Below are 56,191 nucleotides of genomic sequence, written 5' to 3'. Positions count from 1 at the left end.
GGCCGTCGAGGGCGTCACTGACCACGGTGCTGTCCAGAAGGCTCAAGCGATCGACGTCGAGATCCACCTCGTGCGGTTGTGAGTCACTCAGCATGGACCCAGTACACGGCAGGTCGGCCCTATGCTGAAGGTCCGAATCTGACCCTCAGTAAGTTGTGGAGGCTCTGAATGCTGGAGGTGCGCGAGGCCCGTTACTTCCTGGCCGTAGCCGAGGAACTCCACTTCGGCCGGGCCGCCGAACGGCTCCACATGTCACAACCTCCTCTTTCCCAGGCCATCCGCGCTCTGGAGAGACGTCTCGACGCCCCTCTGCTGCTGAGAACAACCCGCTCGGTAGCGCTCACGCCGGTCGGGGAAGTCCTCGTCGACCACTGCCGCAGACTCATCAACATTGCCGACGAGGCCGAGCAAGACGCCCGCGACGCGGCCGCTGGCCACGTCGGCCGACTCCGCATCGGCGCGGTCACCTCCGCCTTCTTCGACCCACTGCCTCGCTTGCTCGCGGCGCTCCGTCAACAACGTCCGGGTCTTGAGGTGGTCCTCACAGAACTCGACAGCCACGACGCGGTGCGCGCCCTGCGCGAGCACAGCATCGACGTCGCCCTCGTGCGGCGCCTGGCCACCCCGCCCGGCATCGCCCGCCGAACCCTGCTCGAAGAGCACTTCACGCTCGCCGTGCCCACCGACTGGCACCACGTCCCCGAGGACGTCGTCGACCTCGCCACCGTGGCCGACGAACCCTGGGTCTGGCTCCCGCGCCCAATCTCGCCCGACTACCACGATCAGGTCGTCGCCTGCTGCCGTCGAGCAGGCATCTCCCCGACCGTCACCAACACGGCCGACTCCATCCTCAGCCAACTGGCCATGGTCGCGTGCGGCATCGGGCTAGCCCTGGTGCCCGCCAGCGCTGCCTCTCACGGCCTTCGTCCGGAAGGTCGAGTCCGGTTCGTGCCCATCAAGGGGCCCACCTCGATCGAACTCGCCGCTTTATGGCTCCCCGATGCGGTGAATCCCGCCGTGGATGCCCTCCTCGACGCCGAGCGCCTCACCAACGAGGCGCCCGACTAGCGGCGTCCCCCGGTCGGCCATCAGAACAGCCAATCGCTCGCCGGTCGTTCTCTGACAGATTCAACCGGCCGCCAACCTCTGAGGTGGCCATATTGGCACTTCTGCCATCTGAGCCACCGCATCCAGAGCGGTCTGCGCATGGCCTTGTGCGTGACTGTCGACACCGAGAGCGCCGTCGACCGGGCCTCCGCCGTGCTGCCTCGCGCCGCCACAGGGGAGTCCTCGGCCGACCGCACGCTGCTGCGCTGGGCGACCTCACGCAGGCGCGGCCCGGTCCGTGTCCCGGTGCGCCCGGTCGAGGATCACCGGGCTCCGCGTGGGGAGCGCTACCCGCCGCGCCGCACACATTGGGTTGACCCCGCACCGCACGCCGTGCAACCGGATGCCGCGGACGCGGGCGACTCGGGTGCGGTGCGTGACCCAGTCGCGCCCGTACCTCCAACCGGATCGAGCGGGGAGGTGGCGGCAGTGACGATCGAGCGCTTCCGCCCGGACATGCCCGCTGAGGTCTGGTCGGTGATCGAGGCCCCCGTGCGCACCTGGGTCGCTGAATGCGACACCCAGGGGATGCGCGAGACCCGTCGGTTGCTCGGGATCGTGGCTCAGCACGTGCGGTGGTGTTGGGAGACCGCAGGGTTGCCGCTGGACAAGAGCGTGGTGTTCAGGCACCAGGTGGTCGCTGAGTTCATCGGCAAGGGCTTGCCGGGCGTCAAGCCCGCTACCCGCGGCTCCTACCGGTCGACGCTGATGAAGGTCGCCGACCTCCTCCTGGAGGGCGCGCAGGTCATCTACCGGCCGCCGCACCTCCCCGACAGCGACCCGGCCTGCCCCTACACCGCCTCTGAAGTCACCCTCCTGCGCTACTGGGCCGCAGGTCAGGCCACCGACGCGCGACGCGTGAACGCGACGGTCCTGCTCGCTCTCTCGCTCGGCGCGGGGCTGTCCACCAACGAGGTCATGCTCGCCCGGGCCGGAGACGTCACCGTCGACGACGAGGGCGTATTCATCGCGGTACAGGGCGACCGCCCCCGCTTGGTACCGGTCCTGGCCGAGTGGGAGGAGACCGTCACCACGATCGCCCGAGCCGCCTGGCGACCCGACCTGTACCTGTTCCGCCCGACCCGGCAAAACATCACCGCGAACTCCGTCTACAACTTCATCCATCGCTCCAACAGCAAGCCGATGACCATCTCGGTGCAGCGGCTCCGCGCCACGTGGCTGGTCACCCATCTGAGCGCCGACACCCCTGTCCGCGCCCTCATGGCCGCTTCCGGCATCACCACCCTGAAGGGCCTCGACCGCTTCATGCCCTTCGTCCCCGAGGCTGACCAAGCCGACGCCGCGACCTCCCGCGCGGTGCTGCGCCGACGCTTCACTGGCGAGATCGAGGGCCACCCTGACACTGAGTCAGACCGGGGAGGCCGGTCACGATGACGCGCACCCCGGTCGAGATCGACGCCCAACTGGCTCGCCTCGGGCTCATCCCGCGTGCTGATGGCACCATGCCGCAGACCAAGTTCGACAGTGCGCTCGTGCAGGGGGTCTGCCAGTTCATCGACGACACCGGCATCGTCGAGCAAGTCGCTGCGTGGCGCCGCGAGGACCGGATCGACCGCAAACCCGGCGGGCGACCTGCCTTCTACGACGACCGGCAGATGCTGGTGCTCACCCAACTGCTGCTGCGCTGCGGTGAAGCACCCCAGATCGTGGAGATCGCCCGCACGATCGGCTACCGGCTGACGGCCGACTCCCGCGAGCGGCTCGGGCTGCCGCCGACCAACGGCCGCGCGTCGGAGGTCGCGATCTACCACCGCGTCCGCAACGCTCTCGACCGCTGCACGAGTGTCTTCGACCCAGCCCCCGGCCGCGCGTCGAGCCCCCGGCCCGCTCGGACGAGGGTCGAACAGATCAAGGCCGCCCGCGACCCCGAGCAGTGCGAGAGGAGCCGCCTGCGTGCGCACTGGGTAGCCAATCAACTCCTCGAAGGCACCCTCGCGCTAGTGCCCGACGCCGTGCTCGGACGCTGGACCGGCAATCTCACTCTCGACGCCACCGTGGTGCCGATCTTCGGCGGCGGCAGCCCGACGAAGAACCCGAAGCCTGACGACTCGATGAGCCCGGAGTTCGACGGTGGCTACCACCCGAACCACGACGGCTCGAAGACCTGGGGTTACGACCTGCACATCGCGATGATGGGCCAGAACCACTACGACCGCCCCGCGGACTTCCCCCTCCTGGCCGCCGCCATCTCTCTCGACGAACCGAGCCGACGCGTGGCCGAGAACGCCATCGCCTGCCTGTCCAGCATCCGCGACCGCGGCCACCCGGCAGCGCTGCTGATCACCGACATGGGCTACTTCGCCAACCAGAAGGCCGAGAAGTTCCACCTCCCCGCCCGTGCCCTCGGCTACGGCCTCGTCGGCGACTACAAGAAGGGCTTCACCGGCATCCAGGCCACCCACAAAGGCGTCATCACCGTCGACGGCGGTCGCTACTGCCCCTCCATGCCCGCGCCGCTCGTCACTGCCACCGCCGACTTCCGCGAGGGTCGCATCAGCGAGGAGGTCTACGCGAAGCGGATCGCTCAACGCGTGGCCCACCGGTTCCGCGCGAAGGACGGCGTCGCTCACGTCTGCCCCGCTCAGGGCTCAAGCCCGACGGCGTCGTGCTCGCTGCGTCCCCGACCCGACCCGCTCACGTCGGCCGAGAACCGCACGACCCTCACCTTGATCGTCGACCCGCCCGAGGACCCGCCGCCGTGCTGCACCAACCGGTCCTCGGTCTCCCTGCCGATCGAGTACGACGCGAAGTTCTTCCAGGCACTGCCGTACGCCAGTGAGGAGTGGCGCCGGACCTACCGTCTGCTGCGCTCGACGATGGAGGGCTTCAACGGCTACACCAAGGAGGGCAAGCACGAAGCCCTCGCCGCGAAGACGAACCGACGACGACGCGGCTTCGTCAACAACCTGCTCGTCGTCGCCATGACCGTCGCAGCCACGAACCTCCGCAAGATCGCATCCTTCTTCAAGGCGCAGACGCCCCCGCCCGAGGACAACCCGGCCCCGAAGCGTCGGGGCAGACGAGACCCCCTGGCCATCCACCGGCCGGACCCCCACGCGCCGCCACGGACGATGCCCGGCGCAGCCGCCGCCTGATCGTTCCGGACCCCGCATCCCGCTCCACCTGACAATCGCTGCTGCCCTCGTGCGGCACCGGAGGCTCCCGAAGCAAGGATCCGGTTGACCTGACCACCCGATCCAGCCCGATCGCGCGTCACGAGACACAGAAGAGCCGCCCTCCCCGGCTTGGGGAGCGCGGCTCTTCTTCTGGTTCTAGGTTTCACAAACGGGATCCCGACGTTTTGCAAGGACCCCGTGGTGGAGCTGAGGGGATTCGAACCCCTGACCTTCTCATTGCGAACGAGACGCGCTACCAACTGCGCCACAGCCCCAAGCTGCGCCTCACCACGCGGGTCAAGCGCGAGACAAGACGTTAGCACCCGGGGCGCGGCGGATCCGAACCGGCCCGGGGCCCGCGTCAGGACCCGACGGCGCGCCCACCCGAGTAGTCGGAGGAGCGCTCGGCCGGGCGGTCCTCGCGCGGCTGGGTGCGGCTGGTCTCGCGCTCGGCGGCGCGGGCGTCCTGGGCCATGATGCTGTCGGACGTGTCGTGACCGGAGGTCCAGACGCCCTTCTCGTTCTTGTGCAGCATCTTCGCGTGGCGCAGCGGGGCGATCTCCTTGCCGACGTACGTCGGCAGCGTCACCGGGCGCGGCTCCCAGAGCTCGGGGTCGACCTCGGCGGCGTCCATCGACGACGTCTCGGCGACGGCCCCGACCTCGTCGAAGCCCTCCTCGCTCCGCTCCACGTCGTACGTCGGGGGCACGTCGGCGAGCAGCGTGACGCCCTCGTCGACCTCCTCGACGGCCACGGGGTCGCCGGCGGCGTCGGTGCGGACCACGATCCGCTTGGCGCGGCGCTCGCCGCGCACCATGGCGCGGCACGCGACGAGCCACATCACGATGAGGGCAGCGGGGGCGGCGACGAGCCACCAGGACGTGACGCCGAAGGCGGCCACGGCGACCGAGGCGAGCAGGGCGACGAGCAGGGTGCCGAGGACGCGGCGGCGGCGGCGAGCGGCCGCCGCAGCGGCCTCGCGGCGGGCGCGGCGCTGGGCCGGGGTGAGGGCGGGCGCGGGATCGGCGACGGCCGTGCCGACGCGGGCGCCGCGGGGCTTGGTGGTGACCTCGGCGACCGACGCGGGGCGGCCGGGGGTGACGACGACGCGGCCGCCGGCCGAGGCCGCGGGGGCACCGGTGGCGACGGCCGGCTCGCGGCGGGCGAGGGTGCGCATCGTGGCGGAGAAGCGGTCGACGGAGCGCGTCCGCGCCACCTCGTCGTGGTGCTTCAGCGCCTTCGGGACGAGGTAGACGGCCCAGGCCACGGCCAGGGCGACGAAGATGACGGCACTGAGGTCCACGCACCGACCCTAGGTTCGCCGGACGCTGACGGGACGGATGTCAAGGCGTGTGTCGGGAAATCACTCGTGTGACTGGAGTGATTTCCCGACCCACGCGTCCTAGACGAAGATGCTGACGCCTCCGGGGCCGACCAGCAGGCCGACGACGATCAGGACGATCCCCCACACGAGCTGCTTGCGCAGGATGGCGAGGATCCCCGCCACCACGAGCACGACGGCGATGATCCACAGGATGGTTGCGAGCATCGGTGACTCCCTCCGATCAGGCCACCCCTGGCGGGTGGCGCACCCATCACCGTGCCCCCGTTCCGGCGAAAGATAAATGCACCACGCACGCGTCGAGCGGGAAACCTTCCGCCTCAGGGGAGGCGTGACCGGACGGGGACCTCGCACTCCTCGGTCGTGACCGCGAAGACACGGTGGTCGCGCCAGTCACCGTCGATGTGCAGGAAGCGCTGCGCGAACCCCACCTCGGTCAGCCCGAGCTTCTCCACGACGCGCAGCGAGTTGCTGTTCTCCGGCCGGACGGCGATCTCGACGCGGTGCAGCCCGGCGGCGGCGAAGCAGTGGTCGATCACCAGCGCGACGGCGCGCGGCATGAGCCCACGCCCGGCGACCGACTGGTCGATCCAGTAGCCGAGGTTCGCCATCTGCGCGGAGCCGCGCACGATGTTGCTGACCGTCACCTGGCCCGCGAACACGCCGTCCACCTCGATCGCGAACGGCAGCCCCTGCCCGTTCGCCGCGACGCGCTTCATCCGCCACACCAGCCCACGGAAGGTCCGCGGGCCGGGCTCGACGCCGGGCGGCAGGGTCGCGTCCCACGGCTGCAGCCACGCGCGGTTGCGGGTGCGGACCTCGCGCCAGGCCGCGGCGTCGCCGTACGACAGCGGCCGCAGGACGAGCTCACCGTCGGTGAGGCGCGCCGGCCACGCCTGCTGCGGGCCGCTCAATGGTCGCTCCCCACGACCTGCTCCGCCGCGTGCACCAGCACCGGGCGCAGCACCTCGAGGGCGTCCTTCACCCCGCCGCGCGAGCCGGGCAGGTTCACGACCAGGCAGCGCCCCACGAGGCCGGCGAGGCCGCGCGACAGGACGGCGGTCGGCACGCCCTTCGCGACTCCGGCGGCGCGGATGGCCTCGGCGATGCCCGGCACCTCGGCGTCGAGCAGCGCCCGGGTGACCTCGGGGGTCCGGTCGGTCGGGGTGAGCCCGGTGCCGCCGGTGGTGAGGACGACGCGGGCGCCGCCGGCGGCGGCCTCGGCGATGGCCTCGCCGACGGGCCCCCCGTCGGGACGGACGACGGGGCCGGTCACCACGAAGCCGAGGTCGGCCAGCGCCTCGGCGATGAGCGGGCCGGTGGTGTCGTCGTACACGCCGGCGGCGGCCCGGTTGGAGGCCACCACCACGGTGGCGGGCAGCGCGTGGGTCATGCCCCGCCCCGCGTCCAGTCCCCGGAGCGGCCGCCGCTCTTCGCCTCGACGCGGACGTCGGTGATGACCGCGGCCTTGTCGACGGCCTTGACCATGTCGACGACGGTGAGCGCGGCCGTGGCGACGGCGCTGAGCGCCTCCATCTCCACGCCGGTGCGCCCGGTGGTCCGCACGGTCGCGGAGATGTCGACCCCGTCGTCGGCCACGTCGAGGTCGACCACGACGCCGGTGACCGGCAGGGGGTGGCACAGCGGGACGAGCGTCGGCGTGAGCTTGGCGCCCTGGATGCCGGCGATGCGGGCGACCGCCAGCGCGTCGCCCTTCGGCACCCCCTCGCCGCGCAGCAGGGCGACGACCTCGGCCGAGACCAGGACGCGGCCGGTCGCGGTGGCGACACGCGTGGTGACGTCCTTCTCGGAGACGTCGACCATCCGGGCGGCGCCGGAGGCGTCCACGTGGGTCAGGCGGGGCTCCATCAGAAGGGCACGTCCATGCGGATGACCTCGACCGTCTCGCCGGCCTCGAGCGCCGTGGTGTCCTCGGGCACGACGATGAGCGCGTCGGAGATCGCGAGGTTGCCGAGCAGGTGCGAGCCGGAGCCGCCGATCGGGGTGACGTACGCCGTCCCCGCGTCCTCGTCGTAGGAGCCGCGGAGGAACTGGCGGCGACCCGGCGGGGAGGAGACGCTGTGCGTGACCCGCGCCCGCACCGAGGGGCGGACCTCGGGCGTCAGGCCCATCATCCTCCGCAGCGCGGGCAGGACGAACACCTCGAACGACAGGTATGACGACACGGGGTTGCCGGGCAGCGTGAAGATCGGGGTGGCGTCCTCGCCGATCGTGCCGAAGCCCTGCGGCTTGCCCGGCTGCATCGCGACCGGGCCGAACCACATGGTGTCGAGGTCGCGCAGCGCCTCCTTGACGACGTCGAAGTCGCCCATGCTGACGCCGCCGGAGGTCACCACGACGTCCGCGCGGACGAGCTGGTCGGCGAGCGCCTCGGTGAAGCGGGCGGGGTCGTCGGGGACGATCCCGACGCGGTACGCGATCGCGCCCGCGGCGCGGGCCGCGGCGGCGAGGAGGAACGAGTTGCCGTCGTAGATCGAGTCGTGGCCCAGCTCCTGGCCGGCGTCGCGCAGCTCGGACCCGGTCGACAGGACGACGACCCGCGGGCGCTGGCGGCAGCGGACCCGGTCGCGACCCACCGCGGCGAGCAGGCCGAGGTGGCGGGGCGTCAGGACCGTCCCGGCCTCCACCAGCAGGTCGCCCTCGGCGATGTCGTCGCCCCGGAGCCGCACGTGCTGGCCGGGCTCGGGCGCCTTCGAGATCCACACCGACGCCTCGCCGCGGTCGGTCCACTCGTAGGGCACGATCGCGTCGGCGCCCGCGGGCACCGGCGCGCCGGTCATGATCTTGGCCGCGGTGCCCTCGGCGAGCTGGGTCAGCCGGGCCTGCCCGGCGCCGATCTCCCCGATCACCGGCAGGTGCACCGGGGACTCGTCGCTGGCCGTGGCGACGTCTCGCTGGACGACGGCGTAGCCGTCCATCGCGGAGTTGTCGAAGCCCGGCAGCGCGAGGGTCGAGTGGACGTCCTCGGCCACGGGCAGGCCGAGCGCCTCCATCAGCGGCTGGGCGTGCGCGGGCAGGGGCCGGACGGTGGCGAGGACGTGCTCGCGCAGCTGCTCGACGGTGATCGGCTCGCCGCCCTCGCTGCCCTCCGGGCCCGAGGTCGGGCCCGTCGACCCCGCCAGAGGAGAGGCCGTCAACGCAGCACCGTGTCCGCGGCGATCCGCTCCGGCTGCTTCTCGGCCTCGACCTCGACGTCGCCGACGACCTTGACGCCCTTGCCGAACGTCACGTCGCCCCTCACCCGCAGCGAGGTCGCCTCCGCCAGCGACGGCGCGCCGTCGGGGAAGCGCTGCGCGAAGGCGTCGACGGTCTTGTAGGGCCCGTCGAGGTCGACGTACGGGATCTGCGCGGCGGTCTGGTCGAGCACGAAGTCCTCGCCGATCGTGTAGACGTCCGAGCGCAGCACGAGCAGGTCGTTCGTCGTCTTGACCGGGACGAACCGGTCCCGGCCGACCTCGATGGTCGTCGCACCCTCGAAGACCTCGATGGCCGCACCCATGGCCGTCTCGATCTGGACGACCTCGGGGGTCGAGGGGTCGGTCGGGTCGAGGTGCTTGACGTTGCGGATCAGCGGCAGGCCGAGGATCCCGTCGCGTCGCTGCATCTCGTCCTTCATGGCCCGCAGGTCGAACCAGAGGTTGTTCGTCGAGGTGAAGCGGTGGCGCTCCAGGTCGGCGAGCGCCTCCTTGTCGGAGTCGAGGGTCTGCGCGGTCTCGCGCAGGATGATCCGGCCGTCGGACTTCCGGCGGGCGAAGTGGCCGCCCTTGCGGTCCGACGCCGTACGACGGACCGCCTCGATCGCGAACGGCGCGCCGCTCTCGGCGAACCAGCCCGCGACCCGCGGGTCGGGCGTGGCGCCGAGGTTGTCGGAGTTGGAGACGAAGACGCGCTCGTAGCCGGCGTCGAGCAGGGCGTCGAGCAGGCCCGTCCCGAGCATCGCGGTGTAGAGGTCGCCGTGGCCGGGCGGGCACCACTCGAGGTCGGGATTGCGCGGCAGGCTCGCGGGGAGCAGGTCACGAACGAGGAGCTTGGGCTCCTTGTTCTGGTGGAACTCCAGCGGCAGCCCCTCGACGCCGAGCTCGTCGTACCGGTCCAGCGCCGCGACGGTGTCGGCCGAGGTGCGGAACGAGTTCATGAAGATCAGCGGCAGTCGCGCACCGGTGGTCTTGCGCAGGTGCAGGACCTGGCGGGCGATGATGTCGAGGAACGACAGGCCGCGGCGCACGCACAGCAGCGACTTCGCCCGGTCCATGCCCATCGAGGTGCCGAGACCGCCGTTGAGCTTGATGACCGCGGTGCCGTCGAGCGCGGTGCGCGCCGTCTGCTCGTCGATGTCGACGTCGGCCAGCGACTCCATGTCGTGCGGCTCGATGGTGGACTCGGGGATCATCCCGGTCTCGCCGTGCTCGAGGAGCCGGTAGTAGTGCGAGAAGACGTCGATCGCGACGGGGTCGACACCCTCGTCGGCCATCTTCTCGCGAGCGCGCATCAGTCCGGGGCTGCCCATGGCTTCGATCGTAGGCTGAGAAGATGGGTTCGTCACAGGCGGTCGCCAAGACGGCCCTGCGGGACCAGCTGCTGGCCGCTCGGCGGCGCCGTCCGCTCGCCGAGGTCACGGGCAGCGCGCAGGCCCGGACCCGGCACCTGCTGTCCTCCCCCGAGCTCGTGCGCGCGGCGTCGGTCGCGGCGTACGTCTCGGTCGGCTCCGAGCCCGGCACCACCGACCTCCTCGAAGGGCTGCGCGAGGTCGGACGCCGCGTCCTGCTGCCGGTGCTCGAACCCGACGGCGACCTCGACTGGGCGGCGTACGACGACCCCGGCTCGCTCGCGCCCGCCCGGCGCGGCCTGCTCGAGCCGCTCGGACGCCGGCTCGGTCGCGACGCGGTCGCCACGTGCGACCTCGTCGTCGTCCCGGGTCTCGCGGTGGACGGGCGCGGGATGCGGCTCGGCCGCGGCGGAGGCTCCTACGACCGGGCGCTGGCCCGGGTGCCGGTCGGCACGCCGGTGTGGGTGCTGCTCCACGACGACGAGCTCGACCGCCCGGTCCCCGCCGAGCCCCACGACCGCCCCGTCACCGGCGCGGTGACGGAGTCCGGCGTGCGTCGCTTCTGAGGAGCCGACCGGGTCCCGACGACCCCGACCGACGGTGGTCGGTCAGCCCTCGTCCTCCGCGGGCACGAGCGTCAGGGAGTCCTCCGTCGCCTCCTGCACGGCGTCCCGGCTGAACGCCCAGGGCAGGGTCTCGCCGGCGACGAGGACGTCGGTCTGGTCGGTGTAGTGGTCGCTCGCCGGGTGGCCGGAGACGCCGGTCAGGTTGACCCAGCGCGAGGCGTCCCAGTCGGCGAGGTCGACGACCATCCGCATCGAGGGCCCGTTGAGGACGCCGTAGCCCTCGCGGGCGTCCCACCCGAAGGCGTTGACCGTCTCGGAGCCGCCGGCCACGGCCCACCCGCCGCGGTTGACCAGCGCCTCGACCGGCCCGATCCCCGAGGACCCCAGCGTCGGCTCGACGAGGTCGAGGGAGTGCACCTGGCCCCACTCCCACTCCTCCGGCTCCGGCGAGGACAGCGCGGTGAGATCGTCGCGCGCCGCCCTCATCGCGGCGGCGAGGACGTCGTCCCGCGTCTCGACCTCGTCGGTCTCGACGTCGTCCCACCAGGAGGCCCGCGGCTGCTGCAGCAGCTCCTCGGTCGCGGCCATCCAGCGGTCGCTGCCGTCGGGCCGGGCGGCGCCGACCAGCTCGTCGTCGAAGGTCAGCTCGAGCAGGCGCGACCACGTGACCGCGAAGTACGCCGCCGCGGCGCTCTGCTCGCCCTCGGCCGGCTGGGTGAAGTCCCAGTCCCCGAGCAGCTCCTGGCCGCCGGCCGCGTAGCCGTCGCCGAGGTCGACGTCCAGCAGGTAGGGCACCAGCGTCGGCGCGAGCGGGTGCTGGGAGTCCAGCTGGACCGCCGCCATCCGCTCCGATGACACCGGGCCCTCGTCGAGGAGGGCGGTGAGGCGGTCGCGGATGCGTTGCGCGCGGTAGCCGCGGTCCCAGTCGTCGGTCAGGTAGACCGGGTAGTCGGGGCCGGTGGCGGCCTGGTTGGCGGTCACCAAGAACCCCTCGTCGGGGTCGAGCTCGTTGGGGAGGCTCTCGAAGGGGACGTACTCCCCCGTCCAGGCGTTCTCCGGCCGCCAGCCCGGCGAGGGCCGGAGCCCGTCGTTGCCGGAGCCGCGGATCGGGATGCGGCCCGGCGCCTGGTAGCCGATCGACCCGGTCCGGTCGGCGTAGACCAGGTTCTGGGCGGGGACGGCGAAGTCCTCGGCGGCCGCACGGAACTCGTCCCAGTCGGAGGCCAGGTTGAGGCCGAGCAGCGCGTCGGCGGTCGGGGCGGGGTCGAGCGCGGTCCAGGCGAGGGAGACGGCGTACGCCTCCTCGCCGTCGGGTCCGGCCTCCACGCCGACGGTGCGCAGGTCCTCCGAGACGTCCGACAGGATCGGTCCGTTGCCGGTGGCGCGGACGGTCAGCTCGACGTCGTCGGCGCCGCGGACCTCGATGGTCTCGCGCCGCTCGGCCAGCTGCTCGCGGGCGCCGTCGTAGCGGTAGGTGTCGCCGTCGACCTTCTCGAGGTAGAGGTCGGCGACGTCGGGTCCGAGGTTGGTGAAGCCCCAGGCGATGTCGGCGTTGTGCCCGATCACCACGCCGGGGACGCCGGAGAACCCGAAGCCCGCGACGTCGAGCGGGCAGTCCGCGCCCACGTCGGTGCAGTGCAGGCCCATCTGCATCCACACGCCGGGCAGGCCGACGCCGAGGTGCGGGTCGTTGGCCAGCAGCGGGGCCCCGGTGGTGGTCAGGTCGCCCGAGACCACCCAGGAGTTGGAGCCGAGGTCGTCCCCGCGCCCCAGCGCCGACGGGATGCCGTCCAGCGCCTCGCCGACACCGGCCAGCAGGTCCCGCTCCTGCGGACCCCACGCGGGCCGCGGCAGCCGCGTCGAGTCGCCCGACGCCCGGGGCTCGAAGACCCCGTCGACGAGCCCTCCGCCCTCGATGATCGGACGGTTGCGGTCGTAGGGGTAGTCACCGAAGAGCTCGCGGGCCTCGGCCGGGGTGTGGTCGGCGCCCGTGAGGACGCGGGCCACCTCCTCGTCCACGTTGCCGCGCAGGTCCCAGGCCATCGCCTTCAGCCACGCCAGCGAGTCCACCGGCGTCCACGGCTCGGGCCGGTAGTCCAGCCCCGTCAGACCGAGGACGGTGTACTGCACGGCGATCTCGCTGGGCTCGTTCGCCGCCAGGTAGGCGTTGACGCCCTCGGCGTACGCCGTCAGCGCGGAGCGGGTCGCCGGGGAGACCAGGGCGAGCTCCCGCTCGGCCACGCGGCGCCAGCCCATGGTCCGGACCAGGGCGTCGGACTCGAGGGTGGCCTCGCCGAACAGCTCGGAGAGACGCCCGGCGGTGAGGTGGCGACGGACGTCCATCTCGTAGAACCGCTCCTGGGCGTGCACGTAGCCCTGGGCGGTGAGCAGGTCGTGGAGCGTCTCGCCGTACAGCTGCGGGACGCCGTGGGAGTCGCGCAGCACCTCGACGGGGGCGGACAGGCCGGGCAGGTCCAGCTCGCCGTCGGTGACCGGCAGCGGCCGGCGGACGACGACGACCGCGGTCGCGGTGAGGACCAGCAGCAGCAGGACGATCCCGACGGCCGTCCAGGTCGCGCGGCGGGCCCAGGCGGGCCAGGCGCGGAAGGCCGACCACCACGCCACCAGCGGTGGCGGGGGCCTCGTCGCCTCGCTCACGCGGGCTCCGCCGTCCGCACCGTCCCGTGGGCCCCTCATCGTCCTCGCATTGTGCCGTACCCTTGGCAGTCGTCGTCGGTGAGTGCCAGGCGGGTGTCGTCTCCCGCGGCCGCGCCGACCGCCCCCGCTTCCTGACCCGTTCCCGCCATCGAGAGGACCGCTGCGCGTGCCGACCTACCAGTACGCCTGCACCGAGTGCGAGCACCGCTTCGAGCAGGTGCAGAAGTTCACCGACGACTCGCTGACCGAGTGCCCCGTCTGCCACGGCCGGCTGCGCAAGGTCTACAACGCCGTCGGCGTCGTGTTCAAGGGCTCCGGCTTCTACCGGACCGACAGCCGCTCGGAGTCCTCCGGTGGCTCCTCGTCGCCCTCGTCGGACGCCTCGTCCTCGACGTCGTCGGAGAAGAAGTCCGAGTCGTCGTCGGAGAAGAAGTCGGACTCGTCGACGTCGTCGTCCGGCTCGTCGTCCGGCTCGTCGTCGTCCTCCGGCTCGACCTCGTCGTCCACGAGCTCCTCGGCGGCGTCGGCCTCCTGAGGGCGCGGGGCCACCTGTCGTCCACCGGCGTCCCCGGGCCCGCCGCCTGGGGACGAGCGGAGCGGCGTCGGGCCAGGCGTCCCTAGCGTCGGGGCATGGCCCCCTCCGACCCCGCCACGCCGCCGGGGGTGCGCGTGCGGCTCGCCCGCGCGCGTGCCGCCGTACGACGCTCGGTGCTGCGGCGCCGGCGCCTGCTGCTCGCCCTCTGCCTGGCGGTCGCGGTCGCAGCGGGCCTGCACGCCACGATGCCCCCTCCCCCGCCACGGGTCCTCGTGATGACCGCGGCGAGCGACCTCGCCGCGGGCTCGGTGGTCACACCGGACGACCTCGTCGCGACCGGGTTCACGCCCGGCAGCGTCCCGGACGGACTGGCCGACGACCCCGTGGGCCGGGTCCTGGCCGCTCCCCTGCGGCGCGGCGAGCCGGTGACGGACGCGCGACTCGTCGCGCCCTCGCTGCTCGAGGACTACCCCGGTCTGGTCGCGGTCCCGGTCCGCCTCCCCGACGCCGGCGCCGCGGGGCTGCTGCGCGCCGGCGACCTGATCGACCTCGTCGCCGCCGACCCGCAGGGCTCGACCGCCACCACGGTCGCGACCGACGCCGCGGTGCTCGCCGTGCCGTCGGCGGACCCGGCGGAGAGCGGCTCCGGCGGCTCGGGCGGCTCCGCGCCACCCGGACGGCTCGTCGTCCTGGCCGTGGAGCCGACGGAGGTGGCCGGTGTGGCCGACGCCTCCGCACGCCTGTTCCTCACCCCGACCTGGCGGCGCTAGCCTGCCGGAGGACGGTGGTCTACGTGGGCCGCCGGCGGCTCCCAGGAGGAACACGTGTCCGGGTTCAAGAACTTCCTGCTCCGCGGCAACCTCGTCGACCTCGCGGTCGCCGTGATCATCGGCACCGCCTTCGGCGCCGTCGTCACGACGTTCACCGCGCTCATCACCAGCCTGCTCCCGCCCGAGGCGGCGGACCGCTTCAGCGACGACGAGCCCCTCGGGGCGTTCCTCAACGCCACGATCTCCTTCGTCATCCTGGCCGCGGTCGTCTACTTCTTCGTCGTGCTGCCCTACACGAAGGTGAAGGAGAAGTACTTCCCGAGCCCGGCGCCGGGCACGCCCGAGGACATCACGCTGCTGAAGGAGATCCGCGACATCCTCGCGGGCAGCTCCACCGGCACCACGACCACCTCGGACGGCGGCGCCCACAAGGGCTGACCACCCACACGCCGGTCGAGGCGCCGCCGGTCGGCCTCAGCCGTGGTGCGGGGGCACCTGCTCGATCAGCCAGCGGTCGTTCGCGGAGCCGGCGCGACCCTTCGCGTCGCCGGGCTCCCGCTCGTCACCGGTGGTGTCGGGCAGCACGTCGCCGAACACCTCGGCGAGCCGCTTCCTGCGCTGCCAGTCGCTCTCGCGAGGCGCGTCCGTCACGTGCAGAGGCCGTTCGCGGCCAGCTCGGCGGCCTCCTCGTCGGAGGTCGCACCGCCCTTCTTGCCGCTGCCGTCACCGGTGCTGCCGCCCTGCGGCTTCGCGGCCGTGATGACGCCCTCGCTCAGGTCGGCGCCGATGGGCTCGTCGTTGATGATCTTGTCCCACAGCTGGTCGGCCTCGGAGGTCCACACCAGGCGGTTGGGGTCCGGCTCGTACGGCGCGATGGGCACCGTCATGAAGCGGATCTTGTTGAGCCCGGTGTTGCGGAACTGCAGCCCCAGCTCGCTCAGCTTGCCGACCGAGTCGAGCTCGGGGTCGAGGGTGAGCGACTTGGTCGCGGCGTTGAGGAAGCTGACGAGGCGGTCCGGGCGCGACAGCGTGTCGGCGGAGACGAGCTTGTTCGCCATCGACGCGACGAAGGCCTGCTGGCGCTTCATGCGGCCGATGTCGGAGTTGGCCGAGAGCTGGTAGCGCTCCCGCACGTAGGCGAGCGCCTCGCGGCCCTCGAGCTCCCGGGTGCCGGCCTCGAGGTAGATGTCGTGGGCGGGGTCGTCGACCGTGGTCGGGATGCAGACCTCGACACCGTCGATCGCGTCGACCATGGCCTCGAACCCGGCGAAGTCGACGTCGACGATGTGGTCGATGCGGATGCCGGTCAGCTGCTCGACCGTCTGCTGGGTGCACCCGGGGCCGCCGTACGCGTAGGCGGTGTTGAACATGACCCCGCTCTCGGCGGGGATCTCCTCGCCGTCCTCGGTGGTGCACTCGGGGCGGTCGATGATCGCGTCGCGCGGGAGGCTGACGCCGAACGCGCGCTCGCGGTCGGCCGACACATGCAGGATCATCGTGGTGTCGGAGCGCTGCCCGCCGCCGGTGAGGCCGTCGATGTCGTTGCCCTCGCCGTCACGCGAGTCCGACCCCATGATGAGGATGTTCAGCGGCTCCATCGGCCCGGAGACCTCGACCTTGTCGGGCCGGTCCGAGAGCTGGTCGGACACGTCGAGGACGTCGAGGTTGCCGCTGAGGTGGTTGTAGACCGAGGTGACGCCGACACCGGTCGCGAGTGCCAGGCCGAGCGCCGAGGACGTGATGACCTTCGCCACCGTGTGCTGACGAGGCTTGCGGGCACGGCGCTTGGGTGCACGTCGCTTGCTCAAGAGGTCTCCAGGACGTCATCGGGCGGGCCGGGGCGGGCCGTGCCGCCGGTGGGCGACACGGCTGGTCCATCTCACATGATGCGTCGGACGGCCCACCCGGATCAAAATGACGGCCGAGTGCCAGGATGTGGCCCGGACGCCGGCCCCCGTAGCTCAGTGGATAGAGCAGCCGCCTCCTAAGCGAAAGGTCGTAGGTTCGACTCCTACCGGGGGCACCGCCGCTGACCCCGGGAAACGTGCGTCAGCCGCGAGCGTGTGCACAGACCGTGCACTCCACCCCTGGGGACAGGTCTCGTGTCCTCCTCGGGCCCCTCGAGCACAGGCCGGACGCCCCTCCGCGTTGGGTTCGTACGGCCCGGCTCGGCGGCGTGCAGACCCCCACGGATCCCGCACCCCGGTCCCGATTCGCCCGAGCGTTGGCGGCTCGAGCCTGGGCAGGGTGGCGACCGGGGGCGTGCAGGAAGTGAGACGGGCGGGCCCCACTGACCCAGCGCCATCACCACGAGCACGTCGAGGTGTTGGCCGACGCAGCCGATCGAGCATGTTCCTCTCACTCGGCGTGCCCCGTCGGCCGGCTGGGACCTCTGCTCGAGTGCGCCGCGCAGAACGAGAACGTGATCCCAGCGAGCCGGCCCGAAGTGCCAAACATGCGTATAGCGCAGGTTTGATGACGAGTTTCGCTGCACCACCCAATCCAGTCGCCGTAGCGTGGGCTCGTCGATCCTCACGCAGCGTCCTACCCCCGCTCTGCGTGAGGGTCGACCCCAGGCAGCTGGTTCTTCCGGAACGTGTGACGGGCGTCATATGCTTCGTCGGAGCATCACGCATGACGGCCGACGATCCCCGGGGGGAGGTCGGCCGTCGGCGTGCAGGGCCCGACGGCCGCCGGGCAACCACGTCACGTCAACGGCGGCGGGTGTCGACGCGGGCGCAGCAATTATCTAGCCCCTGTATGATTCCTCAGCTTCTGGCTACCGACGGGGTGTCGGACCTTTATGAAGAGCTTGAGAAGCAGCTCCTGCGTGTCGCGCGGAACTTGCGAGAACCGACTGTCCTCCCCGACGGGACGGTCGTCCTCCGCGTCACCGCCTCGCTCCTCTACCTACTCCACGCGAGCCAGCCCATCAGGGTGGGAGCGATCGCGTCAGCGTTCGGCATCGACCCATCAACCTCGACCCGCCAGGTGCAACACGCCGTGAAGCTGGGTCTGATCGAGGGAGTCAGCGACCCTGACGACAGACGAGCCCGGTTGCTGGCCATGACGCCCGCAGGTCGAGATCTGCGCACGAGGGTCGTCGAGCAACAGCGACAAGGGCTCATCCGGCTGCTCGCCCGCTGGGCCGGCCACGACAGAACCGAGCTCGTCCGGCTGCTGTCGCAGTTCAACATCGAGATCGACAAACGTCGACCCCAACGAAGCGCTGAGGCTGAGCTGCTCTACGGCAGCAGCTGACGACGGCACCGGCCCCGTCATGCCGGATCCGGCCACTCCTCGAACGGGATCGACAACTGTCCGCTCCCGCCACACACGCATCCCGCCAACCGGGTAGCCGACCGCGACCAGACCCCGCCAGTGGGGCTCAGCCGCCCGGGAGTGCGCCGGCCCGTCGTTCTCGATGAGGAACCGACCGAGACCGGCGCCCCGGCGGCCTCCACGAATCAGGTTCGGCTCCTCGGGGGCACCGCACGCTGTCCCGGCAGAACGTGGCCGGGGCGCGCCGGGACCCGCCCGGGACCCACCGGGGCCCGCGGTCCGGCCCGGCGCGTCGTCCGAGGCCCTAGGCTGGCGTCCCAGCGTGGTCTGGCCACTGGTGCTGTTGGCGGGCTTTCCTCACACAGCGCCCGGGTGGCCCCCCATGACCCCTCAGCTCCTCGAACAGCTGGAGCGCCAGCTCGCGCTCCTCGCCCGCGCCCTGCGCGACCCGGTGGTCCTCACGGACGGCACCGTGGTGCCACGGTCGACGGCGTCGCTGCTGGTCGCCCTGGCCGAGCGCGAACCGGCCCGCGTGGGCGAGGTCTCGGCGGCCCTCGACCTGGACCCCTCCACGACCACGCGGCAGGTCCAGCACGCGATCCGGCTCGGACTGGTGGCCCGCGTCGTGGCCCAGGACGACCGCCGGGTGGTGCTGCTCAGCCTCACACCGGCCGGCCGCGACCTGCACGACACCCTGGCCCGACGGCAGCGGCAGAACCTCCACCGCGTCCTCGACGGGTGGCCCGACCAGGACCAGCACGACCTGGTCAGGTTGATGACGCTGCTGGCCACCCGGGTCGGCGAGCTGCGGGCCGAGCGCCCGTCGAGGGCGCGGACCCCGTGAGACGGAGGCACCGCGGCCGACCGCACCCGGGACCGACCGGGGTCCGGCGCGGTCGGGGGAGCTCGTCGGGGCGTCCGGTGGTGGTCGTGGACGGCCCGGGTGCTCTAGTCTGACGCTCCGGTCGTCCCGCTCCGACCCCATGCGGAGCGGGGCGACCGCTCTCGTCCCCGCGACCGGTCAGGACGGGTCGCGGCGTCGGCGCTCGATCCAGTCGCGGACCTCGTCCAGGTCACGCAGGACGCCGTGCCGCGTCTCGATCACGACGGCGGGGAAGTCGGGCCGGGCTTCGAGCCGCTCGAGCGGATCCGACAGGTGCTCGCGGATCATCGCCTCGACGACGTCGTCCGGCACCAGGTCGGGGACCGAGTCGCGGAGGTCGGCCAGCTGCGCGCACCCGTCGGAGGACTCGACCCGGAAGCCGCTGACCCTCGTGCCGATCAACGGCTCGACCGTGGCCAGGGCCCGCTGGGCCGCGATGCGGGGCGTGGTGCCCTCCGCGCAGACGGTCACGGTCCACGGCGTCGCGTAGCCGTCGAGCAGGATCCTCCCGGCGGCGACGACGGGCTCGTGGCCGACGAGCCGGGACAGGAGCTCGTCGGCGTCGAGGTCCGGCGACCACTCCGGGGGCCACTCGAGCCGTACCGCGTACGTGACCACGTGAACCCCCACCCGGACGAGCCCCCTGGCCCCATGCCGGGCTCCGTCCGCGCCGATGGTCCCACCCGGGCGGCCCCCTGCGTCCGACCGCCCGCCGGCGCGGCTCAGACGACGGTCCGGAAGGCGATGCCCGCGGCCTCGAGACGGTCGATCAGCGGCCGGCCCATGGCCTGCGCGGTCGTGACCTGGCCCGACGTGACCGGCACGTCGTCCCGCAGCAGGCACAGCGCCGACTCGGCGAGCATCTTCGCCGTCTCGGTGTAACCCGGGTCGCCACCGGTGACCCGCGTGTGCACGGTCCGGTCACCCGCGGTCGCGACGACGTCCACGCTGAAGCGCGAGCGCGCGCGGCGCTCCTCGTCGGGACCGTCGCCCTGCTTGACCAGCGACAGCATCGCCCTGCGGGTCAGCGGCACCTGCGCGGCGAGGCCCACCGCGCCCGCGCCGACGAGCCCGCCGACGGCGAACGGCAGCGTCCTGGTGCCGGCGTAGTGGGAGTAGCGGAAGTCGGGCCCGTACGACGCCAGCGCGGCGCCGCTGCGCGCCACGACCATCGGGTCGATGGTCGGCAGCGGCAGCAGCCAGTAGCCGAGGCGGGAGTCGCGGCGGGGACGGGTGCCGACGGCGCGTGACCGACGTCCACCCTCGGGGCGGGGCTCGGCGCGGCGGCGCTCGGCGTGCGCCTTGCGCATCTCGTTCGCGCGGGAGAACGCGCCGACGGCGGAGTGGAAGGTGCCCCCGGAGAACGTCCCGGAGGCGCGGACCACGCCGTACGCCGTGATCGGCTGGTCGTCGGGCAGACGGTCGACCGCGTGCAGCACACCGAGGTCGTGGGGGATGGAGTCGAAGCCGCAGCAGTGGACCAGCCGGGCGCCGCTCGCGACCGCGGTGTCGTGGTGGGCGACGTACATGCGGTCGACGAACTCCGGCTCGCCCGTGAGGTCGCAGTAGTCGGTGCCCGCGGCCGCGCACGCGGCGACCAGCGGCTCCCCGTACGCCTGGTACGGCCCGACGGTCGTGACGACGAGGCGCGTGCGGGCGGCCATCGCCGCGAGCCCCGCGGGGTCGGAGGAGTCCACGACGACCAGCTCCAGGTCGGGCAGGCCGAGGCGGTCGCGCACGGCGGCCAGCTTGTCGTCGCTGCGTCCGGCGAGGGCCCAGCGGAGGTCGTCGGGGGCGTTCGCCGCAAGGTAGTCGGCGGTCAGGCCGCCGGTGAACCCGGTGGCGCCGAGGAGGACGAGGTCGAGGTCACGGTCGGGCACCTGCTGATCCTGTCAGGCCCCTCCGCGGCGACGTACGCTCGCCGCATGTGCCGCAATATCCGCCCGCTCAACAACTTCGCGCCCCCGGCCTCGCCGGACGAGGTCGCGGCGGCGGCGCTGCAGTACGTCAGGAAGGTGGGCGGAGCGACCAAGCCCTCGGCGGCGAACGCGGCGGCGTACGACGAGGCCGTCGCCGAGATCGCCGCCACCACGCAGCGGCTGCTCGACCGCCTGGTGACGACCGCGCCGCCGAAGGACCGCGAGGTCGAGGCCGCGAAGGCCAGGGCGCGGGCCGCCGTCCGCTACGGCACGTGACGACCACGGCGACCGACGCGCGCGACCGCGCGCTCGCCCTGCTGTCGGGGCGTCCGCTGGTGGTGCTGACGGGCGCGGGGCTGTCCACCGACTCGGGAATCCCCGACTACCGCGGCCCGGGCTCCGTGGCCCGGCAGCCGATGACCTACCAGGAGTTCGTCTCCGGGCACGCGGCGCGCCAGCGCTACTGGGCGCGCAGCCACGTCGGCTGGGGACGGATGCGACGGGCCGAGCCGAACGCCGGTCACCGGGCGCTGGCGGCGCTCGACCCGACCCTGCTCATCACGCAGAACGTCGACGGGCTCCACGAGCAGGCGGGCTCGCGCTCCCTCGTCGCGCTCCACGGACGGATCGCGGAGGTGGTCTGCCTCGACTGCCGGGCCGTCACGCCGCGCGCGGCGCTGCACGCGCGGATGACCGCGCTGAACCCCGGTTGGGTGGAGGCGCACGACGACGCCGTCGTCCGCCCGGACGGCGACGTCGCGCTCGACGACACCGCCGGGTTCGTCGTCCCCGACTGCGAGGCCTGCGGCGGCATCCTCAAGCCGCACGTCGTGTTCTTCGGCGAGAACGTCCCGAAGGACCGCGTGCAGCGCTGCTACGACGCCGTCGAGGCGCTGACCGCGTCGGACGGCGCCCTGCTCGTGGCGGGCTCCTCGCTCGCGGTGATGAGCGGGCTGCGGTTCGTCAAGCGCGCGGCGAGGGAGGGCACCCCCGTGGTCATCGTCAACCGCGGCACCACCCGCGGCGACGAGCACGCGACGTGCACGGTGCACGCGGGGTGCAGCGAGTTCCTGACGGCGCTCCTGGGGGATCTCCCGGCGTCGAGCGGCACCACCAGCCGGGTCGGCTGAGACGCCCGGAGGGTCGGTCCGAGACCTCGCTACAGCTTCGACACGAAGATGTGGTCGGCCGCCTCTGGGACGATCTCGGCGGTCTCGCCGCCGGAGCCGACGAGGACGCCCTGCTCCGTGGCGGCGACGACGACGGTCTTGTCGGGGAGCGCGCCGACGCGACGCAGCGCGGACATGAGCTGCTCGTCCTTCTGCATCTCCTCCGAGATCCGGCGGACGTGCACGCGGGACTCGTCGTCGCCGGCCGCGGTGGACAGGGGCTGCACGCCCTCCATGAAGTTCTCGGGCAGGGAGGTCTGACCCAGCTCGTCGAGGCCCGGGATCGGGTTGCCGTACGGCGAGGAGGTCGGATTGTCGAGCAGCTCGAGCAGGCGGCGCTCGACGGTCTCGGACATGACGTGCTCCCAGCGGCAGGCCTCCTCGTGGACGAGCTCCCACTCGAGGCCGATGACGTCGGTGAGCAGCCGCTCGGCGAGGCGGTGCTTGCGCATGACGCGGGTCGCGAGACGCCGGCCCTCGGGGGTGAGCTCGAGGTGGCGGTCCCCCTCGACCGTGAGCAGGCCGTCGCGCTCCATCCGGGCGACCGTCTGCGACACCGTCGGACCGCTCTGGTGCAGGCGCTCCGCGATGCGCGCGCGCAGGGGGACGATGTCCTCCTCCACGAGCTCGTAGATCGTCCGGAGGTACATCTCGGTGGTGTCGATCAGGTCGCTCACGGATCCATTGTGACCCATGGTCGGCGACGACCCAGCGCTTGAACTAACTTGAGTCCGACGCTATAAAGAATGTGCAGTCTTCTTCCAACCCCGAGACACCGTCAGGAGGACACCATGATGCTCAGGACCACCGACCCGTTCCGCGACCTCGACCGCCTCGCCCAGCAGGTCTTCGGCTCCGCCGGGAGCACCGGCCGCCCGACCGTCATGCCGATGGACGCCTGGCGCGACGGCGACACCTTCGTCATCGAGTTCGACCTGCCCGGCGTCGCCCGCGACAGCATCGACCTCGACGTCGAGCGCAACGTGCTGACCGTCCGCGCCGAGCGCCGCGGCCCGCACGACGACCGCGAGGGCGTGGAGCAGCTGGCCGCCGAGCGGCCGCGCGGCTCCTTCAGCCGCCAGCTCGTGCTCGGCGACAACCTCGACCTCGACCGGCTCGAGGCGACGTACACCGACGGCGTCCTGAGGCTCACCGTGCCGGTGGCCGAGAGGGCCAAGCCGCGCAAGATCCACATCGCCGCCCCCGAGCGGGAGCGCACCGCGATCGACGCGTGAGCCACGGAGCCGGCGGGCCCGCCGCCCCGAGCGGCGGGCCCGCTGTCGCCGACCGGGCCCCGCGGGGTACGAAGACGGTGTGAGTGCCGAGAACGAGCCCGCCGTCATGTGGTTCCGCCGCGACCTGCGCCTCGCCGACAACCCCGCCCTGCTGCAGGCCAGCGACTCGGGCCCGGTGCTGCCGCTGTTCGTGCTCGACCCCGCCCTGTGGGGACCGTCCGGCGTCTCGCGCCGCGCCTACCTGTGCGACTCGCTGCGCAGCCTCGACGCGTCGCTGGCGAAGCGGCGGACCTCGCTGTCCGTCGTCCGCGGGAAGCCGGAGCGCCAGGTCGTGCTGGCCGCCAAGGCCGTCGACGCGACGCGGGTCTTCGTGGCCGAGGACTTCGGTCCCTACGGCCGTGAGCGCGACGAGCGGGTCGAGGCCGAGCTGGAGAAGGCGGGCATCGAGCTGGTCCGCGTCGGCTCGCCGTACGCCGTGGCGCCCGGGACGGTGAAGAACGGCTCGGGCAAGGCCTACCAGGTGTTCACGCCCTTCTCGCGGGCCTGGAAGGACATCGGCTGGGAGAAGCCGTACGACACCCCCTCCGGCGGCTCGTGGCTGGAGCTCGACGAGACCGTCGACGTCCCGACGGTCGACCTGCCGAAGGACCTCACCATCCCCGAGGCCGGCGAGGACGCCGCCGCGAAGCGGTGGCGGGAGTTCGCCGACGACGTCGCGGCGTACGACGACGAGCGCGACCGGCCCGACCACGACCGCACCTCGCGGATGTCGACGCACCTCAAGTACGGCGAGATCCACCCGCGCACGATCCTGGCCGACCTGGCGAAGGGCAGCGGCGAGGGCCGGACGGCGTACCGCACCGAGATCGCGTGGCGCGAGTTCTACGCCGACGTCCTGTTCCGCCGCCCGGAGACCGCGCGGGAGTACTACAAGCCGGAGTTCGCGCGGATGAGCTACGCGGAGCCCGGCGAGGCGTTCGACGCGTGGCGCGAGGGTCGCACCGGCTTCCCCATCGTCGACGCCGGGATGCGTCAGCTGCGGCAGAGCGGCTGGATGCACAACCGGCTGCGGATGATCACCGCGAGCTTCCTCGTGAAGGACCTCCACGTCGAGTGGCAGCACGGCGCCCGTCACTTCCTCGGCCTGCTCGCGGACGGCGACCTCGCGTCCAACAACCACGGCTGGCAGTGGGTCGCCGGGTCCGGGACGGACGCCTCGCCGTTCTTCCGGATCTTCAACCCCACGACGCAGGGCAAGAAGTTCGACCCGAAGGGTGACTACGTGCGCCGCTGGGTCCCCGAGCTCGCCGACGTCGGCGACCCGCACGAGCCGTCCGCCGACGACCGGGACCGGGTCGGTTACCCGCACCCGATCGTCGACCACAAGGAGGAGCGCCGCGAGGCGCTCGACCGGTACGACGCCGTCAAGGACTGACGACCCCCTCCTGGCTCCGGCCAGTTCCGGTACTTGTCAGTACCAGAACTGGCCGGTATCGTTACTGGCATGACCACGAGCACCGGCGGGAGGCCCCGCGACGCCGGCCGCGACGTGGCGATCCTCGAGGCGACGCTCGACCTGCTCACCGAGGTCGGGTACGACGACCTCACCACCGCCGAGGTCGCCCGCCGGGCCGGCGCGGGCAAGGCGACCATCTACCGCCGCTGGCCGTCCAAGGCCGAGCTCGTCCTCGCCGCCGTCGGGCGGATGGGCGGCGACCCGCCGCGGCTGGCCGACCTGCCCGACACCGGCACCCTGCGCGGCGACCTGGCCGCACTGTTCCGACCGCAGACCCCCGCCGACGACGAGCGGTCGCTGGGCGTCATGCGCGGACTCACCTCCCTGCTGTCGCAGTCGCCGGAGCTCGCCGAGGCGGCCAGCAACGCCATGGTGGGTCCCTTCGTCGAGTCCCAGCGCCTGCTCATGCAGCGCGCGGTCGACCGCGGCGAGGTCCCCGATGGCGCCGACGTCGCCACCGTCGCCCGCGTCACCCCGGCCATGACCGCCTTCCGCCTCGCGGTGGAGCGCCGTCCCGTCGACGTCGACGAGCTCATGCACCTCGTCGACGTGGTCGTCCTGCCCGCCCTGCGCGTCGCGCCGCCGGGCTAGCCGACCACCTCGCCCCACCCACAGCCACCGGCCGTCGACGTACGACGCCCGGTCGGCCGGTCGCGCCCGCGGCCGGTCCGCGTCGACCGCCCGCGTCGTCGCCACCACCCTCACGAATGGAGCACGCCCATGTCCGTCGCCGTCGTCCCCCACCTGAACTTCCGCGGTCAGGCCCGCGAGGCCCTCGAGTTCTACGCCGCCGCCACGGGCGGCCGGGCCGTGGTGGTCACCAACGACCAGGCCGGGCGCACCGAGCGGCCCGAGGAGGCCGACCAGGTCGTCTTCGGCCAGGTCCTCGCGCCGAACGGGTTCACCGTCATGGCCTACGACGCCCCGGCCAGCAAGCCGCTGGAGCGCGGCGTCCGCGACGTGTTCGTCTCCCTGCGCGGGGAGACGGTCGAGGAGGTCACCGGCATCTGGGAGGCGCTGTCCGACGGCGCCGAGGTGGTCGAGGCCTTCGGACCCTCGCAGTGGAGCCCGGCGTACGGCATGCTCGTCGACCGCTTCGGCATCACCTGGGTGCTCGACGTGGCCGTCGCGTACTGACCGGCCCGCGCGCCGCGGTGGCCGCGGAGGCGGGCAGACTCGGTCCGGTGACGACCCTGACCGTGCCCGCCCGCTTCTGCGGCCCGCCCGCCTCCGGCAACGGCGGCTGGGTGGCCGGCGCCCTCGCGGCGCTCGTCCCGGACGTCGCGCCGACAGCCCCGGTGACCGTGACGCTGCGCCGTCCCCCGCCCCTCGACACCCCGCTCGTCGTCGTCACCGCCGACGGGACCACGACGCTGACCCACGACGGGGACGAGGTCGCCTCCGCGACACCGGCGGCCGCGGCCCCCTCGCCGGCGGCCGCGGTGCCCGCCGACGTCGCCCGCGCCGCCGAGGCGGCGTACCCGGGGCTCACCCACCACGGCTTCGACACGTGCTTCGGCTGCGGCACCGCCCGCGGGGCCGGCGACGGCCTGCGGATCTTCCCCGGCCCCGTCGCCGACCTCCGCGTCGCGGCGACCTGGACACCGGGCGACCCCACCACGTCCGACGTCGGCGCCACCTGGTCCGCCCTCGACTGCATCAGCGCGTGGGCGGTCGGCATCGGCGAGCGCGCGATGGTGCTCGGGCGGATGACGGCGTCGCTGGCCTCCTTGCCCGCCCCCGGCGTGGAGCACGTCGTGGTCGGCGAGGGCCGCGGCGAGGACGGCCGCAAGATCCGGACCGCGGCCACCCTCTACGACGACGCCGGCGCGATCGTCGGGACCGCCGAGCACACCTGGATCACGGTCGACGCCGAGTCGTTCGGCTGGGCGGCGAGCGCCTGAGGCGGGCCCGCCAGGCGCCGGTCCCCTGCCGGCAGCCCTGGCCGCCCCCGACCGACCAGCTGCCGTGGGGCCACCTCTCGAGGTGGACCACCTCGACGGTGCGGTCGCCCTCGTCGACCACCGCGAAACGGGCCCACGTGCCGGGACGCGAGGCCTCCCGGCGACCGCCCCACCGCTCGACGTAGCCGCTCGGTGGCCCGCTCGCCGGCCCGGTCGTCGGTCGCGAGCCCGTGGCCGACGAGGGCGGTCCCGGCCAGGACCACCGCGGCCCCGGTCACGAGGACCAGGCGGGGAGCCGGCGCGCTGGGGCATGTCGGAGCACACCACGGCCGACCACGACGAACCAGGCCGTCACCCTCCGTGACAGACTCGACGCCATGGTTTTGGATCGATCCAAAAACGGGTCCGCCGACGGACCCTGGTGGCGGGACGCGACCGTCTACCAGGTCTACGTCCGGAGCTTCGCCGACGCCGACGGCGACGGCGTGGGCGACCTGCCGGGCATCACCGCCCGGCTCCCCCACCTCGCCGACCTCGGCGTCGACGCGGTCTGGTTGACGCCGTTCTACCGCTCGCCGCAGCACGACCACGGCTACGACGTCGCCGACTACCGCGACGTCGACCCGCTGTTCGGCGACCTCGGGGACGCCGAGCGCCTGGTCGAGGCCGCCCACGGCCTCGGCCTGCGGGTCATCGTCGACCTGGTCCCGAACCACACCTCGTCCGAGCACGCGTGGTTCCGCGCCGCCGTCGAGGCCGGTCCCGGCTCGCCGGAGCGCGCCCGCTACCACTTCCGCCCACCGAGCCCCGAGCCGCCGAACAACTGGCGCTCGGTCTTCGGTGGCTCCGCGTGGACCCGCGTGGACGACGGCTCGGAGGATCCGGAGTGGTACCTGCACCTCTTCGACTCCACCCAGCCCGACCTCGACTGGCAGCACCCGGAGGTCGGCGACATGTTCGTCGACGTCCTGCGGTTCTGGCTCGACCGTGGGGTCGACGGGTTCCGCGTCGACGTCGCGCACGGGCTCGTCAAGGCGCCCGGGCTGCCGGACCACGACGACCCGGACCTGCCGCCGCCGGGCCGTGACGACTCGATGGTCGCCCGCGACCGCGCCGACGAGCCGATGTGGGACCAGCCCGGCGTCCACGAGGTCTACCGGCGCTGGCACGACGTGCTGGCGGCGTACTCCGCGCAGGGGGCCGAGCGGATGATGGTCGCCGAGGCCTGGACGCCGGACGCGGAGTCGATGTCGCGCTACGTGCGCGCCGACGAGTTCCAGCAGGCGTTCAACTTCGCCTGGCTGCTCGCGCCCTGGTCGGCGTCCGCCTTCGCGGGCGTCGTGGCCGACACCCTCGAGGCCGTCGGGCGGGTCGACGCGTCCGCGACCTGGGTGCTGTCGAACCACGACGTCGTCCGCCACCCCACGCGGTACGCCGCGGGCGCGACGCCCGAGCGGGGCCTGGCCCGCGCGCGGGCCGCGACGCTGACGATGCTCGCGCTGCCCGGGTCGGCGTACCTCTACCAGGGCGAGGAGCTCGGCCTGCCCGAGGCGGACGTCGCCCCCGAGCACCGCACGGACCCCTCGTGGTTCCGCACCGGCGAGGTCGGCCGGGACGGCTGCCGCGTGCCCCTGCCGTGGGAGGGCGACGAGCCGCCGTACGGCTTCGGGCCGGCCCCGGCGGGCAGCCAGCCGTGGCTGCCGCAGCCCGCGGAGTGGGCGTCGCTGTCGGTCGCCGTCCAGCAGGCAGACGACGACTCGACGCTGGCCTTCTACCGTCGCGCCCTGGCCGCGCGGCGCGAGGTGCTGCCGGGCGTGCCGCGCGAGGTGACCGTCGAGGTCGACGGCGACGTCCTGGTGCTGCGACGCGGCGACCTGGTGTGCCAGCTCAACTGCGGCGAGTCGGCGGTCGAGCCGCCCAGCGGCGAGGTGCTCGCCTGCTCCGGACCCGTGCCAGGCGCCGCGGACACGGCGACCTGGGTGCGCGCCGGCTGAGCCGGCCCGGAGACGGGAACGGCCCCCAGGCGTGGTCCCCTCGATCGGATCGTCGAGGGACTCCGGTCGGACGTGCCGGAGCGCCTGGGGGCCGGGTGACTGCCCGGTAGTGCCAGCCGCTGCTACACCGCTGGCAGCGGGTCGCGGTGGGGTCTGTCCCACCCGCGGGGCCCGCGCTGGGTGGAGCTGCTAGCGAGCAGCCACCTCACGTGTCCTGTCAGAACTCATCTGTCGGACCACCTCCTTTCCCGTGTACCTCCACCGTAGGTCGGCGCCCGCGTGCTCACAAGCGGTTATCGGCCGGCTGAGGTGGTCGAGCCTGCGAGGTCGCGACCGCGGGTCGAGACCGTGGCGGCTAGGGGTTCAGGCGGACGACGCGCCACTCGGTGGCCTCGACGTGGTCACGCTCGTAGACGAGGCGGTCGTGGAGGCGGTTGCGGCGGCCCTGCCAGAACTCCAGGCGCCACGGGCGGACGAGGTAGCCGCCCCAGTCCGGCGGGACGGGGACGTCCTCGACGCCCTCGAAGCGCGCCTCGGCGTCGGCCCACGCCTGCTCGATCTCCGCGCGCGAGCCGACCGGGCGCGACTGGTCCGACGCCCAGGCGCCGAGCCGGGAGCCGCGCGGCCGGGAGGCAAAGTACGCCGCCACCTCGTCGCGGTGCAGCGGCTCGGCCACGCCGTCGACGCGGACCTGCCGCTCGAGCGGGTGCCAGGGGAACAGCAGCGAGCAGGCGGGGACGGCGGCGAGGTCGGTCCCCTTGCGCGACGACGTGTTGGTGTAGAAGCGGAACCCGAGGGTGTCGACGCCCTTGAGCAGCACCGTCCGCGCGGCGGGGCGGCCCTCGGCCGAGACGGTCGCGACGACCATCGCGTTGGGCTCGTGGAGGCCCGCGTCGCGGGCCTCGGCGAACCAGCGGTCGAACATCGTGAACGGGTCGCCGGCGAGGTCGGACTCGTCGAGCCCGCTCGCGGCGTACTCCTCGCGCATGGCGGCGACGTCGCCGAGGTCGCCGAGGTGGGGCTGGGTCACGCCCCGAACCTACCGGCGCCCCCGCGGTCCGACCTCGCACCACTGTCGCGGATCCCTCGCGCGAGCGGGCCCGGGTGAGGCAGGCTGCGCACGGCAGACCCGGCACCGGAGCCGGGTGCGAAGGGAGCACAGATGACCGAGGTCCACCACGGGCTCGAGGGCGTGGTCGCCTTCGAGACCGAGATCGCCGAGCCGGACCGCGAGGGAGGGGCGCTGCGCTACCGCGGCGTCGACATCGAGGAGCTGGTGGGGCGGGTCCCCTTCGAGAAGGTCTGGGGCCTGCTCATCGACGGTCGCTACGACCCCGGGCTGCCGCCCGCCGAGGCGTACAACATCCCGGTCCACACCGGCGACGTCCGCGTCGACGTCCAGGCTGCGATCGCGATGCTGGCGCCGGCCTTCGGCTTCCGCCAGACCTACGACATCAGCGACGAGCAGGCCCGCGAGGACCTCTCCCGCGTCGCCGTCATGGTGCTGTCGTACGCCGCGCAGTCGGCCCGCGGCCTGCACCAGCCCGTGGTGCCCCAGGCCGAGGTCGACGAGGGCCGGACCCTGGCCGAGAAGTTCCTGATCCGCTGGAAGGGCGAGGCCGACCCCGCCCACGTCAAGGCGATCGACGCGTACTGGTCGTCCGCCGCCGAGCACGGCATGAACGCCTCCACCTTCACCGCGCGGGTCATCACCTCGACCGGCGCGGACGTCGGCGCGGCGTTCTCCGGCGCGATCGGCGCGATGTCGGGTCCGCTGCACGGCGGCGCGCCGTCCCGGGTGCTCGGGATGATCAGCGACGTCGAGTCCTCGGGCGACGCGTCGGCGTACGTCAAGGGCCTGCTCGACCGCGGTGAGCGCCTCATGGGCTTCGGCCACCGCGTCTACCGTGCCGAGGACCCGCGCGCCCGCGTGCTCCGTCGCACGGCGCGCGAGCTCGGCGCCCCCCGCTACGAGGTCGCCGAGGCGCTCGAGAAGGCCGCGCTGGCCGAGCTCCGCGAGCGGCGTCCCGACCGCGTGCTGGAGACGAACGTGGAGTTCTGGGCGGCGATCGTCCTCGACTTCGCCGAGGTGCCCGCGCCCATGTTCACGTCGATGTTCACCTGCGCCCGGACGGCCGGCTGGTCCGCGCACATCCTCGAGCAGAAGCGCACCGGCCGACTGATCCGCCCGTCGGCCGTGTACGTCGGGGACGGCGAGCGCCCCGCGGGCGACGTCCCGGGCTGGGACGCGGGGTGGGAGGACTGAGGTGACGGTGGGCCTGCCGGAGCTGCACAGCGAGCGGCTCCGGCTGGTCCCGGCCACGCTCGAGCACCTGCCCCACCTGTCGGCGCTCAACGCCGACCCCGAGGTCATGCGCTACCTCACCGGGCGACCGACCACCGAGGCCGAGACGGCCGACGAGTGGACGGAGCGCCGCAGGTTCCGCTCCGACCCGTCCCGCGGTCTCGGCTACTGGGTCGGGTTCCTGCGTGCCGACGAGACGTTCGCGGGGTGGTGGGGCCTCGGCGTCACCCCCGGCGAGGACGGCGTGGCGCACCTCGGCTACCGCCTCCCCCGCGCGGTGTGGGGTCGGGGGCTGGCCACCGAGGGCTGCCACACGCTGGTCGACCACGCCTTCGGCACCCTCGGCCTCGTCCGGGTGTGGGCGTCGAGCATGGCCGTCAACACCGGCTCGCGTCGTGTGCTGGAGCGCCTGGGCTTCACCGAGACCGAGACCTGGGTCCAGCGCTGGGACGACCCCGTCGAGGGCTGGGAGCAGGGCGAGGTGCGCTACGACCTGACGCCCTGAGGCCGAGTCAGAGCCGTCCGGCGTACCAGCTGGTGTCACCGCGACCACCCGCGCGGCTCAGCGAGACGTGGACGTGGTCGCGGTGGCGGGCGGTCTTGGAGCAGTCCGTGACGGGCTTGCACGGGGTGTAGGGGCCGACGGCGAACTCGTCGTAGGAGCGCCAGATCCGGTCGTCCCAGATGATGTACATGATCCCCATCCGCCGCGCCTTGGCGTGGGGTCGGCCCTGGCCGTCGGCGGCGAACACGTCGTCCAGCCAGCGGCGGACGGCGGTCCTGTCGGCCGCCTCGGCGGCGTCCATCGTCCAGTCGAGGGCGCGCCCCTCCTTGTGCTCGGACTGCCCGCCGGAGTTGCAGGGCCGCGAGATCGGCCCCTTCGAGCCGCCGTAGGTGCGGACCATCCAGGACTGCAGCGCCTTCGTGCCGGGCTTCGCGGCGGGCGCGCAGGTGGACTGGCCGTCGTAGCGGGCGTAGTCCTCGATCGGGCGGGCCGCGGTGAGCTCGGAGTCGGGCAGCGACGCCCCGGGCAGCACGGTCACGCAGACCAGGGCGAACAGCAGCGCCGAGCTGACCAGCATCGCGTTCGCGACGGAGCCGACGGCGGCGCCGGCGACGGACGACGGGCTGAGCGGGCGCGCGACGGCGCGACGGTGTGGCAGCACGGGGGGCTCCGGGGGGAGGAGGAGGTGTGCCCGGACGTGGGCACGTGCCGGCTCGCGCCGGTGGTGGCACGCCGCGGGCGCCGGGCCCGCGGTGCGCTCAGGCGCCGACGAGGAGGGCCAGGCCCACCAGCAGCGCCGCGACGAGCAGGCCGAAGACCTGCACGAGGCGGATGGCCGTGGTCGGCTGACCCACCGACAGTGCGGCGGGGACCGACCGGGAGGGGACCGACTGGGGCATCGCGCTCATGACGTCGAATCTAGGAAGCGCGGGCGGACCTGTCCGGGAAACTGTGATTTTGCTCAAGAACTTTGCTTTGACCCCTCAAGAGCAGGGGCCGTTCACGTGCCGAGGCCGGACTCGAGGGCGAACACGACCAGCTGCGCGCGGTCGCGGGCGCCGAGCTTCACCATCGCGCGGCTCACGTGGGTCCGCACGGTGTCGGGGCTGACGACGAGCTCGTCCGCGATCTCCGCGTTCGACCGACCGGTGGCGACCCAGCCGGCGATCTCCCGCTCCCGCTCGGTCAGCTCGCCGATCCGGGGGTGCGGTCGTGCTGCCGGGGCGGCCGCCGTTCCCCCGAAGTGCTCGATCACCCGCCGGGTCACGGTCGGCGCGAGCAGCGAGCCTCCGTCGGCGACCACCCGGACGGCGTCCAGCAGCCGGCCGGGGTCGGCGTCCTTCAGCAGGAAGCCGCTGGCGCCGAGCCGGAGGGCCGTGAACACGTACTCGTCCAGCTCGAAGGTCGTCAGCATCACCACCCGCACCGACGCCAGGTCGGGGTCGCGCCCGACCTCCTCGAGCAGCCCCAGCCCGTCGAGCACCGGCATGCGGATGTCGCACAGGACGACGTCCGGCCGGGTGCGTCGGACGAGGGCCAGACCGGCTCGGCCGTCCGCGGCCTCCCCGACGAGCTCGAGCCCGGGCTCGCTGCGCAGCAGGGTCGTCAGGCCCATGCGCACCAGGGCCTGGTCGTCGACCACCGCGACCCGGACGGGCGCCGGGACGGCCTGCTCGGTCATCGTCCCTCCCGTCCGTCCAGCGGCAGCCTGGCCTCCACCCGGAAGCCGCCGGAGCGCCCCGGGCCGGCCTCGAGCATGCCACCGAGCGCGGACACCCGCCGCCGCAGACCGGCCAGGCCGAGGCCCGCACGGCCCGCGCCCGCCGCCGGTCCGGTGCCGTCGTCGGCGACCTCGACGGTGAGCCACGCCGAGGTCGTGGCCAGCACGACCGTGACGCGGCGGGCGCCGGAGTGGCGGAGCACGTTCGTGAGCGCCTCCTGGACGACGCGGTGGGCGGTCTCGCCCACCTCCGGGGGCACGTCGAGGTCCGCGACGTCGGCCCGGACACCGTCGGCGTCCGCGCGGAGGTCGACCGCCGGGCCGCCGCGACGCACCCGCTCGACGGTCGCGGCGACGTCCGCGAGCCCTGGCTCCGGACGGCGCGGGGCGGCGGCGTCCTCGACCCCCGCGAGCCGGTCGAGCTCGCTGCGCAGGCGGTCGAGGGAGTCGCGGCTCGCGTCTCGGATGGCCTCGAGGCTCGCCCGTGCGGCGCCGGGGTCGCGGTCGAGCACGTGCAGCGCGACCCCGGCCTGCATCGCGACGACGGCCAGCCCGTGGCCGACCCCGTCGTGGAGGTCCTGGGCCATCCGCAGCCGCTCCTCGGCGGCCGCACGGTCGGCCCGCTCCCGGCGCGCCTCCGCGCGCGCCCGGGTCAGCGACGCGAGGGCTCCGGCCGCCACGACCAGGGCGACCATCGCGAGCCAGGGCCAGCCGGTCGAGACCGCCTCCCTCTCACCCCGCAGGACGCCGAGGACGCCACCGGCCCCGACGAGCACCAGCGCCGCGGCCGCCCACGGGCCCCAGGCCCGGGGCCGGTGCTCGCGCGCGACGACGTACGTCGTGAGCGCGACGGTCAGGAACACCGGCCCGGACGCGAGCCCGAGCGCGAGGTACGCCGCCAGCGCCAGCCCGTTGACCACGAGCGGGGGTCCCGGTCGTCGCGCGGCGAGGAGCACCGGCAGCACCGCGACCGCGGCCAGCAGCAGCGCCGGGCCCAGTCGGGCGCGGCCGTCGGCGGCGTTGCTGCCCGCCGTCCCCGCCATCACCAGCAGCGCGAGGGCGGCGAGCCACGGGCGCAGCGGGGGCGCGGCCGGCACGGCGGGGGTGCTCACCGGGAGAGGCTAGGTCCATCGCCGCCCGGGCGGCGTCGTCCGCGACGCGGCGACGGCGTACGCGGATCCGCGTAGTCGGTCGCCCCCGACCCCCGCCCGTCGGCGGACGCCGCGGGGGGCCGCGCCGGCCCAGGGTGGGGGTCATGACGAGACACCCCACCCCTCCGAGCGCCGCGCTCGCGGTCGAGACCCGCTCGCTGACGAAGACGTACGGCGACCGCACCGCGGTCGACGCCGTCTCCCTGACCGTCCGCCGCGGCGAGGTCTACGGCTTCCTGGGGCCCAACGGCGCCGGCAAGACCACGACGCTGCGGATGGTGCTCGGGCTCGTGCGGCCGACCTCGGGGACGGCCACCGTGCTCGGGGAGCCCGCGGGCTCCCCCGCCGCGACCGCCCGCGTCGGCGCCCTGGTCGAGGGCCCCGGCTTCCACCCGTCCCTGTCGGGGCGCGACAACCTCCGCACCCTCGCCCGGCTGCGCGGCCTGCCCGACGCCGCGGTCGCGCCGGTCCTCGCCCGGGTCGACCTCGCCGACCGCGCCGGCGACCGGTTCCGCTCCTACTCCCTCGGCATGAAGCAGCGGCTCGGGGTGGCCGCCGCGCTGCTCGGGGACCCCGACCTCGTCGTCCTGGACGAACCCACCAACGGGCTCGACCCGGCGGGGATGGCGGACATGCGCGCCCTGCTGGTCGGTCTCGCCGCCGAGGGCCGCACCGTGCTGCTCTCGAGCCACATGCTCGGCGAGGTCCAGGAGGTCTGCGACCGGGTGGGCGTGGTCGCGGACGGTCGCCTCCTGCGTGAGGGCGCGGTCCACGAGCTGCGCGGCCGCGCGGTGCTCCGCCTGAGCGCGACCCCCACCGACGAGGCGCTCGCCGTGGCGATGCGCGTCGCGGGTGACGACGGCGTCCGGCTCTCCCCCGACACCGGCACGATCGACGTCGAGGTGTCCGCCGACGACGCCCCCGAGCTCGTGCGTGCGCTGGTCGCGGGCGGCGTCGACGTCCACGAGGCCGTCCGCGCCGAGCGGAGCCTCGAGCAGGTGTTCTTCGAGATGACCACGACCAGGACGGAGGTCGCGGCATGAGCGCGACGACGACCACGACCGGCACCCCCGCCACGCCCGGCCTGCTCCGCGCCACCCGCGCCGAGCTGTTCCGCCTGTGCCGCTGGCCGGCGGTGTGGGTCACGATCGGCGTCTGGCTGGTCCTGTCGCTGCTGTTCGGCTACGTCTTCGACTACCTCGCCTACACCACCGGCGACGGCTTCGGCCCGGCGGACGGCGTCCCGGCCCAGGAGCTGCTCGCCGGGGTGCTGCCGGCCGCCGTCCCGTCGGTGCTGGTGCAGGGGATGCCGATGTTCGGCGGCGCCCTCATGCTCGTCCTCGGGGCGCTCGTCGCCGGCAGCGGCTACGGCTGGGGCACCTGGAAGACGGCGTACACCTCCGGCCTGCGACGCACGGCCGTCGCGGGCGGCTCGGTGCTCGCCCTCCTCGTCCTCGTCGTCGTCGCGGTCGCCGCCTCCGTGGCCGTCGACCTCTCCGCGTCGCTGGTCGTCGCCGCCGTCGAGTCCGAGCCCGTCCTGTGGCCCGCGGCCGGCGACCTCGCCACCTCCGTCGGCGCCGGGCTGGCCGTCCTCGGGATGTGGGCCCTGCTCGGCTTCACCCTCGGCACCCTCACCCGGGGCACGTCGCTGTCGGTCGGGCTCGGGCTGGTGTGGGCGCTCGTGGTCGAGAACCTGCTGCGCGGCGTCGGCGCGCTGCTCGACCCGGTCGAGGCGCTGACCGAGGTGCTGCCCGGAACCGCCGCCGGCTCGCTGGTGGGGGCGCTGGACGGCGTCGGCGGGTCGCCGGGCGTGCTCGACGTCCTGTCGGGTCCGGTGGCCCTGGCCATCGTGCTGGCGTACGTCGTCGCGCTGCCGCTGGTGTCGCTGGCGCTGGTCGCGCGACGCGACGTGGGCTAGACGGTCCGGTCGGGCGCGTCGGTCGGCGCGGTCAGGCGCCGCGCGAAGCAGCGGCAGTCGGGCTCGTCGGCGTAGTAGCCGTACGGCGCGACGGGCTCGTAGCCGGACGCGAGGTAGAGCGCGATGGCCTCCGGCTGCGCCGTCCCCGTCTCCAGGACGAGGACGTCGTGGCCGTTGGCCGCGGCGTCCGTCTCGACGTGGGTGAGGATCGCCCGCGCGTGGCCGCGGCCCCGCGCCGCGGGGGCGACGTACATGCGCTTCAGCTCCGCGGCGTTGCGCGCGCCGAGCCGGACGACCTCGGAGCGGACCCGCCAGCCACCCATCGCGACCGCCGTGTCCGGCTCGTCGGCGCCGTCCGGGCCGGGCTCGTAGCCGACGAAGAAGCCGCCGAGGCCGTCGACGAACATCGTCTCGTCGAGGGGGACGGCGTCGGGCCCGCCGTAGCGGCGCACGTACTCGGCCTGCACCTCGTCGACGAGCCTCGTCACGTCGGGGTGGTCGTACGTCACCCGGCGGATGTCCAGCACGGCTCCATGCTGCCGCCTGGGAGGATGGGCCCGTGAGCCAGGGTCCCGACGTCGCCGCACAGGTCCGCATCCCGGCCGAGCTCCTGCCCGCCGACGGCCGTTTCGGTTCCGGCCCCTCGAAGGTCCCGGACGGCGCGCTCGAGGCGCTGGCCGCGACCGGTCGCAGCCTGATGGGGACCTCCCACCGGCAGGCCCCCGTGCGCGGGCTCGTGCACCGGGTGGTCGAGGGCCTCGAGACCCTCTTCGACGTCCCCGACGGTCACCGGGTGGTGCTCGGCAACGGTGGGTCGACGGCGTTCTGGGAGGTCGCGGCCTTCGGGCTGGTCCGGGAGCGCAGCCAGCACCTCGTCCACGGCGAGTTCTCCTCGAAGTTCGCCGGCGCCGTCCACCGCGCCCCCTGGCTGGCCGAGCCGTCGCTGCGTCCCGCCGACCCGGGCTCGGCGTCGACGCCGGTGGCCGAGGACGGCGTGGACGCCTACTGCTGGCCCCACAACGAGACCTCCACCGGCGTGATGCTGCCCGTCCGTCGTCCCGCCGGCACCGCCGACGACGCGCTGGTCCTGGTGGACGCGACGTCGGGCGCGGGCGGCCTGGCCGTCGACCTGCGCGAGGTGGACGCCTACTACTTCGCGCCGCAGAAGTCGTTCGCCTCCGACGGCGGTCTCTGGATCGCCGTCCTCTCCCCCGCCGCGCTGGACCGGGCCGCGGAGATCGCGGCGTCCGGCCGCTACGTGCCGGCGTTCCTCGACCTGCCGGCGGCGATCGACAACAGCGCCAAGGACCAGACCCTCAACACCCCCGCCGTCGCCACCCTGTTCCTGCTGGCCCACCAGCTCGACGCGATGAACGAGGCCGGCGGCCTGGACGCGATGGTCGCGCGCACGGCGGAGTCGTCCGGCGTGCTGCACGCCTGGGCCGAGGCGTCGTCGTACGCGCGGTTGTTCGTCGCCGAGCCAGACCTGCGCTCGCAGGTGGTGACCACGATCGACCTGGACGACGCCATCGACGTCGCCGACGTCTCCGCCGTCCTGCGGCGCCACGGGGTCGTGGACGTCGACGGCTACCGCGGCCTGCACCGCAACCAGCTGCGGGTCGCGACCTTCCCTGCGGTCGACCCGGACGACGTCCGCGCGCTCACCGCCTGCGTCGACCACGTGGTCGCGGCGCTGTCGTAGTCGGCCCCGCCGGCGGCTGCGGTGTGACGAGCCCCTGGGCGAGGAGCCTCGAAACCCCCGTCGCCGACATGGTGGTCACCGGGTTTCGAGGCTCGCTGCGCTCGCACCTCAACCAGCGGCGACGACCGCGCGCGGCGCTGTCGCAGCTGGCCCCGCCGGTGGTCGAGGTGTGACGAGCCCTTGGGCGAGGAGCCTCGAAACCCCCCGTCGCCGACATGGTGGTCACCGGGTTTCGAGGCTCGCTGCGCTCGCACCTCAACCAGCGGTGACGACCGCGCGCGGGCGCCGTCGCAGCCGCCTCGCCGGCGGTTGAGGTGTGCCGAGCCCCTGGGCGAGGAGCCTCGAAACCCCCGTCGCCGACATGGTGGTCACCGGGTTTCGAGGCTCGCTGCGCTCGCACCTCGACCAGCGGTGACGACCGCTCGCTGCGCTCGCACCTCAACCAGCGGTCACGGTCACTCCGCCCGCACACCGACCGGCGCGATCGGCGACGTGCACGGGCCCGGACGCGTCTCGCGCCCCGACCGCGGGTGCGGTCGGGGCGCGAGGCCCTCGGGTGGTCGGCCGGTTCCCCCCCAGGCCCGGCCGGCCCCGGGTCAGGAGGCGTCGTCGAGGAAGGGGTAGTCGGTGTACCCCTCCGCGCCGCCGCCGTAGAACGTGTCGGAGTCGGGCTCGTTCAGCGGGGCGTCGATCTCCCAGCGGCGCACGAGGTCCGGGTTGGCGATGAACGGGCGACCGACGACGACCGCGTCGGCGAGGTCGTCGTCCAGGATCTTCTGGGCGTCGTCCTTGGTGGTGACCGTGCCGAAGCCGTCGTTCGCGAGCACCGGGCCGCCGAACTCGCGGCGAAGCGTCGCGAACAGCTCCGACTTCGGGTCGCCCAGGATGCTGAGGTACGCCAGGCCGAGGTCGGCGATGCCGCCGACGAGGGCGCGGTACGTCGCCTCGACGTCGGCCGGGTCCTCCTCGGTGCAGCCCTGGATGTTGTGGGCCGGCGAGATGCGGATGCCGACGCGGTCGGCGCCGATCTCCGCGGCGACGGCGCGGGTGACCTCGACGGCCAGACGTGCGCGGTTCTCCGGCGAGCCGCCCCACTCGTCGGTGCGGTGGTTCGCGCCGGGCGCGAGGAACTGGTGCAGCAGGTAGCCGTTGGCGGAGTGCACCTCGACGCCGTCGAGTCCGGCGTCCACGGCGTTGCGGGCGGCGGTCACGAACTCGGCGACCACGGCGTCCATCTCGTCTGCGCGCAGCTCGCGGGGCTCGGGGTGCGGCTTCGAGCCGTCGGCGGTGACCATCTCGCCCGGCGCGGCGATCGGGCTCGGCGCGATGATCTCCTGCCCGCCGGTGTTGTCCGGGTGCGCGATCCGACCGGCGTGCATCAGCTGGGCGACGATCCGGCCGCCCTTCGCGTGCACCGCGTCGGCCACACGACGCCAGCCGGCGAGCTGGGCGTCGGAGTGGAAGCCGGGGGTGTCGAGGTAGCCCTGGCCGCGGGCGCTGGGCTGGCTGCCCTCGGTGGTGATGAGGCCGGCGGTGGCGCGCTGCGAGTAGTACTCGACCGCGAGGTCACCGGGGACGGTGCCCTTCGAGCGGTTGCGCGTCAGCGGCGCCATGACGAGGCGGTTCGGCAGCTCCCAGGCGCCCAGCGTGATGGGGTCGAACAGCGAGGTCATGTGGTGACGCTCCTCCGAGAAGACGACGAGTTGACGTGTCACCGAACCTCGGGGGTCGTCGATCTATTCCCCCCTCACGCCCGGCTCGCGAGCGCGGCCCGCAGCGCCTGCTCGGCGGAGGCGTCGTACGCGACCAGGCGGGCCTCGCTCACCTCGGTCGGCGTCGAGCCGAGGGTGTCGACGGCAACGGCCGCGGCGTCCTCGAGCGGCCAGCCGTAGATCCCGGCGCTGACCAGGGGGAACGCCACGGTGCGGGCGCCGAGCTCGTCGGCGACCGCCAGTGCCCGGGCGTAGCAGGACACCAGCAGCGACCGGTCCGTCTGGCCGGCACGGTGGTTCGGCCCGACGACGTGGATCACCCACGTCGCCGGCATCGCCCCGGCCGTCGTCCACCCGGCGTCACCGACCGCGAGACCGTCGGGGAAGCGACGTCGGCAGTCCTCGAGCACGGCCGGGCCGCCGGCGGCGTGGATGGCCCCGTCCACTCCCCCACCGCCGCGCATCCGCGTGTTGGCGGCGTTGACCACCGCGTCGACGTCCTGCGCGGTGATGTCCCCGCGGACGAGCGTGACCTCGGCCTGACCCATTCAGTCCTCCTCGCGCAGCAGCGCCAGCGTCGCCCGCTCCAGCGCCAGCTGCCGGGCATCGACGGTCTCGTAGTCCACCGACGTCGCGGCGGCGATGGTGCGGCCCTCCTCGTAGGCGCCGACCACCCGCGGGTCGACGTAGGAGCTGCGGGCCATGGTCGGGGTGTTGCCGAGGAAGGCGGCGACCTCCTTCATCGCCCCCGACACCGCACGCTTGCGGGAGGCCTGCGTCTCGCCGGGCTCCTCGGACTCCGCCAGCGCGGCCGCCGCGAGCACGGTCGCGTGCCAGGTCCGGAAGTCCTTCGCGGTCCCGTCGAGGCCGGTGGTGGAGCGGACGTACTCGTTCACCAGCTCGGGCAGGATCGAGCGCCACGAGCGGTCCTTCTTGTAGGCCAGCAGCCGCGGGTCGTCCGCACCGCGCCGGCGCCGCATCGCGTCGACCGCGGCGATGACGAGCTCGTCGTCGATCTCGATGCGGTGGTCGACGCCCGACTTGCCGGTGAAGGTGAAGACGAGCAGGTCCTGGCGCCGCCGGACGTGGCGCCGCTCGAGGGTCGTGAGACCGAAGCTGCCGTTGCTGTCGGCGTACACGTCGTTGCCGATGCGGAAGTAGCCCAGGTCGAGCAGCCGGACGGCGGCCGCGCACGCCCGCTCCAGCGGCATGCCCCGTCGACCGAGGTCGGAGACGACGACCTCCCGCGCCGAGGCGAGCGCCTCCCCGAACTCCTCCATGCGCCGGAACTTCGCGACGTCTCGCCGCATCCGCCACTGCGGGTGGTAGAGGTACTGCTTCCTCCCGGCGGCGTCGGTCCCGACGGCCTGGAGGTGGCCGTGCTCGTGCGGCGTGATCCACACGTCGCGCCACGCGGGCGGGATGACGAGGGCCTTGACGCGCTCGACGTCCTCCTCGCCCAGACGCTCGCCGTGGGTGTCGAGGTAGCGGAAACCCGCCCCGTGCTTGAGCCGCGTCCAGCCCGGCTGGCTGGGCGAGGTCCGGCGCAGTCTCACCACGGCAGCGACGGTACCCAGCCCCGGTGCCCGGACTCGTCCCGGTCAGGTGACCGCCTCCCGGTGGTCCCGCCGCCCGGCCCGACCACCACCGCCGGCCGCTGACTAGTCTCGGCCGACGTGAGCCTGACGATCCGCCCTCGCACGGCCGGCGACGTCCCTCGCCTGGTCGAGGTGCTCCGCGTCCAGCAGCCGGCCTCGCGCTACCCGTTCCGCTGGCCGCTGCCGTTCCCGCCGGAGGAGTTCGTGGTCCGCCCCGGCGAGGAGGCCGCGTTCGCGGCCGTGCTGGACGGCGGGACCGGCGGCGGGACCGGCGGCGAGGTGGTCGGCCAGGTGGCCGTGGCCGAGGTGCCGGAGGACGACTTCGCGGACGCCTGGACGCACGCCACCGGTCTCGACCGCAGCGGTCTCGCGATGGTCTCGTCGTTCTTCGTGCTCCCCGACCTGCGCGGGCGGGGCGTCGGCCGGGCCCTGCTCGACGCCGCGGTCGGGTGGATCCGCGAGCACGGCCGCCTGCCGGTGCTCGACGTCGTCCCGGCGCACCAGGCCGCCGTCCGGCTCTACGAGCGGAGCGGGTGGCGCACCATCGGCCAGGGCCGTCCGCCGTGGCTCCCGGACGACGAGCCGGCCGTCCTCCTCATGGTCCTCGACGACCCCGCCTGACGGCGGCGCCCGACGACGGCGCCCGATGACGGCGCCGGACCTCAGCGCGGTCGGAGGGCCCGGACGAGCAGCACGAGCCCGACCAGTCCGAGGATGCCGCCGACCAGCCAGTTGACCCGGCCGGGTCCCAGGGTGAGGCCCTGCTCGTCGTCGGGCTCGGGGGGCTCGAAGCCCTCCGGGGTCTCGACGATGGTGGGGCCGCCGTCGCGGACGGGCGCGTTGAGGGCGGTGCGCAGCTCCTCGGGCAGCGTGAGGAAGAGGACGGGCGAGTCCTGCCCCTCGGTGCTGATGTGGACGCGGTCCTCGGCGTCCACGGCGATGGCCTCACCCTGCGGCTGCTCGGGCAGGACGACGTCCCCGATCTGCTCGAGGTCCGGCCAGGTGTAGAAGACCGCCTGGGAGTAGTCGCGGACGACGACGTGGTCGCCGTCGGGGAAGAAGGCGGCGTCGGTGGCGATGCCGACCAGGCGCTGGTCGCCGGTGCGCTCGAGACGGTTCGTGCCGTCCTCGCTGAGCTCGGCGGGGGCCCGGTAGAGGGCGCCGCCGAACACCTCCTTGGTGAGCACGAACAGGCGGCCGGTCCCCGGCTCGATCAGCAGCGACTCGGCGTCGCGGGAGCGGTTGTCGGGGTAGACGAGGTCGTACGACGGAGCGTCCACCTGCTCGTCGCCGGGGCCGAACGGCACCCTGGTCACCGAGACCGTCCGACGGGGGGCCGCGTTCGCGCCGATGTCGGCGACCCACACCTCGCGGTTGCCCGCGGGCGCCAGCGCCTCGACGTCGGTGGCCCCGTCGGCGTACGTCGTGGTGCCGACGGTGTCGCCGGTGTCCGGGTCGACGGTGTAGATGCGGGCGGCGTCGCCGGAGTCGTTGGTCGTCACGACGTAGCCGTCGGCGACGACGAGGCCGCTGGACTCGGTGATGCGCGGATCGGTGAACCGGAACTCCTCGCGCGAGCCGACCGGCTGCTCGGAGCCCTCGTCCTCCGAGGTCTCGTCGTCCGCGCTGGCGGCGACGCCCAGCCCGGCGAGGGACGGCAGGACGAAGCACGCGAGCGCGACGAGCAGCGCGCCGAGACGCCAGTGGTCACGCACGGCCGTCCCCTCCCCCGGGCCGCTCGTCCAGCAGCTCCGCGAGCCGCGGCCGGACGCCCCAGTCGGCGGCGAGGGCGTCGTGCTCGGCCCGGGCCTCGTCGTCGCGGACACCGGTACGGACGGCGCGGAGCATCGTGCTGCGGGGCGTGTACGCCGGGTCGACGAACTCGACGACGTCCACGCGGTGGCCGAGGGCCCGCAGCATGGAGGCACGCAGCGTGTCGGTGAGGGTGTCGGCGAGGCGCTCGCGGAGGATGCCGTGGCGGGTGAGCTGCGCGTACGGCGCGGGGGGTGTCGCCCGCCGCACCTGCGCCGCGACGTCGCGGTGGCAGCAGGGCGCGGCGAGCACGACGGGAGCCTCCCACGCCACGGCCCGGGCGAGCGCCTCGTCGGTCGCGGTGTCGCACGCGTGGAGCGCGAGCACGACCTCGGGTGCGTCGTCGAGCTCGACCCCGGCGATGGTGCCGACCGCGAACGACGCCCGCGCCTCCAGCAGCCCCGCCAGCTCGGTGTTGTGGTCGTGGGACTGCTGCTTCACGTCGACCCCGGTGAGGGTCACCGGCAGCCCGCGCACGGTGCGCAGGTAGCGCTCGGCCGCGAACGTCAGGTAGGCGTTGCCGCACCCGAGGTCGGCGACCCGCAGCGGGGCGTCCTCGGTCGGGGTACGCAGGTGACCGGCGTCCAGGGCGTCGGTGAGCGTGGCGTCGAGCAGCCGGAGGAACTCCTCGACCTGGCGGAGCTTCGCCCGCCGGCTCGGCTTGACCCGGCCCTGGTCGTCGGTGATGCCGAGGGCCGCGAGCACCGGGTCGTCGTCCGGCAGGAGGCGGTGCTTCGACCGGTCGTGGCTGCGGTCCGGCGCGACCGCGGACTCCCGCCGCCTGGCGGTGACGGCGGCCTCGCCGCTCTTGGTGACCCGCAGCTGGACCGTGCGCGCGGCGGTCTCCAGGTTCCAGTGGCCGAAGGCGGTGCCGAGGAGGTCGGCCACCGCGGCCTCCGCCTCGCCGCCGACGGCGTGGTTCGCGGTGTGCGCCTGGGTGGCGTCGTACGCCGTGACCTGGAGGCGTCGGCCCGCCTTGAGGTCGACCCACCGCAGCTCGACGCGTCGCCACGGGGGCTTGTCGGCGCCCTTGCGCCGCCCGGACGCGACGGCTCGCACCAGGTGCTCGGCGTCCAGCAGGTCCGCGCGCACGTCGTCCAGCGCCTCGGACAGGGGCACGGTCGGCAACGGCTCTCCCGGGTTCTCCGGAACGGTCGGGTCGGGGCGGTCGGTCAGACGAGGGCGGCGACCACCACGACGACGAGCAGTGCCACGAGGGCCACCGGGATCACCAGGCGGCGGTGCCGGGGGTTCACCCCCCGAGCCTACCGACCGCCCGATGAGGGTCGGGTCGGCCCGTTCTCCCGGCCCAGGACGGTCGAGTCAGCGGGTGGGTGGGTCGGCGAGCAGCTCGGCGAGGTGGCGGGCGGGGACGTCGGCGAGGTCGTCGAGCTGGAGGCGGCAGGACATGCCGTCGGCGAGGACGACGGTCGCGGGGTCGGCGGCGCGCGCCTCGCGGACGGCGGGGAGCAGCTGCGTCTCCGCGACGGCGACCGAGACCTCGTAGTGCCCCTGCTCGACGCCGAAGTTGCCGGCGAGCCCGCAGCAGCCGCCGACCGCGGTCACCTCGGCGCCCGCCCTCTCCAGCAGCGCCCTGTCGGCCGCCCACCCGAGCACGGAGGCCTGGTGGCAGTGCGGCTGGGCGACGACGCGGACGCCGGTCAGGTCCGGCAGCGGCAGGTCGAGACGGGTGACGAGCTCGGCGAAGGTGACCATCGCGTCCGCGACCCGGGTCGCGGCGGGGTCGTCGACGAGCTCGGTCGCGTCGGTCCGCAGGGCCGCGAGGCACGACGGCTCGAGGCCGAGGATCGGCGCTCCCGAGTCGGCGTAGGGCGCGAGCGTGGCGACGGTGCGCCGCACGATCCGCTGGGCCTGCGTCAGCTGGCCGGTGGTGATCCACGTCAGCCCGCAGCAGGCCTTCTCGTCGATGACGCGGACCCTCAGCCCGGCGTACTCCAGCACGCGGATCGCGGCGCGTGCGGTCTGCGGGAGGAAGTGGTCGGTGAAGGAGTCCGCCCAGATCCACACGTCCGGGGTCTCGGCGCCCGCCGCCGCCCGCGGCGCGGTCCGGCGCAGCGTGCGCGGCGCGAACGTCGGCACCTCGCGCCGCTGGTCGATCCCGGCGGTGGCCTTGGCCAGCCGGGCCAGGGGGCCCACCTTCATCGCCGCGTTGACCGCGGGCGCCACGGGCGCGGCCAGCCGCGACCACAGCGGCAGCCGGCCGAGCGTGTAGTGGCTGCGCGGACGCCGCGGGGCGCCCCTGCCCGAGTAGGTCTGGTGCAGCGCCTCCGACTTGTACGTCGCCATGTCGACACCGGTCGGGCAGTCGCGCGCGCAGCCCTTGCAGGCCAGGCAGAGGTCCAGCGCCTCGTGCACGGCGGGGTCGGCCAGCCCGTCGACGAGCGTGCCGTCGACCGCCTCCTGCAGCACCCGGGAGCGGCCGCGGGTGGAGTCCTTCTCGTCCCGCGTCGCCTGCCACGAGGGGCACATGACCGCGCCGGGCGTGGGCCCGGCGACGCACTTGCCGACGCCGGTGCAGCGGTTGACGGCGTTGCCGAGCGAGCCCCCGTCGTGGGTCAGGCGCAGCAGCGGCAGCGGCTCGCGGTGCCGGGCGCGCCCGGGCCGTAGGAAGCCGTCGAAGGGGTCGGGGTCCACCAGCACCCCGGGGTTCATGAGGTTCTCGGGGTCGCACACCGCCTTGGCCGCGGCGAACAGCCGCAGCGAGTCGGCGTCGTACATCCGGCCGAGCAGCTCGGAGCGGGCGCGACCGTCGCCGTGCTCGCCCGACAGCGACCCCCCGTAGGTGCGCAGCGCGTCGGCGGACGCCTCGAGGAACGAGCGGAAGGTCCGCCGTCCGGCCTCGTCGAAGGTGAAGTCGATGCGCACGTGCACGCAGCCGTCGCCGAAGTGGCCGTAGGGCACGCCGTCGAGGTCGTGGTCCTTGAGCAGCGCGTCGAAGTCGCGGAGCCAGGCCCCGAGGTGCTCCGGCGGGACGGCGGCGTCCTCCCACCCCGAGTGCGCGGGCCGCGAGAGCGACCGGGCGGCCAGGCCGGCGCCGTCCTCGCGGATGCGCCACAGGGCGGCGGCCTCGCCCGCGTCGTGCACCGTGCGGGCCTCGAGGGCGCCCGCGGTGAGCGTGATCGCGTCGGCCAGGGCGTCGGTCTCGGCCTGCGTCTCCCCCGTGACCTCGGCGAACAGCCAGCCGGCGCCCTTCGGCAGGTCGGGGACGGCCTTGCCGGCCCGGCGGACGCAGTCGACGATCCGGGCGTCGAGGCCCTCGCAGGCGACCAGCGGGTGCGCCAGCAGGGCGGGGACGGCGTCCGCGGCGTCCGCCATCGACGGGTAGCCGAGCACGACGAGGGTGCGGACCGGGGGGTCGCGGACCAGCGCGACCTCGGCCTGCGTGACGAGCCCCAGCGTGCCCTCGGAGCCGACGAGGAACCGGTCGAGGCGGCGGCCGTTCTCGGGCAGCAGGTGCTCGAGGGAGTAGCCGGAGACCTGACGGGTGAAGCGCCCGAAGTGGGTGCGGACGTGCTCGAGCTCGCCGTCCACCAGGCCCGTCAGGGCGCTCGCGGCGGCGCCGCCGGACGGGGCTCCCTCGCCCGCGGTGACGACCTCCCCGGTGCCGAGGACGGCGGTCAGCGAGCGGACCGTGTCGACCGTGCGGCCGTAGCCCAGCGCGCGGGAGCCGCAGGCGTTGTTGCCGATCATCCCGCCGATGGTGCAGCGGGTGTGCGTCGACGGGTCGGGCCCGTAGCGCAGGCCGTACGGCGCGCCGGCCCGCTGCAGCGTCGCGTGGACGGCGCCGGGCTCGACGACAGCGGTGCCGCGGTCGGGGTCGACCGAGAGCACCCGGTTCAGGTGGCGCGCGGTGTCCACGACGAGGCCCGGCCCGACCGCGTTCCCGGCGATGGAGGTGCCGGCGCCGCGCATGGTCACGGGGACCCTCAGCGCACGGGCGGTCTCGGCCACGGCGAGCAGCTCGTCGACGTCCCGGGGGCGGGCGACGGCCTGCGGGACGACCCGGTACAGCGACGCGTCGGTCGAGTACAGGGCGCGGGCCAGCGTCGAGTCGTCGACGTCGGTCACGCCGGCGCGACGCAGCGCGGCCAGCAGGTCGGCGGTCTCGGCGGCGGGGGTGCCGGTGGGGGCGTCGGGCAGGGTGGCGGTCACCAGTTCTCCAGCGAGTCGCGGACGATGCCCGCGAGGTCCTCGGGGGTCGTCTCCTTCGGGCAGGTGGCGAGCAGCCGCTGCTGCTTCAGCGTGCCCTCGACGATCGGGTCGACGTCGGAGTCGGCGTAGCCCAGCTCGGCGAGGCCGCTGGGGATGCCGACGTCCCGCATCAGGGCGGTGACGACGTTCGGCAGGGCGTCCGGGCCGTCGGCGTCGCTGCCGTGGGAGCCGGTGGGGTCGAGCAGCCGGGCGGCCCGGAGGTGCCGCTGCGGGTCGACCTCGAAGGTGAAGCGGAAGGCCGCCGGCACGGTCATGGCGACCGCCATGCCGTGCGGCACGAGGCCCTTGCCCGAGGCGTCCGCCTCGGGGTAGCCGTCCGGACGGAACTGCCCGACGCGGCCGGCGATCGGGTAGGCGTTCGCGTGCGGGATGTGCACCCCGGCGTTGCCGAAGCCGAGCCCGGCGAAGGTCGCGGCCATCGACATCTGCTCGCGCGCCGTCGCGTCGTCCCCGTCGCGCACGGCCTCGCGGAAGGAGGTGGACAGCAGCGACAGCGACCGCTCGGCCCACATCTCGGCGACCGGGTTCGCCCCGCAGTACGGGACCCGCTCGTGCGCCTGCTTCGCCGGGAGGTCGGCGTACCAGCGGGCCGTGAGGCTCTCGAGGGCGTGCGACAGGATGTCCATCCCGGACGCCGCGGTGACCATCGCGGGCTGCGACATCGCGAGGGTCGGGTCGACCACGGCCAGCGTCGGCCGGAGCGCGGTGTGGCTGATGCCGGTCTTCACGTGCTGCTCGACGACGTCGAGGATGCACACCGTCGTCGACTCGCTGCCCGTCCCGGTGGTCGTGGGGACGGCGATCAGCGGCAGCAGCTTCTCCGTCGGCGCACGGCCGCCGCCGACCGGCGCGTTGACGTAGTCCATGAGCTCACCGGGGTTGGTGGTGAGCAGGTTGACGGCCTTGGCGGTGTCGATGGACGAGCCGCCGCCGACCGCGACGACGGCGTCGAAGGGGCCGTTGTCGCGCCCGAAGTCGACCGCCTCGGCCAGGGAGCCGTCGGTGGGCTCGACCCGGGACCGGTCGTAGACGACGACCTCGATGCCGGCGGCGCGGACCTCGTCGGCGATGCGGTCCGGGTGGCCGGTGGCGGCGACGCCCGCGTCGGTCACGAGCAGCACCCGACGCGCGGCGTACGTGCCGAGGTCGTGCGCGATCTCGTGCGAGGACCCGGGACCGAACTTGAGGGCGGGGGCGGCGTAGGTGAAGACGGTCTCGCTCACACCACGAGACTACGCCGGTCCTCCCGCCGTCCCGAGGGCCCGCAGCGCGCTCGAGACCAGGGGACGCACCGGGTACGCCGGGCTCCCGACCTCCCCCAGGGCGACCCACGCGGCGGCGTCCGTCGTGCCCGCGACCTCGGTGGGGTGGGGCGCGTCGGACCTCTGCGACCCGGTGAGGGTCGCGGTGTAGACGACCTGGACGGCGTGGAAGTCCTCCTGGCGCCCCGACGGCGCCGTGCCCTCGAAGTGGACGGAGCTGACGTCGAGCACGGGGCCCACCTCGCAGGTCAGGCCCGTCTCCTCGGCGACCTCGCGGACGACCGCGTCCCGGGGGTCCTCCCCGTGGTCGATGCCCCCGCCGGGGAGCATCCACGACCCCGGGTGGGGGCCGCGCACGGAGTTGCGGGTCAGCAGCACGGCGCCGTCGCGCACGACGACGGCGTACGCCGCCACGCGCTGGCGCTGCGCGGGCCCGTGGTCGGCGAGGGCGTCGAGGACCATGGGGACGACGGGGACGGTGCCGTCGAGGACGCGCGCGACGGGCACCCAGGCGGCGTCCATCGTCGAGCCGTCGCGCTCGAGCACGCGCGGTGCGGGGGCGTCGGGCGCGACCCAGCCCTCGTAGACGATCCGCAGGGCGTGGGCGTCGACCCGGCGACCGTCGCGCCAGGCGTGCGGGAGGTGCGCGGAGTAGACCCGCGCCCGGTCGCCGACCTGGGCGTGCAGGCCCGTCTCCTCGACGATCTCGCGCCGGACGGCGTCGCGGGGGTCCTCGCCGTGGTCCAGTCCGCCGCCCGGCAGCGTCCACAGCTCGTCCGGGGTGATCCGCTTCGCCAGGCGCGACAGCAGGATGGCCGTGGACGTCGTCCCGTCGGCCTCCGCGGACGTCCGCAGCACGACGGCGTACGCCGCCACGCGCTGTCGTCTCGGGAGTCCGCCCACCCTCCGACCCTAGGTCGGCCGAGGTCGGATCGCTCGTCCGGCCCGCCGTCGCAGGGCCGCTGACCTGCTGTTTCTACCCGGCGGCGGTCCCCGGTGCGGCGCCCGGTCCCGGACCCCACGCCACCGGGACGGCCCCCCGCGGGACGTTCTCCCGGCCCAGGGACTGCGCCGCCGTCGGCGCCGAGCCGCCGCGGTGGGCGGGCAGCCACGGGACGGGCGGGCCGGGCGGGGTGCGGTGCTCGGGCAGGTCCCACAGCCGGTCCAGTCCCTCGGCGAGGCGCCGGCCGAGGCGGACCGTCAGGGCGGTCGCGTCCTCGCCCGGCTCGGGACGCAGCGGCGCCGAGAGCGCGACGTCGACGACGCGGCCGCGGTGCGGGTCGGGCCGCGGACGACGGCCGTCCGGGCCGGCGTGGGCGCGCCACAGCCGCTGACCGCCCCAGGTCGAGACCGGCACCAGCGGCGCCCCCGTCTCCAGCGCGAGCGCGGCGGCACCCCGCATGAGGGGGCGCACGGTGTACGACATCGAGACCCCGGCCTCCGGGAAGATCCCGACGGTGCCGCCGGCCCGCAGCTCGTCGCGCGCCTGCAGGTAGGCCGCGGCCGGGGCTGAGCGGTCGACGGGCACGTGCCGCATCCGCCGCATCGCCGTCCCGACCACCCGGACGTCGAAGACGTCGGCGCGGCACAGGAAGTGCACGGTGCGCCCGGCGGGCCAGACCGCCTTCTGCACCAGGACGAAGTCGGGGTAGGAGACGTGGTTCGCCGCGAGCACGACCGGGCCGGAGGCGGGGAGGTGCTCGAGCCCGCTGACCCGGACCCGCACGCCCCACGCCCGCAGCAGCAGGTCGCCACCGCGCAGCACCCGCTGGTGGAAGCGGGCGTCGGCGTCGTCCCGCCGGGCGACGTCGCCCGGCGAGGTGCGGGGCATCAGGCGAACGGCGGGCGCGCGTCGACCGCGAGCGAGCGACGTCCCGCCCAGCGCCAGACGCGCGCGGCGCGGTCACGGTCCTCGTCGGTGACGAGGTTGCCCATCCAGCGCAGTGCGAGGGTCATCAGCAGGTCGGACCGCATGCCGGCGGGGCCGAGCGTCGGCAGCAGGCGGGGCACGGTCACGAGCCCGGCGAGGCGACGGGCGATCGAGAACGCCTCCCCGTAGTGCTCGCGCAGCACCGTCGGCCACACCCGCGACAGGTCCGTGGTCCCGGTCCGGTCGTCGGCGAGGACGTCGGCGACCATCCGGCCGCCCTCGAGGCCGTAGTCGATGCCCTCGCCGTTGAGCGGGTTCACACAGCCGGCGGCGTCGCCGACCAACGCCCAGTTCGGGCCCGCGACGCCGGAGACCGCACCGCCCATGGGCAGCAGGGCCGAGGTCGGGGCTCGCAGCTCCTCACCGAGGCCGAACTCCTCGCGGCGCAGGTCGGCGTAGTGCCGCATCAGCGGCCGCAGCGCCACGTCGGCGGGCCGCTTCGCCGTCGCCAGGGTGCCGACGCCGATGTTGACCTCGCCGGTGCCGTCGGGCCCGGACGCCGCGCCCAGCGGGAAGATCCAGCCGTAGCCGGAGAGGATCTCGCCCTCCGTGCCACGCAGCTCGAGGTGGGAGCTGATCCACTCGTCGTCGGCGCGGGTCGAGTCGACGTACGCGCGCCCGGCGACGCCGTACACGGTCTCGCGGTGCCACTCGCGGCCGAGCGCCTTGCCGAGCGGCGAGCGGACGCCGTCCGCCACCACCAGGCGCCGGCACGCGACCTCCCGGGTGGTGTCGCCGTCGCGCATCACGACGTGGGTGACGAGGCCGCCGGCGCGGCGGACGTCGACCGCCCGGACGCCGTCCACGGCGCGTGCGCCGGCCTTGATCGCGGTGGTGCGCAGGTGGTCGTCGAGCTCGGTGCGCGGGACGGCGGAGCCCCACGCGGGCAGGTTCCCGCCCGGCCAGGGCAGGTGCAGCGTCTGGCCGAACCCGTGGGCGCGCAGGCCCTTGCTGGTCACCCGGGCGCGGAGCCAGTCCTCGAGCCCGAGGGCCGCGAGCTCACCGACCGCGCGGGGCGTCAGCCCGTCACCGCAGGTCTTGTCGCGGGGGAAGCGCGCGGCGTCGGTCAGCGTGACGTCGAGCCCGGCACGCGCGGCCCACGCCGCGGCCGCCGAGCCCGCGGGGCCGGCGCCGACGACCAGCACGTCGGTCGCCTCGGGCAGTACGTCGCTCACGGCCCGATTCTCTCAAACCCGCCAACCAGGACCCAGCCGACGCCGAGTCGGCCCGGACGCACGCCCCACGGACGCCGAGTCGGCCCCAACGCACGCCCCACGGACGCCGAGTCGGCCCCAACGCACGCCCCACGGACGCCGAGTCGGCCTCAGGACTCCTCGGACGCCGTCTTGTACACCGGCTCGGCCTCGTCGGCGCCCTCGGAGTCCTCGAACATCCCGGTCTCCTCGTTGAAGGTCCGCTGGGTGTTGTCGATCTCCGCGCCGTCGGGGCGGTTCTCGGGCGCCAGGCGCTCCTCGCGGTCGGCCTCGACCTCCTCGACCGTGGAGCCGTCGGGGGCGAGCTGGTTGCCGTCCTCGTCGGTGGGGACCTCCTGCTCGTCGTCCTGAGCCCCGTCCTGCTCGGTCTCCGCCTCGGCCACCTGCTGCTCCCCGTCGTCCATGGGCACACCGAACCACCGCCGACCCCCGGTGTCGAGGGGTGGGAGGCGGTCGTGGAACGCGTCGACCCCCGCCGCCCTGACGGGCGACGGGGGTCGACGGGTGGTGCTGGGTCCTGCTGTGCGCCCGGGGGCTCAGCCCCGGTAGGAGCCGAAGTCGAAGTCGTCGAGCGCGACGGCCTGGTTGCCACCGCCGAACTCGTAGTCGTACGACTCGTAACCGGTGACCGAGTACGCCGCGGCGCGGGCCTCCTCGGTCGGCTCGACGCGGACGTTGCGGTACCGCTCGAGGCCGGTGCCGGCCGGGATCAGCTTGCCGATGATCACGTTCTCCTTCAGGCCACGCAGGCTGTCGGAGCGGCCGTGGATCGCGGCGTCCGTGAGCACCCTGGTGGTCTCCTGGAAGGAGGCCGCCGAGAGCCACGACTCGGTCGCGAGCGAAGCCTTCGTGATGCCCATCAGCACCGGGCGACCAGAGGCCGGCGTGCCGCCCTCGGAGACCACGCGGCGGTTCTCCTCCTCGAAGCGCACCCGGTCGACGAGGTCGGAGGGCAGCAGGTTGGTCTGCCCCGACTCGATGACCGTGACCCGGCGCAGCATCTGCCGCACGATGATCTCGATGTGCTTGTCGTGGATCGCCACGCCCTGGCTGCGGTACACGCTCTGGACCTCGTCCACCAGGTGCTCCTGCGCCTTGCGCACACCCAGGATCCGCAGGACGTCCTGCGGGTCGGGCGTGCCGACGGTGAGCATCTGGCCGACCTCGACGTGCTGGCCGTCCTCGACCAGCAGGCGCGAGCGCTTGCTGACCGGGTACTCCTGCACCTCGGACCCGTCGTCAGGGGTGATGACGAGCTTGCGGGTCTTGTCCGTGTCCTCGATCTCCACGCGGCCGGCGGCCTCGGTGATCGGGGAGCGGCCCTTGGGCGAGCGGGCCTCGAAGAGCTCGACCACGCGGGGCAGACCCTGCGTGATGTCGTCCGCGGAGGCCACACCACCGGTGTGGAAGGTACGCATCGTCAGCTGCGTGCCGGGCTCACCGATCGACTGGGCCGCGATGATGCCGACGGCCTCGCCGATGTCGACCAGCTTGCCGGTGGCCAGCGAGCGGCCGTAGCACTTCGCGCAGGTTCCGGTGCGGGCGTCGCAGGTCAGGACCGAGCGGACCTTGACCTCCTCGATCCCGGCCTCGACGAGCTCGGCGATCTTGACGTCACCGAGGTCCTCGCCGGCGCCGGCGAGCACCTCGCCGCTGGTCGGGTGGGTGATCTCGACGGCCGAGGTGCGGGCGTACGCCGCGGTCTCGGCGTTGTCCGCCTTGACCACGCGACCGTCCTCGAGACGCTGACCGATCCGCTTGGGCAGACCACGCTCGGTGCCGCAGTCGTCCTCACGGATGATGACGTCCTGCGACACGTCGACGAGACGACGGGTCAGGTAGCCGGAGTCGGCGGTCCGCAGCGCGGTGTCCGCCAGACCCTTCCGCGCGCCGTGGGTGGCGATGAAGTACTCCAGCACCGTCAGGCCCTCGCGGAAGTTCGACTTGATCGGCCGCGGGATGATCTCGCCCTTCGGGTTCGCCACCAGGCCACGCATGGCGGCCACCTGCCGGATCTGGTTCATGTTTCCGGAGGCACCCGAGTCGACCATCATGTAGATCGGGTTGGCGCGGTCGAAGTTGGCCTCCATGGCCTTCCCGACCTCGGCCGAGGCCTGGGTCCAGATGTCGATGAGCTCCTGGCGGCGCTCGTCGTCCGTGACCAGACCACGCTCGAACTGCTGCTGCACCTTGGCGGCCTGGGCCTCGTAGCCCTCGAGGATCCCCGCCTTCGCCTCGGGCGTCACGACGTCCTCGATGGAGACGGTCACACCCGAGTGGGTGGCCCAGTAGAAGCCGGCGTCCTTCAGCGCGTCCAGGGACGCCGCCACCTCGACCTTGGTGTAGCGCTCGGCGAGGTCGTTGACGATCGCGCCCAGCTGCTTCTTGCCGACCTCGTAGTTCACGTACGGGTAGTCGGCGGGCAGGGTGTCGTTGAAGATCGCGCGGCCCAGGGTGGTGTCCAGGGTCAGCGCGGAGCCCTCGGTCCAGCCCTCCGGCACCTCGTGCCCCAGCGGGGGGACGACGTCGCCGGCGAAGCGGATCTTCACGGTGCTCTGCAGCGAGATCTCGCCACGGTCGAACGCCATGATCGCCTCGGCCTGCGACGCGAACGCGCGGCCCTCGCCGGGCTCGCCGTCACGGTCGGTGGTGAGGAAGAACAGACCGATGATCATGTCCTGCGAGGGCATGGTCACGGGACGGCCGTCGGACGGCTTCAGGATGTTGTTCGTCGACAGCATCAGGATCCGCGCCTCGGCCTGGGCCTCGGCGGACAGCGGCAGGTGCACCGCCATCTGGTCACCGTCGAAGTCGGCGTTGAACGCCTGGCAGACCAGCGGGTGGATCTGGATGGCCTTGCCCTCGATCAGCTGCGGCTCGAAAGCCTGGATGCCGAGGCGGTGCAGGGTGGGTGCACGGTTCAGCAGCACCGGGTGCTCGGTGATGACCTCCTCGAGCACGTCCCACACGACCGGGCGCGCGCGCTCCACCATCCGCTTGGCGGACTTGATGTTCTGCGCGTGCGAGAGGTCGACCAGGCGCTTCATGACGAACGGCTTGAACAGCTCGAGCGCCATCTGCTTCGGCAGACCGCACTGGTGCAGCTTCAGCTGCGGACCGGAGACGATCACGGAGCGGCCGGAGTAGTCGACGCGCTTGCCGAGCAGGTTCTGGCGGAAGCGGCCCTGCTTGCCCTTGAGCATGTCGGACAGCGACTTCAGCGGCCGGTTGCCCGGGCCGGTGACGGGACGACCACGGCGACCGTTGTCGAACAACGAGTCGACGGCCTCCTGCAGCATCCGCTTCTCGTTGTTGACGATGATCTCGGGCGCACCGAGGTCCAGCAGCCGCTTGAGGCGGTTGTTCCGGTTGATGACGCGGCGGTACAGGTCGTTCAGGTCGGAGGTGGCGAAGCGGCCACCGTCGAGCTGCACCATCGGACGCAGGTCCGGCGGGATGACCGGGACGGCGTCCAGCACCATGCCGATCGGCTGGTTGCCGGTCTTGCGGAACGCGTCGACGACCTTGAGGCGCTTGAGGGCGCGGACCTTGCGCTGGCCCTTGCCGTTGGCGATGGTGTCGCGCAGGTTCTCGACCTCGGCGTCGATGTCGAAGTCCTGGAGGCGCTTCTGGATCGCCGTGGCGCCCATGTGGCCCTCGAAGTATTTGCCGAACCACTGCTTCATCTCGCGGTAGAGCATCTCGTCGCCCATGAGGTCCTGGACCTTGAGGCTCTTGAAGGTGTCCCACACCTCGTCGAGACGGTCGATCTCGCGCTGCGCGCGGTCGCGCATCTGCTTGAGCTCGCGCTCCGCGCCGTCGCGCACCTTGCGGCGCTGGTCGGCCTTCGCACCCTCGGCCTCGAGCTGCGCGAGGTCCTCCTCGAGCTTCTTGGTGCGGTCCTCGAGGCCCGAGTCGCGGCGCTTCTCGAGCATCTCGCGCTGCTGGGCGACCTTGCCCTCGAGGGAGGACAGGTCGTTGTGGCGGGCGTCCTCGTCGACGGACGTGATCATGTACGCCGCGAAGTAGATGACCTTCTCGAGGTCCTTCGGCGCCAGGTCCAGCAGGTAGCCGAGCCGGCTCGGGACGCCCTTGAAGTACCAGATGTGGGTCACGGGAGCGGCGAGCTCGATGTGGCCCATGCGCTCACGGCGCACCTTGCTGCGGGTCACCTCGACGCCGCAGCGCTCGCAGATGATGCCCTTGAAGCGCACGCGCTTGTACTTGCCGCAGTAGCACTCCCAGTCCCGGGTGGGACCGAAGATCTTCTCGCAGAAGAGGCCGTCACGCTCGGGCTTGAGCGTGCGGTAGTTGATCGTCTCCGGCTTCTTGACCTCGCCGTGGCTCCACGTGCGGATGTCGTCCGCGGTGGCCAGGCCGATCTTCAGCTGGTCGAAGAAGTTCACGTCGAGCACGATGGCTGCAACCCTTCGTCGTTCTTAGATAAGTGGTGGAGCGGGAGGTGGGTCCGTGCCGGGGGGGGCCCCCGGGGGGGGGGCGGGGGGGGGGGGCCCCCCCCCCCCCCCCCGGGGGCGCCGCCGGGCC

At 73.7% G+C, this 56,191-nt stretch carries 55 protein-coding genes and 2 tRNA genes (1 of these 57 cut by a window edge); 24 read left to right on the top strand and 33 right to left on the bottom strand.

Annotated features, from left to right (window positions below; all coding sequences use genetic code 11):
* On the bottom strand, window positions 1-94 hold the start of the coding sequence (locus tag MJ876_RS02050; protein WP_240234384.1) for an RraA family protein. It extends 662 nt beyond the left edge of the window; only the first 94 of its 756 coding nucleotides appear in the window; its start codon is at window positions 92-94; its stop codon lies beyond the left edge, outside the window.
* Between the two features lie 74 nt (window positions 95-168).
* Between MJ876_RS02050 and MJ876_RS02045 the strand changes: the two genes are divergently transcribed.
* From MJ876_RS02045 to MJ876_RS02035, 3 genes are all read left to right on the top strand, one after another.
* Window positions 169-1,068 (top strand): LysR substrate-binding domain-containing protein, encoded by a 900-nt coding sequence (locus MJ876_RS02045; RefSeq protein WP_240234383.1) that lies wholly within the window; start codon window positions 169-171, stop codon window positions 1,066-1,068.
* Between the two features lie 468 nt (window positions 1,069-1,536).
* The gene (locus tag MJ876_RS02040; protein ID WP_240234382.1) at window positions 1,537-2,502 is read left to right on the top strand and encodes a hypothetical protein; all 966 of its coding nucleotides are present in this window, start codon (window positions 1,537-1,539) and stop codon (window positions 2,500-2,502) included.
* Between the two features lie 68 nt (window positions 2,503-2,570).
* Window positions 2,571-4,223 carry a hypothetical protein gene (locus MJ876_RS02035; RefSeq protein ID WP_240234381.1) on the top strand — a complete coding sequence of 551 codons (1,653 nt, stop codon included), beginning with the start codon at window positions 2,571-2,573 and terminating at the stop codon, window positions 4,221-4,223.
* A gap of 220 nt (window positions 4,224-4,443) precedes the next feature.
* On the opposite strand, the gene MJ876_RS02030 is transcribed toward MJ876_RS02035, so the two are convergent.
* The 8 genes from MJ876_RS02030 to MJ876_RS01995 all read right to left on the bottom strand — a co-directional run bounded on the left by MJ876_RS02030 (window position 4,444) and on the right by MJ876_RS01995 (window position 10,114).
* Window positions 4,444-4,519: transfer RNA gene (locus MJ876_RS02030), tRNA-Ala, on the bottom strand.
* Window positions 4,520-4,605: 86 nt separating this feature from the next.
* Entirely contained in the window at window positions 4,606-5,547 is a 942-nt protein-coding gene (locus MJ876_RS02025; protein ID WP_240234380.1) for a hypothetical protein, read from the bottom strand.
* A gap of 99 nt (window positions 5,548-5,646) precedes the next feature.
* Window positions 5,647-5,793, bottom strand: coding sequence for a GPGG-motif small membrane protein (locus MJ876_RS02020; RefSeq protein WP_240234379.1), 147 nt, complete (start codon window positions 5,791-5,793; stop codon window positions 5,647-5,649).
* Between the two features lie 113 nt (window positions 5,794-5,906).
* Window positions 5,907-6,500, bottom strand: a complete 594-nt coding sequence (locus MJ876_RS02015) for a GNAT family N-acetyltransferase (protein WP_240234378.1) — start codon at window positions 6,498-6,500, stop codon at window positions 5,907-5,909.
* The gene (locus MJ876_RS02010; RefSeq protein ID WP_240234377.1) at window positions 6,497-6,979 is read right to left on the bottom strand and encodes a molybdenum cofactor biosynthesis protein B; all 483 of its coding nucleotides are present in this window, start codon (window positions 6,977-6,979) and stop codon (window positions 6,497-6,499) included. The genes MJ876_RS02015 and MJ876_RS02010 overlap by 4 nt, the downstream gene beginning before the upstream one ends.
* The gene (gene moaC, locus MJ876_RS02005; protein WP_240234376.1) at window positions 6,976-7,455 is read right to left on the bottom strand and encodes a cyclic pyranopterin monophosphate synthase MoaC; all 480 of its coding nucleotides are present in this window, start codon (window positions 7,453-7,455) and stop codon (window positions 6,976-6,978) included. Before moaC ends, MJ876_RS02010 begins: the two co-directional genes overlap by 4 nt.
* Window positions 7,455-8,744: a gephyrin-like molybdotransferase Glp gene (glp, locus tag MJ876_RS02000; protein ID WP_275694267.1), complete on the bottom strand. Its 1,290-nt coding sequence runs from the start codon at window positions 8,742-8,744 to the stop codon at window positions 7,455-7,457. The genes moaC and glp overlap by 1 nt, the downstream gene beginning before the upstream one ends.
* The gene (locus tag MJ876_RS01995; RefSeq protein WP_240234375.1) at window positions 8,741-10,114 is read right to left on the bottom strand and encodes a UTP--glucose-1-phosphate uridylyltransferase; all 1,374 of its coding nucleotides are present in this window, start codon (window positions 10,112-10,114) and stop codon (window positions 8,741-8,743) included. Before MJ876_RS01995 ends, glp begins: the two co-directional genes overlap by 4 nt.
* 23 nt (window positions 10,115-10,137) lie before the next feature.
* Here MJ876_RS01995 and MJ876_RS01990 point away from each other — a divergent pair, with 23 nt between their 5' ends.
* Window positions 10,138-10,719, top strand: a complete 582-nt coding sequence (locus MJ876_RS01990; RefSeq protein ID WP_240234374.1) for a 5-formyltetrahydrofolate cyclo-ligase — start codon at window positions 10,138-10,140, stop codon at window positions 10,717-10,719.
* Between the two features lie 42 nt (window positions 10,720-10,761).
* Here the strand turns inward: MJ876_RS01990 and MJ876_RS01985 are convergent, their stop codons facing one another.
* Window positions 10,762-13,377: a penicillin acylase family protein gene (locus MJ876_RS01985; protein ID WP_240234373.1), complete on the bottom strand. Its 2,616-nt coding sequence runs from the start codon at window positions 13,375-13,377 to the stop codon at window positions 10,762-10,764.
* Between the two features lie 166 nt (window positions 13,378-13,543).
* Here MJ876_RS01985 and MJ876_RS01980 point away from each other — a divergent pair, with 166 nt between their 5' ends.
* The 3 genes from MJ876_RS01980 to MJ876_RS01970 all read left to right on the top strand — a co-directional run bounded on the left by MJ876_RS01980 (window position 13,544) and on the right by MJ876_RS01970 (window position 15,120).
* The gene (locus tag MJ876_RS01980; protein WP_240234372.1) at window positions 13,544-13,912 is read left to right on the top strand and encodes an FmdB family zinc ribbon protein; all 369 of its coding nucleotides are present in this window, start codon (window positions 13,544-13,546) and stop codon (window positions 13,910-13,912) included.
* Between the two features lie 95 nt (window positions 13,913-14,007).
* Complete coding sequence (locus MJ876_RS01975; RefSeq protein ID WP_240234371.1) at window positions 14,008-14,682, top strand: RcpC/CpaB family pilus assembly protein; 675 nt, start codon at window positions 14,008-14,010, stop codon at window positions 14,680-14,682.
* A 54-nt stretch (window positions 14,683-14,736) separates the two neighbouring features.
* Entirely contained in the window at window positions 14,737-15,120 is a 384-nt protein-coding gene (locus tag MJ876_RS01970; RefSeq protein WP_240234370.1) for an MscL family protein, read from the top strand.
* 36 nt (window positions 15,121-15,156) lie between these two features.
* Here MJ876_RS01970 and MJ876_RS01965 read toward each other — a convergent pair whose 3' ends face one another.
* Together MJ876_RS01965 and MJ876_RS01960 are read right to left on the bottom strand one after the other, a co-directional pair.
* Complete coding sequence (locus MJ876_RS01965) at window positions 15,157-15,333, bottom strand: hypothetical protein (RefSeq protein WP_240234369.1); 177 nt, start codon at window positions 15,331-15,333, stop codon at window positions 15,157-15,159.
* A complete protein-coding gene (locus MJ876_RS01960; RefSeq protein WP_240234368.1) occupies window positions 15,330-16,490 on the bottom strand; it encodes an LCP family protein in 1,161 nt (386 codons plus the stop codon). The genes MJ876_RS01965 and MJ876_RS01960 overlap by 4 nt, the downstream gene beginning before the upstream one ends.
* A 142-nt stretch (window positions 16,491-16,632) precedes the next feature.
* Here MJ876_RS01960 and MJ876_RS01955 point away from each other — a divergent pair.
* The 3 genes from MJ876_RS01955 (at window position 16,633) to MJ876_RS01945 (ending at window position 18,808) form a co-directional block, all read left to right on the top strand.
* Window positions 16,633-16,705, top strand: a tRNA-Arg gene (locus MJ876_RS01955).
* Between the two features lie 611 nt (window positions 16,706-17,316).
* A complete protein-coding gene (locus MJ876_RS01950; protein ID WP_240234367.1) occupies window positions 17,317-17,943 on the top strand; it encodes a MarR family winged helix-turn-helix transcriptional regulator in 627 nt (208 codons plus the stop codon).
* 403 nt (window positions 17,944-18,346) lie between these two features.
* Window positions 18,347-18,808: a MarR family winged helix-turn-helix transcriptional regulator gene (locus MJ876_RS01945; RefSeq protein WP_240234366.1), complete on the top strand. Its 462-nt coding sequence runs from the start codon at window positions 18,347-18,349 to the stop codon at window positions 18,806-18,808.
* Window positions 18,809-18,985: 177 nt separating this feature from the next.
* Here MJ876_RS01945 and MJ876_RS01940 read toward each other — a convergent pair whose 3' ends face one another.
* Window positions 18,986-19,465 (bottom strand): hypothetical protein, encoded by a 480-nt coding sequence (locus MJ876_RS01940; RefSeq protein WP_240234365.1) that lies wholly within the window; start codon window positions 19,463-19,465, stop codon window positions 18,986-18,988.
* 104 nt (window positions 19,466-19,569) lie between these two features.
* Window positions 19,570-20,727, bottom strand: a complete 1,158-nt coding sequence (locus tag MJ876_RS01935; protein WP_240234364.1) for a trans-acting enoyl reductase family protein — start codon at window positions 20,725-20,727, stop codon at window positions 19,570-19,572.
* 45 nt (window positions 20,728-20,772) lie between these two features.
* On the opposite strand from MJ876_RS01935, the gene MJ876_RS01930 reads away from it, so the two are divergent.
* Together MJ876_RS01930 and MJ876_RS01925 are read left to right on the top strand one after the other, a co-directional pair.
* Window positions 20,773-21,042, top strand: a complete 270-nt coding sequence (locus MJ876_RS01930; protein ID WP_240234363.1) for a DUF2277 domain-containing protein — start codon at window positions 20,773-20,775, stop codon at window positions 21,040-21,042.
* Window positions 21,039-21,896 (top strand): NAD-dependent protein deacetylase, encoded by an 858-nt coding sequence (locus MJ876_RS01925; RefSeq protein WP_240234362.1) that lies wholly within the window; start codon window positions 21,039-21,041, stop codon window positions 21,894-21,896. The genes MJ876_RS01930 and MJ876_RS01925 overlap by 4 nt, the downstream gene beginning before the upstream one ends.
* A 29-nt stretch (window positions 21,897-21,925) precedes the next feature.
* Here MJ876_RS01925 and MJ876_RS01920 read toward each other — a convergent pair whose 3' ends face one another.
* Entirely contained in the window at window positions 21,926-22,612 is a 687-nt protein-coding gene (locus tag MJ876_RS01920) for a metal-dependent transcriptional regulator (protein ID WP_240234361.1), read from the bottom strand.
* Window positions 22,613-22,726: 114 nt separating this feature from the next.
* On the opposite strand from MJ876_RS01920, the gene MJ876_RS01915 reads away from it, so the two are divergent.
* From MJ876_RS01915 to MJ876_RS01890, 6 genes are all read left to right on the top strand, one after another.
* Window positions 22,727-23,170 carry an Hsp20/alpha crystallin family protein gene (locus MJ876_RS01915; protein WP_275694265.1) on the top strand — a complete coding sequence of 148 codons (444 nt, stop codon included), beginning with the start codon at window positions 22,727-22,729 and terminating at the stop codon, window positions 23,168-23,170.
* 79 nt (window positions 23,171-23,249) lie between these two features.
* The gene (locus tag MJ876_RS01910) at window positions 23,250-24,605 is read left to right on the top strand and encodes a deoxyribodipyrimidine photo-lyase (RefSeq protein ID WP_240234360.1); all 1,356 of its coding nucleotides are present in this window, start codon (window positions 23,250-23,252) and stop codon (window positions 24,603-24,605) included.
* 69 nt (window positions 24,606-24,674) lie between these two features.
* Window positions 24,675-25,277 (top strand): TetR/AcrR family transcriptional regulator, encoded by a 603-nt coding sequence (locus tag MJ876_RS01905; protein WP_240234359.1) that lies wholly within the window; start codon window positions 24,675-24,677, stop codon window positions 25,275-25,277.
* Window positions 25,278-25,406: 129 nt separating this feature from the next.
* Window positions 25,407-25,823, top strand: a complete 417-nt coding sequence (locus tag MJ876_RS01900) for a VOC family protein (RefSeq protein ID WP_240234358.1) — start codon at window positions 25,407-25,409, stop codon at window positions 25,821-25,823.
* A 47-nt stretch (window positions 25,824-25,870) separates the two neighbouring features.
* Complete coding sequence (locus tag MJ876_RS01895) at window positions 25,871-26,590, top strand: hypothetical protein (RefSeq protein WP_240234357.1); 720 nt, start codon at window positions 25,871-25,873, stop codon at window positions 26,588-26,590.
* A 377-nt stretch (window positions 26,591-26,967) separates the two neighbouring features.
* On the top strand, window positions 26,968-28,584 hold the full coding sequence (locus tag MJ876_RS01890; protein ID WP_240234356.1) for an alpha-amylase family glycosyl hydrolase: 1,617 nt from the start codon (window positions 26,968-26,970) through the stop codon (window positions 28,582-28,584).
* A gap of 355 nt (window positions 28,585-28,939) precedes the next feature.
* On the opposite strand, the gene pdxH is transcribed toward MJ876_RS01890, so the two are convergent.
* The gene (gene pdxH, locus MJ876_RS01885) at window positions 28,940-29,614 is read right to left on the bottom strand and encodes a pyridoxamine 5'-phosphate oxidase (RefSeq protein WP_308192547.1); all 675 of its coding nucleotides are present in this window, start codon (window positions 29,612-29,614) and stop codon (window positions 28,940-28,942) included.
* A gap of 132 nt (window positions 29,615-29,746) precedes the next feature.
* Between pdxH and MJ876_RS01880 the strand changes: the two genes are divergently transcribed.
* Together MJ876_RS01880 and MJ876_RS01875 are read left to right on the top strand one after the other, a co-directional pair.
* The gene (locus tag MJ876_RS01880; RefSeq protein ID WP_240234355.1) at window positions 29,747-30,850 is read left to right on the top strand and encodes a citrate synthase 2; all 1,104 of its coding nucleotides are present in this window, start codon (window positions 29,747-29,749) and stop codon (window positions 30,848-30,850) included.
* 1 nt (window position 30,851) lies between these two features.
* Window positions 30,852-31,394, top strand: a complete 543-nt coding sequence (locus MJ876_RS01875) for a GNAT family N-acetyltransferase (RefSeq protein WP_240234354.1) — start codon at window positions 30,852-30,854, stop codon at window positions 31,392-31,394.
* Between the two features lie 7 nt (window positions 31,395-31,401).
* Here the strand turns inward: MJ876_RS01875 and MJ876_RS01870 are convergent, their stop codons facing one another.
* From MJ876_RS01870 to MJ876_RS22065, 4 genes are all read right to left on the bottom strand, one after another.
* Window positions 31,402-32,055 (bottom strand): hypothetical protein, encoded by a 654-nt coding sequence (locus MJ876_RS01870; RefSeq protein WP_240234353.1) that lies wholly within the window; start codon window positions 32,053-32,055, stop codon window positions 31,402-31,404.
* 97 nt (window positions 32,056-32,152) lie between these two features.
* A complete protein-coding gene (locus MJ876_RS01865; RefSeq protein WP_240234352.1) occupies window positions 32,153-32,302 on the bottom strand; it encodes a hypothetical protein in 150 nt (49 codons plus the stop codon).
* A gap of 92 nt (window positions 32,303-32,394) precedes the next feature.
* Entirely contained in the window at window positions 32,395-33,075 is a 681-nt protein-coding gene (locus MJ876_RS01860; RefSeq protein ID WP_240234351.1) for a response regulator transcription factor, read from the bottom strand.
* On the bottom strand, window positions 33,072-34,226 hold the full coding sequence (locus tag MJ876_RS22065; protein WP_240234350.1) for a sensor histidine kinase: 1,155 nt from the start codon (window positions 34,224-34,226) through the stop codon (window positions 33,072-33,074). Before MJ876_RS22065 ends, MJ876_RS01860 begins: the two co-directional genes overlap by 4 nt.
* Window positions 34,227-34,369: 143 nt before the next feature.
* Between MJ876_RS22065 and MJ876_RS01850 the strand changes: the two genes are divergently transcribed.
* Both MJ876_RS01850 and MJ876_RS01845 read left to right on the top strand, forming a co-directional pair.
* Window positions 34,370-35,308: an ABC transporter ATP-binding protein gene (locus MJ876_RS01850; RefSeq protein ID WP_240234349.1), complete on the top strand. Its 939-nt coding sequence runs from the start codon at window positions 34,370-34,372 to the stop codon at window positions 35,306-35,308.
* Window positions 35,305-36,183 carry an ABC transporter permease gene (locus MJ876_RS01845; protein ID WP_240234348.1) on the top strand — a complete coding sequence of 293 codons (879 nt, stop codon included), beginning with the start codon at window positions 35,305-35,307 and terminating at the stop codon, window positions 36,181-36,183. The genes MJ876_RS01850 and MJ876_RS01845 overlap by 4 nt, the downstream gene beginning before the upstream one ends.
* Here MJ876_RS01845 and MJ876_RS01840 read toward each other — a convergent pair.
* A complete protein-coding gene (locus MJ876_RS01840; RefSeq protein WP_240234347.1) occupies window positions 36,180-36,710 on the bottom strand; it encodes a GNAT family N-acetyltransferase in 531 nt (176 codons plus the stop codon). The two genes, MJ876_RS01845 and MJ876_RS01840, sit on opposite strands and share 4 nt — an antisense overlap.
* 32 nt (window positions 36,711-36,742) lie before the next feature.
* Here MJ876_RS01840 and serC point away from each other — a divergent pair, with 32 nt between their 5' ends.
* Complete coding sequence (serC, locus tag MJ876_RS01835; RefSeq protein WP_240234346.1) at window positions 36,743-37,885, top strand: phosphoserine transaminase; 1,143 nt, start codon at window positions 36,743-36,745, stop codon at window positions 37,883-37,885.
* 596 nt (window positions 37,886-38,481) lie between these two features.
* Here serC and MJ876_RS01830 read toward each other — a convergent pair.
* The 3 genes from MJ876_RS01830 to MJ876_RS01820 all read right to left on the bottom strand — a co-directional run bounded on the left by MJ876_RS01830 (window position 38,482) and on the right by MJ876_RS01820 (window position 41,156).
* The gene (locus MJ876_RS01830; protein WP_240234345.1) at window positions 38,482-39,558 is read right to left on the bottom strand and encodes an alkene reductase; all 1,077 of its coding nucleotides are present in this window, start codon (window positions 39,556-39,558) and stop codon (window positions 38,482-38,484) included.
* Window positions 39,559-39,632: 74 nt separating this feature from the next.
* A complete protein-coding gene (locus tag MJ876_RS01825) occupies window positions 39,633-40,145 on the bottom strand; it encodes an O-acetyl-ADP-ribose deacetylase (RefSeq protein ID WP_240234344.1) in 513 nt (170 codons plus the stop codon).
* Window positions 40,146-41,156 carry a DNA topoisomerase IB gene (locus MJ876_RS01820; protein WP_240234343.1) on the bottom strand — a complete coding sequence of 337 codons (1,011 nt, stop codon included), beginning with the start codon at window positions 41,154-41,156 and terminating at the stop codon, window positions 40,146-40,148.
* 117 nt (window positions 41,157-41,273) lie between these two features.
* On the opposite strand from MJ876_RS01820, the gene MJ876_RS01815 reads away from it, so the two are divergent.
* Window positions 41,274-41,816 carry an N-acetyltransferase gene (locus tag MJ876_RS01815; protein WP_240234342.1) on the top strand — a complete coding sequence of 181 codons (543 nt, stop codon included), beginning with the start codon at window positions 41,274-41,276 and terminating at the stop codon, window positions 41,814-41,816.
* A 41-nt stretch (window positions 41,817-41,857) separates the two neighbouring features.
* On the opposite strand, the gene MJ876_RS01810 is transcribed toward MJ876_RS01815, so the two are convergent.
* The 9 genes from MJ876_RS01810 to MJ876_RS01770 all read right to left on the bottom strand — a co-directional run bounded on the left by MJ876_RS01810 (window position 41,858) and on the right by MJ876_RS01770 (window position 56,061).
* Window positions 41,858-42,910, bottom strand: coding sequence for a hypothetical protein (locus tag MJ876_RS01810; protein ID WP_240234341.1), 1,053 nt, complete (start codon window positions 42,908-42,910; stop codon window positions 41,858-41,860).
* Window positions 42,903-44,126 carry an SAM-dependent methyltransferase gene (locus MJ876_RS01805; protein ID WP_308192549.1) on the bottom strand — a complete coding sequence of 408 codons (1,224 nt, stop codon included), beginning with the start codon at window positions 44,124-44,126 and terminating at the stop codon, window positions 42,903-42,905. The genes MJ876_RS01810 and MJ876_RS01805 overlap by 8 nt, the downstream gene beginning before the upstream one ends.
* Window positions 44,127-44,330: 204 nt before the next feature.
* Complete coding sequence (locus MJ876_RS01800; protein WP_240234339.1) at window positions 44,331-47,180, bottom strand: FAD-binding and (Fe-S)-binding domain-containing protein; 2,850 nt, start codon at window positions 47,178-47,180, stop codon at window positions 44,331-44,333.
* Entirely contained in the window at window positions 47,177-48,463 is a 1,287-nt protein-coding gene (locus MJ876_RS01795) for a hydroxyacid-oxoacid transhydrogenase (RefSeq protein WP_240234338.1), read from the bottom strand. The genes MJ876_RS01800 and MJ876_RS01795 overlap by 4 nt, the downstream gene beginning before the upstream one ends.
* Window positions 48,464-48,472: 9 nt before the next feature.
* Complete coding sequence (locus tag MJ876_RS22060) at window positions 48,473-49,405, bottom strand: NUDIX domain-containing protein (RefSeq protein WP_240234337.1); 933 nt, start codon at window positions 49,403-49,405, stop codon at window positions 48,473-48,475.
* A gap of 73 nt (window positions 49,406-49,478) precedes the next feature.
* Window positions 49,479-50,333: a 1-acyl-sn-glycerol-3-phosphate acyltransferase gene (locus MJ876_RS21415; RefSeq protein WP_275694264.1), complete on the bottom strand. Its 855-nt coding sequence runs from the start codon at window positions 50,331-50,333 to the stop codon at window positions 49,479-49,481.
* On the bottom strand, window positions 50,333-51,607 hold the full coding sequence (locus tag MJ876_RS01780) for a geranylgeranyl reductase family protein (RefSeq protein WP_240234336.1): 1,275 nt from the start codon (window positions 51,605-51,607) through the stop codon (window positions 50,333-50,335). The genes MJ876_RS21415 and MJ876_RS01780 overlap by 1 nt, the downstream gene beginning before the upstream one ends.
* Before the next feature lie 149 nt (window positions 51,608-51,756).
* Window positions 51,757-52,050 carry a hypothetical protein gene (locus tag MJ876_RS01775; protein ID WP_240234335.1) on the bottom strand — a complete coding sequence of 98 codons (294 nt, stop codon included), beginning with the start codon at window positions 52,048-52,050 and terminating at the stop codon, window positions 51,757-51,759.
* Between the two features lie 132 nt (window positions 52,051-52,182).
* Window positions 52,183-56,061 (bottom strand): DNA-directed RNA polymerase subunit beta', encoded by a 3,879-nt coding sequence (locus tag MJ876_RS01770; RefSeq protein ID WP_240234334.1) that lies wholly within the window; start codon window positions 56,059-56,061, stop codon window positions 52,183-52,185.
* Window positions 56,062-56,191 lie beyond the last annotated feature (130 nt).

Source organism: Nocardioides sp. CFH 31398 (genome assembly GCF_022436705.1).
Taxonomy (GTDB): Bacteria; Actinomycetota; Actinomycetes; order Propionibacteriales; family Nocardioidaceae; genus Nocardioides.
Note: the sequence above shows the minus strand (reverse complement) of the source record. Positions and strands in the feature narration are given on the sequence as shown.

Coding starts and splice junctions, on each gene's coding strand:
- MJ876_RS02045 (WP_240234383.1), top strand. CDS start 169: ATGCTGGAGGTGCGCGAGGCCCGTTACTTCCTGGCCGTAGCCGAGGAA.
- MJ876_RS02035 (WP_240234381.1), top strand. CDS start 2,571: ATGCCGCAGACCAAGTTCGACAGTGCGCTCGTGCAGGGGGTCTGCCAG.
- MJ876_RS02020 (WP_240234379.1), bottom strand. CDS start 5,793: ATGCTCGCAACCATCCTGTGGATCATCGCCGTCGTGCTCGTGGTGGCG.
- MJ876_RS02010 (WP_240234377.1), bottom strand. CDS start 6,979: ATGACCCACGCGCTGCCCGCCACCGTGGTGGTGGCCTCCAACCGGGCC.
- moaC (WP_240234376.1), bottom strand. CDS start 7,455: ATGGAGCCCCGCCTGACCCACGTGGACGCCTCCGGCGCCGCCCGGATG.
- MJ876_RS01995 (WP_240234375.1), bottom strand. CDS start 10,114: ATGGGCAGCCCCGGACTGATGCGCGCTCGCGAGAAGATGGCCGACGAG.
- MJ876_RS01990 (WP_240234374.1), top strand. CDS start 10,138: ATGGGTTCGTCACAGGCGGTCGCCAAGACGGCCCTGCGGGACCAGCTG.
- MJ876_RS01975 (WP_240234371.1), top strand. CDS start 14,008: ATGGCCCCCTCCGACCCCGCCACGCCGCCGGGGGTGCGCGTGCGGCTC.
- MJ876_RS01950 (WP_240234367.1), top strand. CDS start 17,317: ATGACGGCCGACGATCCCCGGGGGGAGGTCGGCCGTCGGCGTGCAGGG.
- MJ876_RS01945 (WP_240234366.1), top strand. CDS start 18,347: ATGACCCCTCAGCTCCTCGAACAGCTGGAGCGCCAGCTCGCGCTCCTC.
- MJ876_RS01930 (WP_240234363.1), top strand. CDS start 20,773: ATGTGCCGCAATATCCGCCCGCTCAACAACTTCGCGCCCCCGGCCTCG.
- MJ876_RS01915 (WP_275694265.1), top strand. CDS start 22,727: ATGATGCTCAGGACCACCGACCCGTTCCGCGACCTCGACCGCCTCGCC.
- MJ876_RS01905 (WP_240234359.1), top strand. CDS start 24,675: ATGACCACGAGCACCGGCGGGAGGCCCCGCGACGCCGGCCGCGACGTG.
- MJ876_RS01900 (WP_240234358.1), top strand. CDS start 25,407: ATGTCCGTCGCCGTCGTCCCCCACCTGAACTTCCGCGGTCAGGCCCGC.
- MJ876_RS01890 (WP_240234356.1), top strand. CDS start 26,968: ATGGTTTTGGATCGATCCAAAAACGGGTCCGCCGACGGACCCTGGTGG.
- MJ876_RS01880 (WP_240234355.1), top strand. CDS start 29,747: ATGACCGAGGTCCACCACGGGCTCGAGGGCGTGGTCGCCTTCGAGACC.
- MJ876_RS01865 (WP_240234352.1), bottom strand. CDS start 32,302: ATGAGCGCGATGCCCCAGTCGGTCCCCTCCCGGTCGGTCCCCGCCGCA.
- MJ876_RS01860 (WP_240234351.1), bottom strand. CDS start 33,075: ATGACCGAGCAGGCCGTCCCGGCGCCCGTCCGGGTCGCGGTGGTCGAC.
- MJ876_RS01850 (WP_240234349.1), top strand. CDS start 34,370: ATGACGAGACACCCCACCCCTCCGAGCGCCGCGCTCGCGGTCGAGACC.
- MJ876_RS01845 (WP_240234348.1), top strand. CDS start 35,305: ATGAGCGCGACGACGACCACGACCGGCACCCCCGCCACGCCCGGCCTG.
- MJ876_RS01830 (WP_240234345.1), bottom strand. CDS start 39,558: ATGACCTCGCTGTTCGACCCCATCACGCTGGGCGCCTGGGAGCTGCCG.
- MJ876_RS01825 (WP_240234344.1), bottom strand. CDS start 40,145: ATGGGTCAGGCCGAGGTCACGCTCGTCCGCGGGGACATCACCGCGCAG.
- MJ876_RS21415 (WP_275694264.1), bottom strand. CDS start 50,333: ATGCCCCGCACCTCGCCGGGCGACGTCGCCCGGCGGGACGACGCCGAC.
- MJ876_RS01775 (WP_240234335.1), bottom strand. CDS start 52,050: ATGGACGACGGGGAGCAGCAGGTGGCCGAGGCGGAGACCGAGCAGGAC.